Source organism: Paraburkholderia metrosideri, from assembly GCF_904848625.1.
GTDB classification, from domain to species: Bacteria; Pseudomonadota; Gammaproteobacteria; order Burkholderiales; family Burkholderiaceae; genus Paraburkholderia; species Paraburkholderia metrosideri.
Map to the genome: position 1 here is coordinate 57,007 of NZ_CAJHCP010000018.1, position 54,197 is coordinate 111,203.

The window sequence follows — 54,197 nt, forward strand, 5'->3', positions numbered from 1 at the left end:
ATCGAGCCCGCGCTGTTATCGAGCGTCGCGGCGCTCGTCATTGCTTCCTGTCCGGCTGAGATCGAGCCGAAGTTCACCAGCGCCATGCCGGCCGATGCGTTGACGTTCCCATTCGCCGCCAGCGTGCCGCCATTGGATAGCGTTTGCACGGCCGTCGCGATCAGGTTCTGCACGGCCGTTATCGAACCGGCGTTCGCGATCTGTCCTGCCTGGACAGTCACGCTACCATTGCCGCCGATCGTACCGTCCGCGTCATTGTTCAGCAGGCCGACCGTCGAGAGGGACAGGCCGTCAGCGTTCAGCGACACAACATGTCCCGCCGTGTTGTCGAGGCTGCCTGTGTGCGCGTTCAGCGCGCCTGCGGCCTGTATCGTGCCGCCCTGGTTCGAGACGCCGCCCGCGACGTTCGCCGTCAGCGTGTCGCCCGAGACGATCTGGCCGCTACGATTTGATAGCGCGCCTGCGGTAATCGTTTGAGCGCCGCCCGACGAGAGCGCAGCGGCATCGTTCGTCAGGGTGCCGCTGGCGGTGGCTTTCACGGTGCCGCCTGCGGTGGTTGTCGCGCCAGACAGATTCAGGTCGCCGCCGCTGGCGTTCAGCGCGAGATTGCCGGTCGTCGAGGTCGTACTGCCAGACAGGTTGACCGACGCGCCCTGAAGGGTTGCGTTTCCCCCTGCGGCGTTGCGGCCCGTTGCGGAAAGCCAGCCGGTTGCACTCACGCTCAGATCGCCCGTTTGCGCGATCGATCCATCGTTGTTGATGCCTGCGCCCAGCGTGCCGGTTGACGCGACGCTGCCCGCGTTGACGGTCAAGCCCTGCTGCGCAGCCAGCGTGCCGCTGTTGGTCAGTACGCCCGGTGTATTCACCGAGACAAACTGCTGCGCGTAAGTCGTGCCACTGTTGTCGACATCGCCCGCGGCCACCGACAGGTTGCCACTCGCGTTCGTCTTGCCCGTGAGTAGCAGCTTGCCCTGCGTGGTGAGAGTCAGGTCGCCCGCCTGCGCAGCAATCACACCCGCGCTCGAAACACCGACCCCGTTTTCCGTCCCCACCAGAACGATACGATTCGCGTACATTCCGCCGAGCTGGCTTACATCGATTGACACGGCTGATGGTGCGCCATCGCCTTTAATCGGCGCTGCGTCGAGTGTGTCGTGGTTAATGCTGTTCGCACCGGTCACGACATTCAGGTTCTTCGCATAGATCGCTGCGTTCGCCTGGACTGCGCGCGCGAGCAGATCGACCTGATCAACATCGCCAGCGTTCAGGCCCGCGCCCTGGATGGTAATGTTGCCGCCCGTTACGTCAAACCGGCTCAGGTTGCCGCTCGCATCGAGGATCGGCATACCGGTAGTGAGCACGCCGCGGGTGGTATTGATCCAGCCGCCGCCATTGACCACAATCCCCGAACCGTTCGCCACGACGACTTCGGCCTTGCTTCCGGCCACCTCGATATACCCGCGCAACTGACTCGGCGAATTGCTGTTCACCTGATTAAGAATGATCCGCGCGGATTGGCCCGGCTGCAGATTCGCGTTGCCGTTGATCATGCCCGCCTGCTGCGTCTGAACGAGCGTCGATGAATTGTTCAGGATGATGCCAGCCTGCGGCACATCAAATTGCGAATAGGTGTTCCGGGATACGCCAGCCCCGCTGGGCCGGTTAATGTTGACCTGCGCGATGCCATTCTGCGTCTGGATCACGGGCGGCGCATGCGCGCCCTCGCCGACCACCTGTGCATCAACCAGCCTTGGGGCCGCGCCAAACAGAACCAGCGCGGCAAACGCCGTGTGCCTCATTGAAAATGATGAAATGCCGCCCGTTGCAGAGTGATGAGTGGTCTCCCCGGAATCTGCGTTGCCCGTTCCCGCCACGGTTTCTGCGACCGCGACCAGCATGCCCCGGAACCGGCTGTAAACCAGCCGGAAAATATTCGTAGTCATTTCTTCTTTTAGTCGCGCGTTATCAAAACCGTGACAAACGGTAAGTCAATCGCGCCAAAACGGTTGTCAATAATTGTCAAGACCGGTGCGAATTCACCACGCTTTGCACATTCAGGATGAGTCCTATTGCACGAGATCAATTACTTCGGATTGCATGCGATATGCGCGGTCACGACCTTCGCGCGGGCTACACGACGGCGCGAACCTTGCTGAGCGCTAGCCGTTCGTTAATGACGCTCGACTAACGATTCGCTCAAACCGGGTCGACCGATTACATCGGCAGTAGCGGATACGCCCGGCTCAAGCGACGGGCGAAAAATTGGCTCGTTGGATATCTTCAAACGTGCGGGTCCAATGGACCCATTGAGTCCGGCATCTCGATACGCCGCTTTGGGACTGATGCGATGAATTGCGCGTGACGCGAACGGTCACGCGCGTGCCTGCTTTTTCGTATGCGAACTCTGGTGTGTAACGCGACTTCAAGCCGCCAGCGGATGCGCGTCCGCGTTCTGAACCGCCATATCGATCACACCTTCTCGCGCGTGCTGCAAAGCTTCAATCAATATCGCGTAATCGCCGATATGATTCGCGAGCAACAGAATCAATTGCGCATTCGCCGACTGACTCTGCGCATCGTCGAGATCGCGATGCATGTCGATCAGCGCCTCGTAGAAATCATCAGGTCGGGTGAGATTCGGTTGAGTATTGAGTGCCATATATTTGTCTCCTGCTGTTTCCGCTATTGCGCGATGCCTGTGTGTGTGCGGCTCTTGTTTCAGGCCGTTCCTTCAACACACAATGCACGCTTCAGCGCATGCGCGACGGCACTTGCATCGAGTTGCCGCCAACGTGCGCAAACATGCTGATCCGGCCGGATCAGATAGAACGTGCCGGGTTTTGCGTCGTAACGTGCGTTTGCGAGACCTTCGCTGTCTTGAACCACTCGCTCGCCCGACAATGCCGCGTCTCGCGTCACCACGACGAGCTTCAACGGAATGGGTCCGGTGCGCAACGCATCCAGTGCGGTCCGGGTAGCCTGATCGACACCCTGCTCATCACAGAACAGCACACCGGTGAATTGCTGACCGAGTTGCTGCAACAGCCACGCCGGTTTCCCCTCCACCTGCACGGGTGCATCGACACACGATGCGCCCGGCACCATCGAGCCTTCGAAACGGTCCTGGTCCACCGTATTCAGCGGCGAATTACGCAACACTGCGGGCACGGATAAACGTCCGCTATTCGCCAGTTGACGCGCGAACGGATGATGCCGGGAAAGCTTCAGCACAGCGTCGCGGAAAACCCGGCTCACGGGGCTCTTCGGTGTGATGAAATCGGTTGAGCGCGTGGAGTTGCGGATGTTTTCGTCGGCGGCAAATTCACGCTCGCTGGCATACGTATCGAGCAATGCGTCGGATGCTTTTCCTTCGAGCACCAGCGCCAGTTTCCACGCCAGGTTCTCCGCATCCTGCACGCCGCTGTTCGCACCGCGTGCGCCGAACGGCGACACGCCATGGGCGGAATCGCCCGCGAACAACACGTTGCCATGCCGGAAGCGCTCCATCCGCAAACACGAAAACGTATAGACGCTGACCCATTCCAGTTCGAACTTTGCGTCGGCGCCGAGCAATGCACGCACACGCGGAATCACACGCTCCGGCGTTTTCTCCAGCACGGGATCGGCATCCCATCCCAACTGAAAATCGATCCGCCACACGTTATCCGGCTGCCGATGCAGCAGCACCGATTGATTCGGATGAAACGGCGGATCGAACCAGAACCAGCGCTCGGTCGGGAAATCAGCTTCCATTTTTACGTCGGCAATCAGGAAGCGATCTTTGAACGTCACGCCTTTACTATCGAGTCCCATCAGTCGACGCATCGGGCTGCGCGAGCCGTCAGCGGCAACGACATAACGACCGCGCAACGGATACTTGCCGTCCGGCGTTTCCACCGTCAGCGTCACGCTGGCATCGCACGAGCCCGGTGTGCCGCTCAGCTGCACGCCAACTACTTTGCTTTTCCAGCGAATCTCCAGATTCGGCATTTCTTGCGCGCGTTCGAGCAGAAAACCCTCGACGTAGTACTGCTGCAGATTGATGAAGGCAGGCCGGTTGTGACCCGCCTCCGGTTGCAGATTGAACGTGTACACCAGTTCATTTTTCAGGAACACCTTGCCGACATTCCAGCTAATGCCCTTATCCACCATTCGCTGACCGCAGCCCAAACGGTCGAAGATATCGAGCGAGCGCTTTGAAAAGCAGATTGCCCGCGAGCCGGTGGACAACGAACAATCGTCGTCGACCAGCACGACCGGCACGCCCTGCTGTGCGAGATCGATCGCGGTGGCGAGGCCCACTGGCCCCGCACCGACCACGATCACGGGATAGGCCGCCTGCTCGTCACCGCGCTGCTCGCTCTGCTCACGGCAAGGCTGGTATTCGAACGACAGCGCCTGGTAGTTGATGCTCATCTTTGTCTCCGTCCGTCTCTGCTCTGCTTTGCGCTTGTTATTTCTGTCAGCCTTGCAGCGCGTCCCACATTTCCTTGTCGCGTTGCGCGGTCCAGATGCGCGGATGCGTGATGCCGGCGGCTTCGTCGAAAGCACGCGATACGTCGAACGGCAGACAATGCTCGTAGATGAAGACATGGCCGAACTTCGGGTCCATCGCCTTGCGCGTATGCGCCATCGCGGCCTTCAGATCGAGTTTGTCGTTGAATGCTTCGCGTCCCGCCTGCAGCAGTGTCGTCACGAAGTCTTTGGTGTAGTCGAGGCCCTTGTTCACGTCAGCCGGTGTCAGCAACGCGGGACCACGGCCCGGCACGAGCTTGTCGGCATTCAGCGCGCGCAGCGCTTCCAGCGTGGCCGGCCACTGTTCGAGTTGCGCGTCGCCGCAATAACAGGCCGCGTCGTATTCGACGAGGTCGCCGGAAAACAGCACCTTCTGCGACGGCAACCACACGACCGTGTCGCCCTTCGTATGACCCGCGCCGAGATGCGCGATACGCACTTCGAGCTTGCCGAGGAACAGCGTCATTTCCTTTTCGAACACGAGAGTCGGCCACGTCAGGCCCGGCACTGTCTCGACGCCGGCAAAAAGACGCGGGAAACGTTCGATTTCCGACTTCATATCCGCTTCGCCGCGCTCGACGATCATCTCGTACGTGCCACGGCTCGCGATCACTTCCTGCGCGCCCTCTTCGAAATAGGCGGAGGCACCGAGCACGCGCACCGCGTGATAGTGCGACAGCACGACATATTTGATCGGCTTGTCGGTGACGCTGCGAATCTTCGCGATGAGGTCCTGCGCCATGGCAGGCGTTGCGGTGGTGTCGACGATCAGCACGCCGTCGTCGCCGATGATCACGCCCGAGTTCGGATCGCCCTCGGCGGTGTACGCGTACGCGTTCTCGGACAACTGGGTCCACGTGACTTTCTTGACTTCCAGGTCGGCCTGGGATGCGAATGCCTTTGCCATGCTTGTCTCCGTCAAAAGTTGGACGTGAGGCGAGACGGCCGGCGGCGCACCGGCTGGTGCGGGCTGACGGTATGGGAGGACTTGTCTCGCCCCGTTTTACTCTGTAGTTGCGCCGGTGTGTCGGGGTGAATGCATGTTAGGGTTGGGTGAGTTTATTTGTCAATAGCGAAATGTATCGCTATACACAAACTTCGCGAAGCCCAAGATGGGTGCGGAACTGCGAGGGCATTCGGTTAACATGGACCCTTTTTACGGACGAGCGCAGGCGTGAGCAAGGCAGCGAAATCGGCGACGGGCAAAGGCGCGGACGGCAGCGCGGATGGCAGCACGGCAAAGGACGGCGGCAAGACGCAGCGCGGCATTCAAAGCGTTGAAGTGGGCGGCCGGGTCTTGCTGGCGCTCGCGCAGGCGCGCGCGCCACTGGCTTTGTCCGATCTCGCCAACGCCGCGCAAATCGCGCCGGGGCAAGCGCATGCGTATCTGGTGAGCCTGAGTCGACTGGGTCTCATCAAGCGCGATGAACTGACGGGCCGTTATGAACCTGGGCCGCTGTCGTTACGGCTCGGCTTGCAGCACCTAGAGAACCAGCCCGCATTTCGGGCCGCCGTGCCGCGCGTGGCGGCACTCGCGGAAGCCATTGGCTTTAGTGTCGCGATCTGTATTGCCGGGCCGCAGGGACCGACCATCGTTCGTTATGAACACGCGGGGTTTCCGTTGCACGTCAACCTGCATGTGGGCACGTTGATGTCGTTACCGGCCACATCGACGGGACGGGTGTTTTGCGCTTATTTGCCCGCTGACGTGTTGGCCCGGATGTGGGCGAATCAATCCGGCGCGCCGGCAAGTAGCGCGATGACGTTGCCCGATCACGGCGCTGCATTTCAGGCGACGTTGAATGCGATTCGCGAACGCCGTCTGGAGTCCAGCGTCGATGCGCCGAGTCCGGGCATCAGCAGCTTGAGCGCACCGGTGCTGGATAGCAGCGGCCGTTTGCTGCTCGCATTAACGGTGATCGGCTCGACCGGCGCGATCGACGTCAGCGCCGGTAGCCCGACCGCCCGCGCACTGCTTGCCACCGCTCATGACATCGGCGCCGAACTGGCTGCCAGGCCCTCCCTGTTAGCGTCTTCTGCATCGTGACTGATTCCCCCGACCTCGCCTCGCCTTCCGCCGATGCGAAACCGCAGCGCGGCATCCAAGCGCTCGACAACACCGGCGAGTTGCTGGGCGCACTGGTTGCCGCAGCGCGGCCCTTGAGCCTCCGCGATCTCGCTGCCGCTGCCGGCATGCCGCCGGCGAAGGCGTTTCCGCACCTGGTGAGTCTGCTGAAAATCGGCCTGCTCGATCGCGATGCGTCCGGCTGTTTCGCCGCCGGCCCACTCGCGCTGGAGTTGGGTCTGATCGGCTTGCAACGTCTTTCGCCGACGCGCGAAGCGGAGCCTGAGGTGATCGAACTGGCGGCATCGACGGGAATGAGTGTCGCAATGGCAGTGCTTGGACCGCTCGGGCCAACCGTGGTGCGTCTGGAGGAATCGGCTCGGCCGCTGCATGTGAGCCTGCGGGTCGGTACGGTGATGTCGCTGGTGAACACCGCGATTGGCCGCGTGTTTTCCGCTTATGTCGCGGACGATGTGCGCGCGGGTCTGCTCACGCAGGATCATTTGCGGTTGGCGGGTGCGGACGCAGCAGATGTGTTTGCAATGAAAACAGCGGTCTCCAAACCGGGCGCTGATGAAACAGTGCGCACGTTCGCGCCACTGACTCCGGCGTACGCGCAACGTCTCGCGCAAATCCGCGCAGACGGCATCGACACAGCGTTGAGCCACCCCGTGCCTGGCATCAGCACATTGGCCGCGCCCGTGCTCGACCATACCGGCAGCATTTGCCTCGTGCTCGCGTTGATGGGACCCAGCGGTAGTTTCGACAGCGAAATGGCGGGGGGACCCGCGCAGACCTTGCGTGCAGCCACGTCGAGGCTGTCGCGCAGATTTGGCTGGATCGCCGCGACCGGCGCAGAGATAAACGCCTAATTGCCGGTCGCTTCCGGCTCATGCGATGCCAACCGCGCCTTCGCATGCCGCATCTTCTCAAGCGTCTTCGGGCCGGCCTTAAGCGCGACGCCAATCGCCAGCGCATCCATGATGCAAAGATGCACCAGCCGCGATACGCCTGGCGTATTGGGATCGATAGGACTTGGCACGCGCAGCAGTAAAGGAATATCGACCAGCCATGCAAGCCGCGAGCCGACATTGGTCAATGCAATCGTCGTCGCGCCACGTTCTTTCGCGATCTGAATGCTCTCATTCACTTCGACGCTGCGTCCCGAATGCGAAATCGCGAACGCGACATCGCCCGGTTCCATCAGACCGGCATAAAGCCGTTGCAAATGACCGTCGGTAAAAGCCGTCGATGCGATATCGAGCCGTAAAAACCGCAGCGCCGCGTCCTGCGCGACCAGTCCCGAACCCGACCCCACGCCAAAGAAAAACACCCGCCCTGCGCTCGATAAAGCCGCAATCGCACTCTCCACGACGGTCGGATCGAGCGCGCCACGCGCGTGCGTAATGCCGTCGATTGCCGCCTCGCCGACCTTGTCCATCAAGGTCTGCACATCGTCGTCACGCGCGACCGCCGTCGACGCATACGGCACACCGCCCGCCACACTCTGAGCCAACAGCATCTTGAAGTCACGCAGACCATGCGCGCCGATCGCGCGGCAAAACCGCGTGACGGATGGCTCGGACACCTCCGCGCGTTGCGCGAGCTCGGTGATGCTCGCGCGCATCGCGAAATCGACGTCGCTCAGCACCATCTCGGCGACCTTGCGCTCGGCGGGCCGCAAGCTGACCAGTGCGCTGCGGATGTGGGGAATCAAGTTCGGTGCGGACACCCGGTGTTCCTTAAGGGTTAAATGAATCCGCGTCGCTCGCCGCCTCTGTCGGTGCGATCGCGCATCACCTGTGCGCGCATCGTGCGTCGATCGGCAACACGCGGTTCAGGCCAGCCTGCGTCCACTCTCCGTATCGAACAGATGAATATGCCCAGCGGGGAAACGCAGCGCGACGCGCTGACCGGGCTCGACGGTCGAGCGCTGGCGAGTCGTCACGCACCACGTAGTGCCGCCTATTTTTCCGTACAGATGCGTTTCCGCGCCGGTCGGCTCGACCACGTCGACGTCCATCGTTGCGTCAGGCGTTTGCGCCATCGTCTCGATGTGTTCCGGCCTGACGCCGAGCGTCACCTTCGCGCCGACTTTCGCCGAGGCGGGCGCGCTCTCCAGCGCGATCTCGCCACCGTCGACGAGTTTCAGCGCGAGGCCTTGCCCTTGCGTGCGATTCACGATCACGCCTTCGGCGAAGTTCATCGACGGCGAGCCGAGAAAGCTCGCGACAAACAGATTGGCCGGATGATCGTATAGCTCCAACGGACGCCCCATCTGCTCGATACGCCCCGCGTTCATCACGACGATCCGGTCGGCCATGGTCATCGCCTCGATCTGATCGTGTGTGACGTAAATCACCGTATTTTTCAGCCGTTGATGCAACGCCTTGATCTCGGTGCGCATCTGCACACGCAGCTTGGCATCGAGATTGGATAACGGTTCGTCGAACAGGAACAGAGACGGCTCGCGCACCACGGCACGCCCCATGGCCACCCGTTGCCGTTGACCACCCGACAAGGCACGCGGCAACCGGTCCAGATAACCGCCGAGGTTCAACATCTTCGCGGCGGCCTCGATGCGCGGCTTGAAACTCTCCGACGATTCCTTACGAATGCGCGGCCCGAATGCAATGTTCTCGTAGACCGACAGATGCGGATAAAGCGCATAGCTCTGGAACACCATCGAGATATTGCGCTGCTGCGGCGCGAGCGTATTGGCTCTTGTGCCGCCGATCATCAGATCGCCGCCGCTAATCTCTTCGAGTCCCGCCACCATGCGCATTAGCGTGCTCTTGCCGCAGCCGGACGGCCCGACCAGCACGACGAACTCACCGTCGTCGATATCGAGATCGATGCCGTGCACCACTTGCGTGTCGCCATAGCGTTTGAAGATGCCGCTCAGTTGCACTGCTGCCATGCTGTCCTCATCGTCTTGCTGCGTTGGGTCGTTCGTCTAGCCGTTCGTGTATCGGGCGAATCTGCGTGATACGGTTCAAAAGCGCGGTTCAAAGCGATTCGAGCGTCAACTCTTCCGCCATCAACCGGTTGCCGGCCATCAAGCCGCCGTCCACCGGTAACGTGACGCCGGTAATCACGCGAGCCATCGGCGAGGCGAGAAACAGCACGGCGTCGGCAATGTCGTCGGGCGTGGCGAAATCGCGCAACGGGTACCACTTTTTCAGATCCTCGAAGACCTGCGGGTTTCTGTCGACACGCGCCTGCCACGCCTGCGTCTTCACCGTGCCCGGACACACGATGTTCGCGCGGATACCGTAGCGTCCCAGCTCGATGGCGAGCGCCTTCGTATAACTGATCAGCCCGGCTTTCGCCGCGCTATAGGCGGGATGACCGAGCGCAGCGAGACCATTGACCGAGCCGATCAACACGAGCGCACCCCGTTGCCGTTCGATCATCGACGCCCGCACCGCTTCCACCGTGTGATACGTGCCGTTCAGATTCAGATGAACATCGCGCTGCCAGCTGGCGGCATCGGTTGTCGCAAGCGTCAGCCCCTGCGCCGCGCCTGCATTCGCGACCAGCACGTCCACCGGACCACGCAGCGCGACCGCTTTGGCGACCGCCTGCTGTACCGCGGCGGCATCGCCGAGATCGGCGACCACTGGCGTGACGTGCGCGTCGCCTAGTTGCACAGTCAACGCATCCAGCGCGGCTTCGTCGACGTCGAGCGCCAGCACCGTGTCGCCCTGCTCCACGAAGCGCTTGCACAACACGCTGCCAATTCCACCGCAAGCGCCCGTTACCAACACCACACGATTCATGTCCGCCTCGCTCCCCAATCCTTGCCACCGGCACCCGATTAGCGTGTAAATTTCCTACAAATGCGCCGCCTCCAACTTGTCTAGCCATCCTGAAGTCTGGCTATCCACGACATCGCGTTATGCAGAATATCCCTGCGTTACAGCATCTTATGCACAAAACGGCCTGAGAAAAAATATGGCAGACCCTACGTGACAAGCAATTTTGCGTCATGTAGGATTTTTTCAAACAATTTAACCCAAGCGGCCGGCGACGGCAGCAGACCACCCCACCATCGTTGATGGGACGGAGTCAGCGTTAAACCGCTAACTCCGATCAACACAGGAGAGAGAAATGTCGTTGCATGCCCGTGCTTCCCTCGCGCTAGGCAAAGTTGCCGTCGCGCTCGCGTTTGCAGGTATCGCCGTCGCGGCTCACGCCGACACGGTCCGCGTGACCGTTGCCCATTACAGCGACGCGACCGCACCGTACTTCGAAAAAATGGCCCGCAACTTCGAAAAGGCCAACCCCGGCACGACGATCAAGATCGAAGACGTGAACTGGGACACGCTGCAACAGAAGCTGCAAACGGACATTTCCGGTAACGCCAACGCCGACCTCGCGATTGTCGGCACGCGCTGGCTGCTCGACTTCGTGAAGGACGACGTGGCCGAGCCGCTCGACGGCTACATGGACGCGAGCTTCAAGAACCGCTTTATCGGTCCGTTCCTCGCACCGGGTCAGATCAACGGCAAGACCTATGGCCTGCCGATCGCCGCATCCGCACGCGCGCTCTACTACAACAAGGACCTGCTCGCGAAAGTCGGCTATCCGGACGGCCCGAAAACGTGGAATGACGTGATCGACGCGTCGAAGAAACTGAAGGCGCAAGGCGTTGCCGGCTTCGGTCTGCAAGGCAAGGAAATCGAAACCGACGTCTACTATTACTACGCGCTGTGGACCAATGGCGGCGACGTGGTCGGCAAGGACGGCAAGGCGGCGTTCAATTCGCCGGCCGGCATCAAGGCCGCGACGCTGTACAAGACGATGATCGATCAAGGTCTGACGCAGCCTGGCGTGACCGGCTACAGCCGCGAAGACGTGCAGAACCTGTTCAAGCAAGGCCGCGTCGCGATGATGATCTCGGCACCGTTCCTTGCGAAGCAGATCAAGAAGGAAGCGCCGAATCTGAAGTACGGTATCGATCCGATTCCGATGGGCACGGCGCACGCGACGTACGCGGTGACGGACTCGATCGTGATGTTCAAGAACTCGAAGGTGAAGAAGTCGGCGTGGAAGTTCCTCGACTATCTGTTCACGAAGGAACCGCGTGTCGAGTTCACGACGACCGAAGGCTTCCTGCCGACCACCAAGGCTGAGGCGACCGATCCGGCATTCAACGATCCGGACACCAAGGCGTTCGTCGCGCTGCTGCCTACCGCTCACTTCGCACCGACCGTGACCGGCTGGGAAGACACCGCGAAGGCCGTCACCGATTCAATGCAGTCGATCTACCTCGGCAAGGCGCAACCGGCCGACGCGTTGAACGCAGCGGCTACGCAAGCCAACAAGTCGCTGGGTCATTAAACGCCGCAGTGAGCTGTGTGTGATTGTTTGAGTACGGAACGCGTGCCGCCGCAGACCAGGGTGGTGCGCGTTCCGGTCGTCATGAATGATGCACTTGTTGCACTATCCGGCCCATCCCGTCGCGCCCACTGACTAACGCAGGCGCGTCTTACGATCGAGCACGCATGAGCCGTTCCGCTTCTTCGCGCCTGCAAGCGCCCTGGTTGCTGATTGCGCCGAGTCTGATACTGGCGCTGTTCATCATCAGCTATCCGATTTTCAATATCGTGTGGCAATCGCTGCATGAGGTATCGCGTTTTGGCGCGATTCGCGACTTCACCGGCCTGCAGAATTTCCAGACGATTTTCGAAGACCCGGTGTTTCTCGCTTCCGTTCGACGGACGATTATCTGGACCATCTGCGTAGTCGGCGGCACCGTGCTGATTTCCGTGCCGGTGGCTCTGGTACTGAACCAGGACTTCTATGGACGTGGCGTAGCACGCACGATCGTGATGCTGCCGTGGTCCGTTTCGTTGACGATGACCGCCGTGGTGTGGCGTTGGGCGTTCAACGACGACTACGGGATGGTCAACGTCACGCTACAACGACTCGGGCTGATCGGCGGCCCGATTCACTGGCTTGCCACGCCCGAACTCGCGTTTCCTGTCGAGATCGCGGTCGGCATTCTGGTGTCGATTCCCTTTACGGTGACGATTCTGCTGGGCGGTTTGTCGTCGGTTCCCGGCGATATTTACGAAGCGGCACGCATGGACGGCGCGAGTGCGTGGCAGCAGTTCCGCAAGCTGACCATGCCGCTGTTGAGGCCGTTCATTAACATGACGATCCTGTTGAACGTGATCTATGTGTTCAACTCGTTCCCGATTATCTGGGTGATGACACAAGGCGGCCCGGACAACAGTACGCATATTCTCGTCACCTATCTCTACGAGCTTGGTTTCCGGCTCGGACGTCCCGGCGAAGCGGCCGCCGTCTCGCTGATCATGCTCGTCATGCTGTTCGTTTTCTCGATCGCCTATCTGCGCCTGCAGCCTGCGAAAGAAGGAGATCCGTCATGAGTCTCAGCATCAAGATGAAACGCTCGCTATGGTGCTGGCTCGCGTTGTCGCCGCTCGTGGTGGTCGTATTGTTCCCGTTCGCCGTGATGTTGTTCACCGCGTTGAAACCGGCTTCCGAAATCTTTGTCTATCCGGCGCGCTGGTTGCCCGTGCATTGGCAGTGGCGCAATTTCATCGATATGTGGGAAGCCGCCAATTTCGGCGTGGCCTTGCGCAACAGCACGATCATCAGCTTGCTGTCGACCCTGCTCGCGCTCGCGGTGAGCCTGCCGGCCGCTTATGCACTAGCCCGCTTTCCATTTCGCGGACGCGGCTTGTATCGCCAGTTTCTATTGGTCACGCAGATGTTGTCGCCGATCCTGCTCGTGGTCGGTCTATTCCGGCTAGCGGCAATGATTCCGTTTGGCGATGGCAATCTGGTCGACTCGAAGATTGGCGTGATCGTGTCTTACGCGGCGTTCAATATCGCGTTTGCCGTGTGGATGCTGTCTTCGTATTTTCAGACCGTGCCGCGAGATCTCGAAGAATCAGCGTGGCTCGAAGGCTGCGGGCGCACCAAAGCGGTCTTCAAAGTGTTCCTGCCGCTGGCTGTACCGGCTATCGTCGTGACCGCCATCTTCACGTTCATCAATGCGTGGAATGAGTTTGCCGTGGTGTATACGTTGATCCGCTCACCGGAAAACAAGACGCTCACCGTGCAAGTGACCGATATGGTCGCGGGGAAATATGTGGTCGAATGGCACCTGGTGATGGCCGCTACGCTCTGCGCGACCCTGCCGGTTTCGATTGTGTTCGCCTGGCTGCAGAGATATCTGGTGAAGGGCCTGGCGTTGGGGGCCGTAAAGTAAGACTCGAGCGGCGTGCGGCAGCTTGAGTTTGCCGCACACCGCTTGTCTGTTCGAGGGCACCGTGTTCACGGCGGCCTCGTCGTGCCACGGGGCACCTATTGCCCCGATAGCGCCGCCTTATTCCGTGCCGCGCACAATCCGCAGATCGCGCTCTACGCCATCGCCCAGCGCTTCCAGCGCTTTCTTGTAGGCGTCGCTTTCGTAAGCGGCGACCGCCTGTTCGTAGGTCGGATATTCAATCACGACCGTACGCTCCTTCAAGCCCTGTTCATGCACTTCGTCCGCCACGCCGCGCACGATGAATTTGCCGCCAGCAGCAGCGACGGCAGGTGCTGCGAGCTGCGCATACGCTGCGAGCTTCGCCGCGTCGTTCGTCTTGCGATAGCTGGTTACCCAATATCCTTTGCTCATTTGAATCTCCTTGTTCTGCGGTTCGGAAGTGATCGCTGCCCGACATAGTAGCAAAGAGAGATAGACCTGTTGCTGGCGTGCGCATTCGAGCCGCGGGCCTTCTGCAATCACTTCATTCATAGCCGCTCTGGCAGAGGCGCGCCCAGGCCGTTGTCAGCCATTTGTAGGGCTGACGCACCCTGACCAGTGCGCGCGGCGTAGGTCGAAAAAGCCCGCGCGCGAAAATTTTGGGAATAAAAAGAAGATCCGTCGTGTTTATCTTCACGTAGACAGCAGCAAACATCCGCATCGCCGATACAGGCGGAAGCGTTCAAATGCTGCTCCAGTCTCAGACGGACCGTATTCATGCGCAGCAACAGGCTCAGTTCGCAATCAAGAATACGGCGATCCTGGTCATCAACTAATTAGGCATCCGCAATGAAATCGAAACTCATCACGATCATCGCTCTGGCATTTCTTGCATCGGCCGGCGTCGTTACTCAAGCTTCGGCAAAAGAACACAAGCCCACGCACACGCAACAGTGCGTCGGTCCGGCTGGCTTCTGCACACCGTACTTCGGCAGCTAAAACAAGTCGCTTTTTGCACGTTATCACTACCCGTTAACTCACCATGTCTAGAGGAATTTTTATCATGAAAAACGCTCTCGTTTGTTTCGCTCTTGCCGCCAGCGCATTGGCCGCTCCCGCTCTGAGCTTTGCTCAATCGAATGCTCCGCTGACACGCGCTGAAGTGCGTGCCGATCTGATCCGCGTCGAACAGGCGGGCTACAACCCGTCAACGAGCGACGATGCCACGTACCCTGCCGACATCCAGGCGGCGGAAGCAAAGATTGCCGCGCAAGATAATTCGCAACCCACCGAGTCCGCATACGGTGGCATGCCGCAAAACGGTAACTCTTCTTCCGGCAAACCGGAACGCATGCCAATGCACTCGGACTGTGTAGGCCCCGTCAGTTTTTGCAACACATTCTTCGGCAGCTAGGCGATGCAAATACAGAATCCTGCTTCGCGCGTTTCCAAAGCAGGATTCCTACTTATTTTTTAACCAGAAGAAATCTGGAAAGTATCCTGTAGATGCGTGATCGAATGCGATCAGCTTTGCCTATGTCATCGCGCACACGTCGACGAACGCAGGCACGAAGCACCCGTTCACCGCCCCGACACTTTTCCGACACACGCATGTCGTAAGGTTCCAGGTTTGCGCCAACAGACCCTTCCAGGACACTCTTTTGACGAAACCGTTTGCACTCGGTGCGACCCTATTGCTGGCCATCATCGGCGTTGGCTTCGCCATCGGTGCGCCAATGCTGCTGGGCTTTCATGCGATCGTGACCGGACTGCGCGCCGCGTCCGCGCATCTCATCGTCATGCTGGCAACCAGTGCGCTCGTCAGCGCAATGGCTAAAGCCGGTAAGCAGCAGTTGATGCAGACGGCGTTAGGCTTGCGCATACGCTTTGCACGGACGTTGGCCATTACCTTCGTCACTGACGCGGCGTTTCTAGGCTCTCCGTTCGGCGCAGCGGGATATGGGGTGAATCTGGGGCTGTTGCAACGAGCCGGCGCATCATGGACCCAGGCGACCACGGTCGTCAGCGGCGACCAGGCGCTGGACCTTGCCTTTTTTGCAGTCGCCGTGCCGCCTTCAGTCGTTTCGTGTCTCGGGTTGGTCGGCGGCCTGATTGCGCCGATGTCGCTACCGATCGTCGCCGGCGTGGCCTCTGGCGCAATCGCACTGGCGCTCGTCATCTGGACGTCCAGGCGGAAACTCGCGGCAGGCGCTCATGGCGTGCTCGAACGTGTCGGATTAAAAAGCGCGCGACCGGCGCAGTGGCGTGCGTTCGCGACCAATGTCCGTCAGCAATGGACGCATCTGCTCAAGGGCCCCCGCTGGCAACTCGCCATGTTGCTCGTATTGACCACAACCCAATGGCTACTTCGCTATGGCGCGTTGTGGTTCATCCTGCTTCAATTGGGCTATGCGTTGCCACCAGGCTTTGTGGTAGCAGCCCAGGCGTTGGTGCTGCACGCGGCGTTATGGACCGGCATTCCTGCCGGCGGAGGAGGTGGCGACCTTGGGCTCGCAGCTGCTTTGGGCTCATGGGTACCGCGTGTGGCTGTCGGCACTGCCCTCATACTCTGGCGATTCGCCACACTGTTCTGCCCGCTGGCGTTGGGTGCGCTCGGCATCGCGGCATTGGCTCTTGGCCGCGCCCACACCAGGCGCACCTGATCGATTATTGCGGCGTTTCTGGAACGCCCTTCATACGGGTCGCAAAAGACACACGCCCATGATCGATTCTCAAGCGCGATAACCGCACGGTCTGCGAGATCAATGCAAACGGATACACGACTCGCAGCAGATCGGAAATCATCCGCCATTCCGCACGAACCCCACGCCAATAGCCGAGCTTTTCGGTTTTGCGTGCCTGAGTGACGTGAGGCCAATGCGTAACCGCGATACGCAGGCGCCGATCGATAATAAGACGGTTCATGAACACTTCGATTCCGAAGCGAGGAAGCGTGCGAATCTGAGCTAACGCTTCATTCAGCAATGCCTTTTTAACCACGCGCTCCCCCGAAACGAAATCGAGTCCAATTGCGCGAAAAATGGCGAGGCTGTTCTGCCGCAGACTGATGCTGACATCCGCGCGACCGGTAATCACCGGCGCCGCCAGCGCACTAATATGCTCCGTCGCCAGCCCTTTGAGATCGGCGTCCAGTAGCATCAGAAGGTCACCGCGCGCCGCCGCGATGCCGTCCACCATCGCTGCACTCTTGCCGCCATTCGTGCCGCGTGCGATCAGACGTACCGAAGGAAACTGCCTGACGATATCGACGGTGCCATCGGTGGAACCGTCATCGACAACAATGACTTCGCCCAACGCAGCATGTGTAGCCGCGACTGCCAGCACCTGCCCGATCCGAGGTGCCTCGTTATAGGCGCAGATGATGCACGAGATGAATGGCGAACCGTATGCGGAGGAAGTGGCTGTCATAGGCAAATGAAAGATGCGCAATGAACACGGTGGCAAAGACGCAATGCGCAATGAAAGGAGTCGCACCCGACGCGACCGGCGATGCCAGGCGCTAGCCTGTAAGACGCCGTCGCATCATACGCGAGACCACGCAATACTTTGATGACCCGACATGAATCGCAAACATCGTGCCGCAGTCCGGCCCGTTGAACAGAACCGCGCCGACGCAATACCTCGCATCGAAATCGCCGCTATGCAGCTAAACCCGACTTAGCTATTAAGCGTTTTGTGCACTACGATTGCCTTTGCACGTGATGAGCCTGCCTATGCTGATGACGTGACAGCCCACACAAAGGAGACGTCGAATGAGCGAACAATATGGGTCGTTTTGTCCGTGTTGCGGCAGTGCTGAACATCGGGCAATGAGCCGCCGCGTGTTCATGAGTCTGATTGCCGGTTCCGCTGCCGCACTCGCCATGCCCACTGCATTTGCTGATGCACTGGACGTGCCGTCCATTGCTTACGACTCTGTTGCCGAACCTGTCCATTTGCCTAAAGACACCTATCTGGGTGAATGCTCCGGTGTCGCGCTCAACTCGCGTGGACATATCTTCGTGCTGTCGCGCGGCAACTCGACCGGGCCAGCATATGGTGCTGCCGCAGCACAGCTTCTGGAATTCGCCCCCGACGGACGCTTCATTCGCGAGATCGGCCACAACCTGTATGCATGGTCGTTCGCGCACACCGTGAAGGTGGATCGGCAGGACAACATCTGGGTGACGGACAAGGGCTCCGACATGGTGATCAAGTTCACACCGGACGGACGCGTCGCGATGGTCTTCGGCCGCAAGCAGGAAGCCGCCGACGAAGACACCGCCCCGCTCAAACATCCCAATCCGCCGTTGCCTTCCGAGCCCGGCCGCTTCCGCCAGGTGACGGACGTCGCGTGGGATATCGCGGGCAACACGTATATCAGCGACGGCTATATCAACTCGCGCGTCGCCAAAGTGGATCGCGACGGCAACTGGATCAAGTCATGGGGCGACCGTGGCACGGGTCCGGGACAATTTCATACGCCGCATAGTATTGCTGTCGATGCGCACGACAACATTTACGTCGCGGACCGCAGCAACCGGCGCATTCAGGTGTTCGATACGGAAGGGAATTTCAAGCGGCAGTTTACGATCGACGTCCCTGTGCCGCCCGATGCACGTCCCGCCATCGGCAACATGCCAGACGAAGCAGCCATCGCAGCCGGCACCTTTGCGCCGGGGTCACCGTGGGCGATCTGCATCTCGCCGGGACCGAATCAGGTGCTGTATAGCTCCGACGCGTTTCCGGGCCGCATCTACAAGATGACGCTCGACGGCAAGATACTCGGCGTGCTCGGCAAAGCGGGCAAGCAGCCGAAGCAGTTCGGCTGGATTCACCAGATGGCTTGCCCATCGGAGAATGTGTTGTTCGTCGCCGAACTATTGAACTGGCGCGTGCAGAAACTGATTCTGCACGCGTAACTCACGCGCAGTTCAATCGTAATGACGCGGCTTGTGATGACGCTTGCCGGAATGATAGCCGCGCGAATAATCGTTCGAATAGGAGTTGGAGCGGGAGACATTGCCGCCGAGCGCCGAACCCGCGCCGCCACCCAACGCCGCGCCGACCAGACCACCTCCGCGACCGCCCATTGCGTTGCCGGCCGCCGTACCTGCGCCGCCGCCCAGCGCACCGCCGACGATCGCGCCCGTGCGCTCGCGGCGGTTCGACGTGACCGCGCCGCCTGCGCCGCCACCGACCGCACCGCCAATCACCGCGCCCGTGCTGCCGCCCACCGCGCCACCCAGCGCGGCCCCCGCGACGCCACCGAGCGCACCGCCCAGCATGTTGTTCATATCGCCGGCCATGGCCGACAGCGACGCTGCCGCGGTGAGTGCGGCCACGGCCGCCATCTGGATGAATCTCTTCGACATAACGAGGTACTTTTTGTTTTTAGGACGGCGCCGAGTATAACGACCTTTTTGAAAGCTCGTTGTAACCGCCCAGCAGGACCTCGGTAAGACGTGTAACAAAATGAACCGGCTGGATATTGGCGCACCGGCTCTTCACGAAGAAAGCGCAAAGGCGGGTCATCGCATCGCGATGTCCCGCCAATTACCGCTGATTCAAACGTTTATCAGCGCCTGGTCTTTTTCAGTTCGATAGTCTCGAACAGTTCGTAGTTCGGCGTCGGCGTCTGGTCTGCGCCGGGCGCGTGGTAGTAATTCATCGTGATAGTCGTCTCGCCGCCCGGATGGCCAGGATCGTGATCGAACACGGCAATCCCGTAGCCCGTGCCGGTGTCGCGCTGCGCCGACCAGATCGCGTCTTCGACGGCGTCCGCGTTGGCTCGCACAAAAGTGCCCGCTGCCGAAGTCGACGGAACCGGGCGGTTGGCGCGCGTGAAAATGCGGGCTTGCGGCAGACCCGTGCCAGTATCGACGCCGTACACGTCGAGTGGCGCGCTGGTGCCCCCGCCGCCGAGAATCAGGTGAATCGTGCCGTGGCTCGTATCGAATGTCGATGCCCCCGCTGTGACCGCCGACATCACCGGCTTCGGCTGCAAGGTATCGACTGGCCGGCCCGATGCCATGTCGGTGCCCTTGTTGTGATTGCAACCACGCACGGGGTAACTGCGCTCGTAGTCGTGATCGTGACCGCAGAGCACGAGGTCGACACCGTAACGGTCGAACAGCGGCAGCCACGCTTCACGCAAGCCCTTATCGGAGCCGTTGCCGGTCTGCGAAGAACTCAGCGCATCCTGATGCATCTGCACGACGATCCAGTCCACGTCGTCGTCCTTCGATGCGCGGCTCAGCACATTCTCCAGCCAGCGCGTTTGCTCGCCACCGCTATATCCGCGCACATAGAGCGAGGTGCCCGGTTGAATCGGCGGATTGCCGGTACTCGCCACGGGCACTAATGGAGCGGGTCCGGCGACAAATGCGGCGGCATCCTGATAGACGACGTCGTCGGCGTCGAGCGAAATGAATAGCACCGAACTCACGCGGAACGAGTACCAGCGACCCTGGAAGCGCGTGTGATTGTCCGGCAACGTATAGCGTGTGAGATACGACGCAAGTCCCTGCTCGCCGTTGTTGAATTCGATTTCGTGGTTGCCTGGACAGGGCATCCACGGACGATTCGATGCGGACGTCTGCGCGTTATTGCCAAAGTCGCGCCACACCTCGGGCTGCTGCATGGGGTTGAGATTCGCGTAGCAAAGGTCGCCATTGAGCAGGTGAAACAACGGCTGAAAGCGTTCGACTGCCTGCACCGCGAACCGGCTTTGCGGCGACGATAACACCCAGCCGGTATTCGGCGTCGCGAGATCGCCATAGCTCGTCCAGCGAAACGGCTTGCGGCCATGCGGCGCGGTCCGGAAGTTCGCGGTGAAGGGTTGAGCCGCATTGCTGTCATTCTCGGCGGTTACTTCGTATTGATAGTTCGTGTCGGCTTTCAGATCACGCAGGCGTGCGTGGTAGGTGAACACGACCTCACCGTTGATGCCATCGGTATAAGTGCTCTGGATTGCGTGGACTGCCTGCCTCGCAGCGTCGCCGCCGCTAACGCGCACTAGCGGCTTCACCGCTGGCGCGAGCGATGCCCATGAAACCGTGACCTCGCTGGCCGGATCGTTGCCCCAGGTCAGGTGGATCTGCTCAGGCGTGCCATCGGGTGCGCTGCTGGCCGCCCGCGCCGCCGACGCCAGCGTGCTCGCCGCCGTGGCGAGACTGGATGCGCCGGCGAACTTCAAAAAACCTCGACGCGAGACAATCGATGCACCCTGATCATCAGTGGCGGAAGTCCTGGTGATTTTTTTATTCGACATGTCTTGTGTTCTTGCAGTGGGGTGGAAGAACGCCAGCGTCTGCGCCGGGTGCATCGTGCACTGCCGGACGCGTGCGTGACGAAGTGACCGGCCATCCTAGCGTTGAACGCATGACATCTGGATGAAAGACACGGACACGCCACACCCGCTATCACCGACATGAGAATAGGGGAAGGTTGCTTTGACGGCGGCCACAGGCTGCCAGAGTGACGAAAACGTGCGGGTGTTCTGAACTACTGCTTGCAATAAGGCCGACAGGAAATCGCAAGGTAGCCGGTGCATGGCGTTGGTTGACTTCACGCGTTCATGCAACCGGCAACCTCACGTGTACTCAGGTCTTTCAGGTCTGCGGATTCGTGTCGTCAGAAACCTGGCCGTTGTCGGCTTCCTGCGTACCGTCATCCTTCTTCTCGATCATCGATTCGAGCTTGCCCGCACCTTCAAAGCCCGCAATCGCGGCGATACCCTTTGTCAGCAGACCGGCTTCCGGGTCCACTTTTTCCGCGGCTTCAACAGCGGCGATTGCTCCCGCGATCTTTCCTGCTTCGTCCAACAGTCCCATGTCGCTCTCCGTGAAAAGGGTGAAATTGCATCCTCTCACGAAGTTGACGCGGTGTCGTGGAATGTCAAAACGAGTTAACGATGTGATGTCGTCGCACGGGTCCGCGTTGCGAGCCCAACTTGTAAGCCCGACGAAAGCGTGACCGTGGACGCGAATCGCGTAAAACGCTCAATCAGACTACCGCTTGGGCGGCTGCGGATTATTCGCCGGATCCGTATCGAATCTGGAAACGCGGGTAATGCCATGGGTCCCGACCTGCTTCAAGAGTTCAGCCTCCAGCGCGTCCGCAATGTGCTTTCCGTACACCTCGTCGCCGTTCACGTAGACCGTGAACGACTGCAGGTACTTCGCTTTCTTCTCCGGGTTTTCAATGGTGTCCCGCGTCCATTGATAGAGCGGATAGTGTTCTGTTCCAAGTCTTTCCGCTTCGCTCACGTAGTCGGCGAATGCATCGAACTGACACTTCAGTGTTGCGTTGTGCTCTCGCAAAATATCTCGCAGCGCGGCATGCGCTGTACTGCCAGGGTCGGTGCGCAAAGCGTCCGCGAGTTCGGGCGAAGCAGTAATCCTCAACTGGAATTGCAATGTAGCGTTCATGCTTGTGTTTCGTAGCAGAATTTAAGAACGTGCATTCGAGGCCGGCTCTTCGGAATGCGCGGCAAGCAACTCATCGATCTTCGCAATCTCGTCGCCGTTCACCGGCTTGCCCAACAGAAAGCCCTGAGCGTGCGTGCAGCCGCACACGCGCACGAAATTAAGCTGTTCCTGCGTTTCGATGCCTTCGGCGGTGGTCGGCATGCCGATCTCTCGCGCCAATGCCACGATCCCGCGAACCACCGCTGCGGACTCGCGGCCATGCACCGATTCCCTCACGAACGAACTGTCGATCTTCAGCTTGTCGAACGAAAAACGCACGAGCGTGGACATGGTGGAAAAGCCGGTGCCGAAATCGTCGAGCGCGAGCCCAATGCCCAATGCTCGCAGCCTTGCAACATTGCGCCGGGTGACGACGTCATCGCTCAATAGCACCGTTTCCGTGACCTCGATATTCAGGCGCACCGGTGGCAGCTTCGTCCTGCGGAGAATCGCCGCAACGGTCGATGCAAACGACTCTTCGCGCAATTGAACCGGCGACACATTTACCGCGACGATGGCTTTATCACGCCATGTCACCGCTTCCGTGCAAGATTGCAGCAACACCCACTCGCCCAATGCGAGGATCAGTCCGGTACGTTCAGCGGTCGGAATGAATGCGGACGGCGGCAACTCCCCGCGAGTGGGATGAGTCCAGCGCAACAACGCTTCACGCCCCGACACTGCGCCGCTGCCAAGATCGACAATCGGCTGATACTCCATGCGCAAACCACTGAACGATTTGAGCGCCCCTTCCAGGTCGCTTCGCAACAGACTCAGGCTTTCATCCGATACGTGTTTGTCCGCGTCGAACATTGCGAACGCGCTTTTACCGCTGCGTTTGACCGCATATAACGCACGGTCCGCGCAAATCAGTAATTGCGGTCCTGTTTTCGCGTGCTCCGGATAGAGCGCGACGCCGACGCTCGCGCCGATATGAACGAGTGCCTCGCTCAGCACAAACGGGCGCGCGAGTGTCTTGACGATATGGTCAGCGAGAACCCGGGCGTCCCGAACTTCTCCGGAACAGTCGGAAATCGCCACGAATTCGTCACCCGCGAGGCGCCCCACCAGATCTCCGGCCGGCAGAACTTCGCGCAGTCGAACCGCCGCTTCCTGAAGAATCTGGTCGCCTGCAGCGTGGCCCAGGCTGTCGTTAATGGCCTTGAAACCATCGAGGTCGATTAGCAGAACAGCAAATAATTGATCCTGACGTAACGCGCCCAACTCAGTGCGCTCCAGCAGAAGTTCACTGATGCGCGCGCGATTCGGCAGCCCCGTGAGACTGTCCTGATGCGCAAGACGATGGCTGTTTTCGCGCGCCAGCAGCAGTGCAACCGTATCGCGATTGCTGCGCAGCGCCACCGTGAAGAACCCTGCCGCGCAGAATGGCGCCTGAAACAGCAGCACGAGCTTGCCATTGCCCGGTGACAGCGCTGCACCAATGCCGAGCAGACTGAGAATAAAGGTGATCTGTAACAGCACGAGCCGCGGCGTGCCGGCATTGCGCCCCGCGAGTCCGCCGATCACACCTACCGCGCAAACGTTTCCAAGCAGAAAGAGCGTCTGGCTTCCACTAATGTTGCACAGCAAGCTGCCGAATCCGAACAACACGCTCCACAGCAGACTGGCCAGCAGAAACGCAGAGGTGGGCGTGGGCCGGCTTTGCGCACTACGCGTGCGGCACAGCCAGATCAATGCGACGCGGACCACGAACAACGCGACAACGGCGCTGCCCCAGGCCGCGTAGAGGGGAATGGGATAAAGGTAATACGCGGTCGCACACACGCTGATTTCGCAAATCGACGCAAATACGATCGATAAGGTCCGCGTGAACAGATTTGCAAGCAGGATCTGCCGATTGTCCGGGCTCAGGTTTTGAGCGGAAGACACGACCCACTTGAAAAATGGAGACCTTGGTTCACTGAAAGCCATGACCTGCACATTTTTTTGATGGTTGGTGGATCAAACGGTCGTGCGTGGCAATTATTACGTAAACTTAATTCGTCGGGTTCATTCCGCAAAGAGGCATTTTAACCATGTCGCATTTCAACACCAGGTCGGGCGCAGCCGGTGACGACATGGGCCTGAATCCACTATGACAGCGATGCAAGCCGTGTTGGGAGCCCGTGCTCACAACGGCACGACGTCGACGTATCGGGCTGATTGCCGGCTTTGTGTTGCCGTTATGGTTTGAATGATGGGCAAGCCGACAAGTCTCACGCCGCCCACCGGCGCGCGACTCGTGGAGGTGCTGCCGGTGATCGCCGTCATTGCCTCTGCAATAACGGAAGTCACGCCGGAGTGCGCTCAGATCGCCGGTGCGTGCATGACCGGCGCGGCGCTGATCTTCAACAAGGTCTGGCTAGAACCGGTAGCCGATACCGCCCAGGATCACATCCGTATCGCGGCTATACCGTGTCATTACCCGATTCCACGTTACTCGCGTGGACCAATTGCGGGTAATACGGTATGAAGCCGACATCGACACGAGTCCGGACAGAATGCCGTCACCGGTCGATCTGTTATCGCCCGCGTCGCCGTGATGAATCGCGGCATAAGCGCCTGCCCCAATGCCGAGCGACAGGCGGTCGTCCAGAAAAGCGCGCGTCAGCCACAGTTGCGCGGTGGCGCCGTCACGACGCGCCGTCAGGCCGCTGCCTTCGTGCAGGTAACCAATCGTAGCGTCGAGATAATTAGTCAGTCCGCGCCGGTACTCAATCGCCTCCGCCCAAGAAGTCTGCGACTCGAGACTGTTCAGGATCGTCGTGCCGGCCATCAACGTGATTTCGTTGTTGGTGACCTTGCTCGTTCGCGGCAGCGCGAAGTCGCGTGGGCCCGGTGTGTCGGGTGCATCCAGTTGATAGCCAATGCCGAGCATGATCGCGCTACTCGATTCGCCGCCCGCCACCTGCACGTGATTGAGTTGCAGATTGCCAGTCCAGCGGTGTGACGAATACCAGCTGGCACGCGCGCTATAAACGACGCCCCAGCCGTGTGTATTCGAATAGCCCGCGCCCTCCGCAGCGGCTTCCGTATCAAAGTAGCGATAGGGCCCGACACCCAGCGAAAAGACGAGGCGCCGCTGCATGAGCGGAAGACGTCCCCACAATTGGGCCACTGGCCCGTCGCGGTGATGATTGGGGACATGGCCTTCATTAAGCCACGTGATGCCGCCGGCCAGGTACTGTCCGATTCCTTCGTTGTAGTCGAGCGCCCACGAGTAGGAGTGGCTGTGCTCGCCAGTCAATGGGCCGCCGTAGAATGAAATCTCCTGAGCGGACGCACCGCGCGCACATAGGGCGGCCACCGCACACGCAAGGATCCTCGTATTTCGCATAGTTGTGTTAGATGTCTGGTCGTAGGAGAAAGCACAGCGGCTAACAGCTAACGAAGCGAATCGTTGCCTGCAGGCCATTGTGGCACGACTCCAGTCATCTAATATGAATCACAAAAACAATTGACTTCGCATTAGGCGAATTACACTTAGAAAATCATTACCGTTTATGACGGCATAAGTGGGTTAATTCGCGATGTTCTTGATTTAGGACAGATTTATTTCACTTTCGCCGATCAGGTCAAGCGGATTTGGAAGAGGAATGCCTGTCACATTCCGTAAAATCACGAAAGAAAATGATATGGAACTGATAGATAAAACCTAGGGTTTTCTCTAATTCCCCGTTATCAGCGATATCCACCGCTATCTAATCCCTTCGATTGGAGCCGTAACGAATGCGTTCGGGGCAGTTGTCCAGTGGCTTCTTCGAATCGCCGTCCTGAAAGCCAAATTTCGAATCGTCACCAGCCTGCAGCGTTGCGCTTATTCGCTGACGTTGTCAGAGCGCGGGCAGAGCAGCAAACGGCAAATCGATCGTTGAAGACGTCAAGCGATAAAAAAGGTCGCACGTAAAGGCAGCCCGAAGAGTGGCGCCACAAGCCGGCAGGCCGTAGCAATGACGCGGCAAAGCGTCTCCGGTCAGCGGCCTACGCTGTGGACATTCGGTATGATGGCGGACTCGCGCCGCAGCGAAGGCTCGTGCAGACGGCCTCGCGCAGATCACGCGCCGCTTGTCCGCCGCGCGGCGCTACTCAATCATCCATTCACGACAATCCAGAGGAAGACAGCCATGACGGCCGCAACGCAATTCGATCAGGTTTCCGTTATCAAACGCGCCAATGTGTACTTCGACGGCAAGTGCGTATCGCACACTGTTCTGTTCGCTGACGGCACGCGCAAAACGCTCGGCGTAATCCTGCCGGGCATGCTCAACTTCGGCACTGACGCGCCGGAACTGATGGAAGTGCAGGCCGGCCAGTGCCGCATTCGCCTGGAAGGCAGCGACGAATGGAAGACGTACGGCGCGGGTGAATCGTTCTCCGTGCCGGGTAAGAGCCGTTTCGATATCGACGTCACGGAAACGCTCGACTACGTCTGCAGCTATCTGTGAAATCCGCACGCGGCGCACGTCGCGTATGACGGCGCAGGCACCCTCTGCCTGTGCCGGAGATGCACCGTATATTGGTGTGAATACCGTGTGGAATGAACCACACACAATGAAAACAGCCCGCAAACAATTGCCGGCTGACTCACTGCATTACTTCCTCAAGCAATCCGCAGCGATTCGCAATACCCGGTAAGAACTCGCCGTAACAACGCGCACTTGTTCAATATTCCATTGAACTATCCCCTGCTCGTGTGATCCGTTAGAAGATGAAGTGAACACTTCAGGCGTCCACGCAGGGACACACTGTCCATGAATTTTCAACTGTAGACGCGCCTGGAATCCGTTTCAGCGACGACGCAATCAATAGCAGTCCAATGCCGCGACTCGCATTGTTCGAGCGATTCGCGCCGCCCTGTTTATGCCATCCACTGCGTATTGGTCCGATGCGCGCCACCGGAGAATTTTCCATGCGAACTCTACAATTTACCGCTGCTCTTCTGGTTACCCTGCTATCGGGTTGCGCAACTTACCGGATGCATCAAGCGCGAGAGAACACCGGTGAACTCGTTGGGTCAAACATTCTCGATCTGGTGCAATCGGTCGGTATTCCCGACAAAACAATGAAAGTGATTAACACGGGTGGTCCCGATGACCGCATGACAGCTCAGTGGAATTTCTCGAACTCAGATTCCGCGCTAGATTTGACCTTGATCCTGCTCGAGGTGAAAGTGGGCGGCGCAGGGAAATGCAGCATGACAGCAACGGTGGATCGCTGGGGCGGTAAGGTACTTGCAGTGAATTTCCCGCAGGCACACGCCGACAGCATCGGCTCAGATTACAGTGCGTGCGAACCGCTGGTAGAAGAAGCGATCACGCATATGCCTCATACGCCGACGAATCCGAAGTACGATGCGTTCGCTCTTGTAGGAGCGGCGAAGTAGTGACTCCTGGCCGCTCGCCGCGCAGCGTTACCGCTCTAAATTTCACGACATAAAAAAATGCGGGTAACAGTACTTTCGTATTGCCGACATAGCCTACGCCGGCAATACGAATCACTTTCTCGCAGGCACGCCGCCATGAAACGGCCCGAACAGGCGAGCGGCCATGATTCCCATCAGCAACGCACCAAGACCGGCGGCACACGCGTGCGCTGTAACGCGTATATCGAAGTCGCCTACGCGGTAAATCAGAAGATAGCCCACCGCAAAATTGAACGCGCCCCACAACACGTTGACGGTTGCTGAAGACAGTCCTTTGCCGGAAGGTTTGGCGAACGGGCTCTGGAAGGACCGCCCCATCATGCCACTGACGAAGTGCGGAATCGCGTTGGCGACAAACGCGCCGCCGAAAAAGTATGAAAGGTAATGGTGATACGGGGACATAGAACGGCTCTCCAATCGTCACAACGACGTAGCGCCCAGATTCTCATTATTCAGTCAAACTTGCAAGTTTACCTTGCAAGTTTGACTGAATAAATCTATCGTGAGTGCCTGATCAATCCGGTTGCATCTGAAGAATATGGCCAGCAAAACTTTCCAGCAGTCCGTTCTCGACCTGATGCAGGCGCTCGGACTGCTGATCCGGCGTACCCGCAATGAAGCCGGCTCAGGCGAGCTTTCCATGACCGAATCGGTCGTCATCTCGCGACTGTCCAACGACGGTCCCGCCACGACCGCGGCACTCGCACGCGCCGAAGGCATGAAGCCGCAGTCAATGGGCACGACCATCAGTTCGCTCGAAGAAATGGGCATGGTGAAGCGCAGGCCGCACGCAACAGATGGCCGGCAAATGCTCATCGAGCTCACGCCGAAGGGTGTCCAGTTGCGCAAGACAACTCGTGAGGCCAAGCAGATGTGGCTCTCGCAGGCCATCGCCGAACTCGACGCCGACGAGCGCGAGACGTTATTCAAAGCGGCCGACATCATCCGGAAGCTGGCCGAGAAATGAGCGAAAAAAGCACAAGCGTCGATGCGCTGGTCTGGAAAGTGGCCATCGTCGCCGTGATCGGACCGTTCATGACGCAGATTGATTCGACGGTCGTCAACGTGTCGCTATCGGCCATCAGCCACTCACTCGATTCGTCGATTGCGACTGCGCAGTGGATTGTCAGTGGTTATTTGCTCGCCATGACGCTGATGCTCCCGCTCAACGGCTGGCTCGTCGATCGGATTGGCGCGAAGCATCTCTATCTGGTCGGCTTCTCGGGCTTTACGTTGGCGTCGGTTCTATGCGGCGCATCCCAGACCATGACGGAACTGATCTGCGCCCGTGCATTTCAAGGTCTGATGGGCGGTTTGCTCGCCCCCATGACGCAGATGATGATTGCACGCGTAGCAGGAAAAAACATGGCACGGGTGATGGGTTACGCCACGCTGCCTATACTGCTGGGCCCCATTCTCGGGCCCGTGTTAGCGGGGGCGGTCCTCGCGCACACCACGTGGTCGTGGCTGTTCTATCTGAATGTGCCGGTCGGCATTCTCGGCGTTGGACTGGCTGCGCGGCTACTTCCAGCCGATACTGTCTCTTCGCAAAGACGTCCGTTCGATTTCGTCGGTTTCGCGCTTATTTCACCGGGTCTCGTCACTCTCATCTACGGCCTGCAAAATGCATCCAGTGTTAGCGGCGGCTGCCTTTTACTCGCGGGCTGCGTGTTTCTCGCGGGCTTTCTGTTGCACTCGTTGCGTCAAGGTAACTCAGCGTTGATCGACGTGCGGATTTTTGCGGACCGGACTTTCTCCGTCGCGGCAGTCACGCAATTTTTTGCCAACGGCATGATGTTCGGCAGGCAACTCGTCGTGCCTTTGTATCTGATTGCGGGCTGCCGGTTATCTGCCGCGCACGCGGGCTCGCTCATCGCAGCGACGGGCATCGGCATGATGTGCTCTTTTCCGCTAACGGGATTTCTGACAGAAAGATATGGCTGTCGCAAAGTCGCGGCCGGAGGGGCGTTGCTGGCCTTCCTGAGCACGCTGACGTTCCTGTGGATGACCGCACATCAGTTTTCGGCGACATGGGCTGTAGTCAGCCTGTTTCTCGCGGGCGCGGGGCAGGGAACAATCAGCATCCCGTCGATATCGGCCGCCTATTCGTCGATTCCGAAAGCGAGACTGCCTGTCGCCAACACGGCGTTGAATATTGCGCAAAGAATCAGCGGTCCGATGGCGACCACGCTCCTCGCCGTGATCATCTCATTGACGACACAGAGCCCGAAAATCGCGGAGCCACGGCAATTCGTGATGGCGTTTGCGATGCTTTCGGGCCTGCATTTATTGGCTTTCGTAGCGGCACTTCTACTCCCGCTACGAATCCAGCGCGCCGCCGAAGCCTGAGTTCAACCACGACGGCACAGCCATGGCTAAACACGCTTACTGAGTCGACGCGTGGGTCCGGAGAAACGGCACATAGCCATTTTGCGCCTTGAGGATCTTCTCAGCGCACTCGTCGTAATCCGAACCCTTCGCGCCGTCCGGTCCATACATATCGCGACATTGCGCGAATAAGGTCAGCGTCGCGCCGTTGCCCTTTGCGTCGCGGGTCGCCGAGAACGCAACTTCGCCGGAGCTGTACGGCACATCGGTGTCGATAGCGACTGCGTCAGCACGCGTCACCGAAGTCCCGGAATTCTGTTCGATATAGCGTTTGGTCAGTGCCCACGCAGCGTCGCAATTCGCCGGACTGCAATCGACCGCCGCGCTGCGTTGGGCGTCGGCGAGGCTGCTTTCGTTATGGAGGAATTGCTGGGCCTGCACCGCCTGTTTCTCAGGGGATGAGCATCCAGCCAGGACAAGCGCAACTAGCGCACAAGCAGCGATCTTTTTCACGGTTAGAACCTCTGTAGCCACGTTCGAGCGCGATTATAGCTGTGCGCCGCGGCCCTCCGTAGATTCCACTGCCCCGCTACACCCGCCTTTCCGCAACAAGGAGTCTCGACGCGAATGGGCGTCGAGACGAATTCCGCGTGTGGGCCATGCGGTCAAAGCTGAAACTGTGCGACGGCATCAACCAGCCGCGCGGCCTGCTGCCGCAGGCTCTCGGCCGCCGCCGCGCTTTGCTCGACGAGCGCGGCGTTCTGCTGTGTGGTCTGATCCATCTGACCCACCGCTTCCCCCACCTGTTCGACACCGGTACTCTGCTCTTCACTCGCCCGGCTGATCTCGCCGACGATGATCGTCACGCGTTGAACCGCGCCGACAATCTGCGTCATCGTCGCGCCCGCTTCGTCGACGAGAACAGTACCGTGATCGACCTGCGAGAGGCTGGCTGAAATCAGCGACTGAATCTCCCGCGCCGCCTGCGCGCTGCGTTGTGCGAGACTGCGAACTTCGGTCGCGACGACCGCGAAGCCACGACCCTGTTCACCGGCACGCGCCGCCTCGACGGCCGCATTGAGCGCGAGAATATTAGTCTGGGCCGCGATGCCGTCAATGATCCCAATGATGTCCGCGATCTTGCGCGAGCTTTCGTTGATGCCCTTCATCGTCTCGACAACCTGGCCCACCACGTTGCCGCCCTTCTGCGCAATCGACGAAGCGCCGGTGGCCAGTTCGCTGGCTTCACGGGCGTTTTCGGCGTTCTGCCTGACGGTAGCGCTGAGTTCTTCCATCGACGCTGCGGTCTGCTGTAGCGCACTCGCCTGTTCTTCGGTCCGCTGACTGAGGTCTGCGTTGCCGGACGCAATCTGCGCCGAGCCGGTCGCGATGGAATCGCTACTGTTGCGCACCTGCCCAACGATGCCGGCAAGCGAAGCGGTCATCGCTTTCATGGCCGCCATCAGGCTATCCGTGTCGCCGGGACGCACGTGCAGATCGACGCCAAGCTTGCCTTGCGCGATCTGCCGCGCGGCCTCGCGTGCATCGTCCGGCTCGCCGCCGAGCTTGCGCGTCATCGCGCGTGAAAACATGACTGCACCGGCGATACCAGCCAGAACCGTCACCGCCAATGCGCCAAAGCTCACCATGATCGCGCGCGTCTGTTTCCTCTTCGCCTGTGCACCGGCCGAGGCCGCCTGCTGGACGATCCTGATGCCGGATTCACGCAACAGGATTACCGGCTCCCGGTCGATGCCATCCATCGCCTGATCGCCGACGGCACTGTCAAACCCGGAAGCCTTGAACTGCTCGAGCGCCTTGCGATATGCCTGCCCCATCTCCTTGTGCAGAACATTGAATCGCCCGATCATCGTGCGGGCGTCGCCGGGCGGCAATTCGACCGCGAGCTTCTCGGTCGAGGACTGCACAGTCTGCTCGTACTTCTGGAAAGCACCCCAATACTTGTCGAGCTGCTGCGGATCCTTGCCACGCAGCACGACGTCCTTGCCGTTCTGCACCTGGTTCTTGAAGGCAATCAGAGCGTCGGACACCTGACGCGCCTGAGCCCCATCCACTTCGATGATCCGCTCGTACGCGTTGGCGGCATCGTTCATCTGGAACACGCCGAACAGCCCCGCCGCCGATGCCACCAGCAACGCGGCCCCCAATGCCAGGGGCAGTTGATGGACCAGTTTCATGTATCAGCCTCTTTAGTAAAGCCGCGCCTGGGGCGCTGGCTATGTCGGCGCGCCGCGCCACGTGCTCAGTGGCGAGATCGAAACGTGCCGGGTCTCCGTTAGTTTTTAAACGAGAAATCGCCGCGTCGCGCAATCTGGTCTCGTTGCGATTGTTAGGGGCGAAAGCGATGACTCAATTGTCTTTATCGACGCGCGGGTCGTGTGGCGGCCAGTTAGAGAAGCAGGCGAGCGAACGATGTCGGCAATGCGGAGATCACTATCGGGGCCCCTGTGCGGGAAACGCATGCCTGCTGATTGCCACCCGCTGTGGGATCTTGCGGGGGGCACCCTTCCTTCAATTTTTTGCTCATCCACGACTGGAAGACGCTCCAGCGCCGGACCTAGCGCATCGATTCAATCACGATATGTGAGTATCGAGCACGAGTCTCTGTATAAAAGTGAGCTTCAATGGCACTTTTGTTATCCGGCGTTCGGTGACTAATTTCGGATAGACGAGACATGCTTAGTGCAGGAAAAATAGACGCGCGCGCCTACTAACGGCTTGCTTCAAGAGCTGGGCGTCGAGCCTGATCGCAAAAGCGCTTGCCGTTATACGCATCTGATCCGGAGGGAAAGCGGATCCGTAGGACCTGAGAGGCCCGCATCAGCACTATTGTGACAACAGTCAGTGCTTTAGCTACCGGGCATGAAGAAAGAAGAAAAAACAATCAAATCAACAGGGGTGGACACGCGTTTCCGTGAAAAGCCCGCGGGATGAGTTGCACTGATCCTGACGGTGCTTCTATCGCCGGTTGCGGCAGTAGCGTGAGCTTCCCCTCAGCTTCCGAAACCGCGTCCACCACCTCAATTTGTCTGCTGCACGCTCAACAACGAGATCGATTCATGACGCTAGCCGGTCATTGCAGACAGCCGACTAGCGCCGATGGCACTGTACGCGGACAAATCCGCGTACCCAGCATTCAGACAAATACGTCAATGATGCTGCCAAGCAGACCGATCACCGGTACCACGCTCGCAGCGGCAGAGGAAATATCGCTGGCAAAACGCGCAACGGACTGAAGAGGATTTGAACTCGACGACGACGTTGCCGACTGACAGGACGATTGATACGTTGGCTGATACGTCGGCGAGTAAACGGCGCTTGCCAAGGAACTGATACTCACGCACACCTCCAGTAAGAAACGAGAGCAATGACCGGTACAGCCCAATGAACGCACGTTGAAACAACACTGCGCTTTAGCATTGGCGGCTAACGCTTAGCGATCCGTAACCCCAGTCATTTCCAGTAAGTTTTTCGTAGTTTGCATGCCACGCACGCAGTCAATAAAAAGATTCGGCCGCCTGTCACGCCGAATTTCGTTGCATGCAGGAAACGTTGAAATAATATGGAACATTCTCCTTACCTGCAAGTGCGTTTGCGTATTACGCCGGAAGTTCTGCGTGGGTTCTGGAAAGGTTCGCGTCATTGCGTGAACAAGTACTTCTTATTCACTATTCATTCGCGGTGGAAGTACCAGACGTGTCGCGCGATCACATGCATGCCGGCTTTCACAACGCAGAAGTACTTACAAAAAATTACCGCGCGCTGAACAATGAATCCTCCACACTAATTCCCGCACTACAAAACAGGGTTACTGCTGCGAAAACCCTGAACAATCAATCCATGTACCGCTTCGTCGGCGATAAATTCGAATGCAGGTACTGAACATACCGGTATTCGCGATTGCCTTGTTCGGTTCATTCGCGATTGCAACAATCCACTCCGACACGTTGCAAGCAACCAACCGTACGGAGTAACCATGCGCATCTCTTTCTTGCACACGCTTGAGGGCAATAGAAAAATTTTCGATGACGCCGCAAAGGATCTGGATTTGCCGGGCAACGCGCTTCGTCACGAAGTACGAGCAGACCTCCGTTTAGCGGTGCAACAAACTGGTACTGTCTCGATGGAGGTTGCCAGGCAGATAGAACATTGCCTGATGGAGTTATCGGCTGACGCCGACGCTATTGTCGTAACCTGCGCCACGTTGAGTGCCGTTGCTGCTGGCATCACTGGCTTACCCATTCCAATCGTACGAGTGGACGCGGCATTAGCCGCGGCCGCGACGCGCATTGGTGGACATCTCGTTGTGTTGTGCGCACTCGATTCTTCGGTTGCGCCTACTCGTCAACTGTTCGAACAGTACGCAAATGAAAACGTGGCGTCGCTGAAAGTCGTCAACGTTGCCGGGATATGGGATCTGTTTAGCAACGGCGATCTCGATGCATGCTTGACCGAGGTTGCGCGAGCCGCGGATAAAGCCTATGACACGGGTGCCACCGTTGTGGCGGTCGCTCATCCGTGGATGGCGGCGGCCGCGCCAATGGTTCGCGCGGGACATGTCGTGCTCGATGGCCCGCACTCTGCATTGCGGGCAGTCGCGAATCAACAGGTAGCCGGGTAATTCAGGTTACTGCTGCTTGAATATGGTCCGGCGAAGCAGGAAACGCGGCGATGTTAACCAGTGGATTGATTTCGAACCACCTCATTGCTCTGAAAACGCCTCGAAAGAAGGTGATATACGCAAAAAGCAGGGTAATGCATTTGTAATCAATATGCGCTGACCGCCTCCTCGCAGCAATCACCCTCAGACAACAGGCGCTTGTCAGTTGACAGCCCATGCCATTCGCTTATATCGTTCGGCCCATGGCAGATTCCGACTTTACTCATCCTGGCGCGCTGATTCGACAGAGCTGTCTTGACCGATTCAACCTGAGCGTCACTGGCGGCGCAGCAGCGTTGGGCATCAGTCGGCAGGCACTCACCAATCTCTTGAGCGGCAAAGCCGGCATTTCACCCGAAATGGCATTGCGACTCGACAAGGCATTCGGCATCAGCGCCGAGATCTGGCTGCAACGGCAGTTGCTTCACGATCTCGCCAAGGCGCGTCGCCGTTTCAACGAACTCAACGTCATGCGGATCGTGCCCGAGCAACAGCAGGCATTGTTCTAACGTTCCATGTGCTTCACCGGCCGGTTACGGCAACGTTAGCGTGACGTGCAACGTCGAGCCCTTCGCCGTCGCCGCGGATTGCAATGCACCGACCGCCTGAAAATTGCGGGTGATCGATGCGGTATCCTCCTGCGCGGCACCTTCAATATCGAAGTCGATGTGCGTCAACGCGTAACTGTCGATCACCGTCTGATACGCGCCTTGCAAAGTAGCGGCCGTAGTACACGCCTGCATCAGCGGCTCGCCATTTGCGCCACCGAACGACACGGACACTTCGCCGCCCTTCGCCCGATAGTTGGTTAGCGAAGTAGAAAGGGACGTGAGCAGATCGGCCGTATTGCCGGGGCCGATGTTCTGCACGCCGCCCCACGACGGAACGCACTGGTTATTGCCGGCGACGACAAAAGCCATGGTGAACTGTTGAATTCCATGCTGGACACCGATCACGTCGAACGCGGGCGTAGGCCAGGCCGTGACGTCGACATAGGGTGCATACATGCCAGCAGCACACGCACTACTGACAGCGCCCACGCAGAGGGCCGATGCAAGCAGAATCCTCGATGACATATTTTTCACTTCTTCTACGTTTTTTTAGAGGACGCAGAGCCTGATGGACACAGACAACGTCCCCGCGATGAATGCGGAGAGTATTATTGGCAAACGTTTTCGTGCTTGATAGTCTATTCAGCATATAACAATAAATTCATACGCTTTATAGATAAAAAATGAAATTAAAATGCCAAATGAGTAGCCAATATAATTATTTTAAATAGTCACGAAGTACGAGGGAAACACGAACAAAGGGCGACCCGTCGCTCGTTCGCCTGGTTGCCTGGACACCGCCGTGAATCACGGGCCTACCCAATGCGGCGGTGCATCGCATTGAACGGTAGCCGCATTGGTCTTCTCAACCGTGAGGTTGACCGAGCGGGCCGTTACTGGCCGCGTTCTATGACGCATTCCCGCCGGCACAGTCAGCAGTTGGCCGTTTTGCAGATTGACGGACCCATCATCGAAGTCGATAGCAAGGGTGCCCTCCACGACAAGAAACGTTTCGTCCGAATCGGGATGCAGGTGCCAGAAATAGGGCGTTTCCATGACGCTGATATGAACGTCATGATCATTCACGCTCGTCAGCACCAGGTTCGAATACTGCCGGAGCTCGCCGCTCGCGACCGCTCCAATGTCGATCGGCTGGATCATGTCACGCTCCCTCGCCTATTGCTTACCCAATTTATCCAGACTACTCCGGGTTTATAGGCATCACAAGTCAAAAAATCTAGCAAATAGGTGAATACAATTCACCACCTTTTTTGCGCGCTGCACTAATACGAGGAAAGAGAACGTTTATCAATTTTTTATATCTCGGTGCATTTGATCTGGCGTAGGCCAGCCCTAGACGAGCCAATTCAGACACGCCGATCGCCGCCCGTCGTCGCTAACCTCTTCGCGCCGAAACACCCTATCCGGAATCGTTACAATGCTCCAGATGAGCCCCCATCCAGATCATCCCGCGCAAGACATCTTGACGTCCTACTTTTGCAGTGGCGACACGATTCGCAGTCGACGTGTCAGCAATCTCGTGCTGACAGGCACCGTCGACATACCTGCACCGCCCACCCGCCTGCTAGCCGATTGGGAAAGGGAAATAGCGTTGCAGATGGTCCTGGAACCGGGAGATGTCGAGGCCATGCCGTTGGCCCGGGCGCGGGCGCGCTGGCCCGACTATTCGCGCTGCGTGCAAGCGGCGTCGGACTGGACAAGCGGGCTCGGCATGCCCGACGTACTGGCTGCCAGCGACGTAGCGCTGATGGCCTGCCGGGGCGCGAAATACCACCATGACGGCGCGCAGTACGGCGGAGCTGCCTTCTGCAATCTGTTCCTGTGCGAGGACCAAGGCCAGGATCTGCATTTCCCGTCTACAGGTCTACGTATTCCGCTTACCAGGGGCACTGTTGTCGTGTTCGATACCGGCCAGCCCCATGGGGTCATTCAGCGTGGCAGCAGCGGCTTTAACGCGGCCGACTTCTCGCAGGATATGGGCAGCGTTCAGACATTCCTGACCTGGGAACTGTCGATAGAAGATGCCCATGTCGCGCGTGCGCTCGACGTTGTATTCGACATCGTGCCTGCGGCGGCGCTGCAACTGGCGGAAGAACAGATTCTGGTGAATGGGACGCCAGCCATTCTGTGTCCCGATTCAGGCCGTTGGTGCCCCGTCGACTGATCAATTGATTCGACCGGGCACCAGCGAACGCGTCACTTCACAAAAGCAACGCTGCTAGGCGACGCCACCGCGGCCGACTTACCTGTGTCCGTCACCATGCCCGACGCAGTGTCGACGCTGAACACATTCACTTTGCCGCTACGCTGATTCGCAACGAGCAGCCATTTGCCCGACGCATCGATACCGAATCCCCACGGTTTGTCGCCTCCCGAAGAAATGCGCTGAACCAACGACAGTTCTCCCGAATCCGGCCTAATGCGATAGACGACGATCGAATTTTCACCCCGATCTTCCACGTAGACGAAACGGCCGTCATGGCTGACCGCAATCTCCGCGCCACTCTTCACCCCCCGAAAGTTCTGGGTGCTGGTCGGCAGCGATTGCACCAGCGTCAGACGCCCTTGCGTTGCGTCCCAACGCAGCACCATGATCTCCGCGCTCATTTCCGTCAGCAGATAAACGAACTGACCGCTTGAACCGAACGCGAGGTGACGAGGACCGCTTCCCGCCGGTGCGATGAACTCGTGCGGGCCCGGGCCATTATCTTTTGACAGCGCGTGAGTGGCCCGATCGAAGCGATAGATGAACACGCGATCCGCGCCCAGATCAGGAGCGAGCGCATACCGTCCGGACGGATCGATCGCGATACTGTGCGCATGCGCACTCATCTGCCGACGGCTCGGCCCCGAACCTGTTTCCGCTATGGTGGAAACGAGCGGTCCCATGCTGCCATCCGCATTCACTGCGACACTCGACACGGACCCGCTGTTGTAATTGGCACCGAGCAACGTATTCGACGGAACATCGAAACGCAGAAACGTGGTTCCGTGACCGCCCGTATGCGTTGCGTTGATCGGGCTCAGCGTGCCCGTGCCACGATTCACTGCATAGGCGGTGATGCTGCCTTCCTTGGCGCTATCGTCATCGACACCATAAAGAACCGGCAACTCGGGATGAGCAGTTATCCACGTGGATTTGGGCCCTTGCGCCACCGTGCCGATTGCCGTCAACTCGCCTGTGGACGTGTCGAGGCGCAGTCCGTCGATATGACTTTGCAGCGTACCGACATAGACGAACTCCGAGTGCACCGATGCCGACGACGTCGCAGTGCCGCCGGCAGGTGTATTAGACGTACACGCCGGCAAGGTAAGCACGGAAAGTGCCACCATCACGCCAAAACGCGTGAGGCTATTTCTCTGGAACAACCGGGTCATATTCGAGTAATGTAGAGACGCAGAGGGTGTGAAAAGGTAATCATCCGTTGTTCGCTATTCGGGTGCCACTGATCTGTCTCCGTGCATATGGCCAGCGGTTTTCGTCACCATCGATTGGGAACGACCTGCTTTAGCGTATTCGATTCGTTAGCATGCGTCCCTGTACAAAAGTCCGATTCGCTGGCATTTTTTCTATTCGCCGAGCTAGGGAAGGTCTGCATAACCCGTTTTCGGAGTGCCGGCCTTTTGCTTCCTGGGCGGTGTCAGCCTTGAGAATTTGTTGCCACGTAGATCGCCTGACTTTTGCGTCGTGCCACGCGACGCTCGCCGAGATTCAGAGCTCCGAACTTCTGGTGTTTCAGGGTTTCTGCAGAGTTCGGCGCGCCATCCACAGATTTCCCAGAGCGAACAGCGTCATGATCTGGGCGGTGTTCTTCATCAAGCCACGATACCGGGTCTTTGTGTAGCCAAACTGGCGCTTGAGGACTCGGAATGGGTGTTCGACCTTGGCACGGATGCCGGCCTTCAGGCGTTCGATCTGATCGTATATCGCGTCCAGTCGATCGCGTAGGTCCAGTTGTCGGCGCCTGCCCGGTCTCATCGCGACATGCCAGCGCACTGCGTCAGACTCGCAACGCTTTTCGATGCCCTGATATCCGGCGTCAGCGTACACATCCGTTTCATCGCCGTGCAGCAACGCCTGGGCTGCATTGATGTCGTGAACGTTTGCCGCTGTGCCGATCACCGTGTGAACCAGGCCCGACTCCGCGTCCACGCCGATATGCGCTTTCATCCCGAAGTACCATTGATTGCCCTTCTTCGTCTGGTGCATTTCCGGGTCACGTGTGCCGGAGTCGTTCTTTGTCGAACTGGGCGCCGAGATCAATGTGGCGTCGACCACCGACCCGGTTTTGAGCATCAAGCCTTTCTCCACCAGGATCTCATTGACCAGCGCGAGCATTTGCGCTGCCAGTCCGTGAGTTTCGAGCAGGTGGCGGAACCGAAGAATCGTGCTCTCGTCCGGCAAGCGCGTCATGCCACCGTCCAGCCCCGCGAAGTCGCGATACAGCGGTACGTCATACAGCGCTTCTTCCATCGCAGGGTCCGACAGACCGAACCACTGCTGCATAAAATGAATCTGCAGCATCGTCGCAATCGGGAACGGCGGTCGCCCAGTTTTACCAGCGGGATAGTACGGCTCGATTAGCGCAATCAGCCGTGACCATGGCACCACCCGCCGCATCTCATCGAGAAACTCCCGTTTGCGCGTACGTTTTGTTGACAGATCCAGACCAAGACCTAATTGCATCATCAAGGCTCTCCTCAACTAACCTTCCTCATCCCAGGATAGCTCACCCGGGCGTGAACGTCAGGACTTTTGCAGACCTTCCCTAGGTCACCCGACAAGAAGCCATACAGAAAAGCACGTGCACTACGCATTCTTCTTCGGCAAACTGATCAGCCATTCTGATGAGTAGCCAGGACGACATCCGAATCGAACCTGCTACGACAAAACCTTGCGGTCAGGCTGTTGCCGTGCAGCGACGCGAAACTGACTCGGCGCCTGACCCACTTCCCGCCGGAAGAAACGCGTAAAGTACGCGGCATCCGCGAAACCCAGCCAGAAGGCAATCTGCTCCACCGACATATCTCCGAAGATCAGATTACGCTTCGCCTCCGTGATAATGCGCGCGTGGATCATTTTCGTTGGGCTTTGCTCTGACGCAGACGCACAAGCCGCCCGCAATTGCACTAAAGACACCGCCATCATTGACGCATAGTCTTGCAGCGGCAGATTCTCGCGGTAGTGTTCATCAATCAGCTTGCGGAAACGGTCTACCTGACGAATATCGTTGCGGATTGCGCCTTCGTTGCTGGTCTGATCCAGACGTGTTTCACGAACCAGCATAAGCAAAAGACTCGTGAGCAACGCCTCTGTGCCGACCACATGACCGACTGCTTCAGACTCGACCTCCTGTTTGAGGCTATTAATCAGGCTATAAAACTCCACTCCGGCGCCAGCGGAATAAGAGAGTGGAATCATTCGCGGCAGCGACCAGAGCGAAATAAACTCGCGAAGTTTCGCGTTGACCTGCGTCAGATAGGAGACTTCGATCGTCACCACCCACCGATCGACATCGATCTCATAGTCGAGACCATGAACGCACTCGGTCGGCAACAGCAGTGCACAAGGGCCTTCGAACGGTACGCTACTACCTTCGAGATTCATCACGCCGCGCCCGCTGCGAACGAAAATCACCTGACCATAGGCCGGATGCGCATGAGGCTCGGTGCGCCAGCGACCCCGATCAGTGACGTGCCCGACATGCACGAACCAGTTCTTCGTTTCAGGGCGCTCAACGTAAAGGCGAACTTTGGGAACAGTGGTCCGCTTCGCTTTGGGAGCGGACCTGGGTTGATACTTTGCCACGGCACTGTGTGTCATAAAGTCTCCTTGGCGAGCGCGTCACTTTCGGCAGCGGCTGCCATTGACATGCTGGGCTTACGCGAAAGAATTCGCTCTCTGATTCCGCGTGGGGCGCAATTTTCAATCAAGCGAACGCACATCATCTGCGTCATGTCGCCGGTCAATTTTCCGGGTAATGGACTGGTCAGTTGCATCTTTGCCAACCTACGTTGCGCCAACCATTGGCACGACTGAACCGAACGCAGTCGACGCTCATTGTCTTGACCCCGGGCGCCACTCCAACGCGGCCTGTTCCCGCGGATGATCGCGCAGCCGGTCTTGAAGGATGTTGGGGGAATGTCGCTGCGACAGTCGCAGCGGAAACGAATACGACGGAAACGGCAGCACCAGACGCGTGATGAACCACTCGCCGACAGGTGTCGGGGCCGCTGCCGTGTCCGGCGCGGAGCACTACTGGTTTTCCAGGTGATAGATCTCGACGCTGATGTGTTGCAGCGGTCGCGTCCAACAAGTGCAGCAGTTGCGTGGCATCGTGAAGATACGCGCCAACCGTGGCGGCCGGCATGTCGCTGGACTTCGGCGGAATCGCACGCCTGAAACCGGATCGTGGTCGGGCTATTGAGCCAGGTGCGATTCTGGGACCGCCGCCACCGCGCGACTCTGAGACGAGCCGAAGGTCATTTGTCTGCAACCCATCTGGCCCGCACGCTGAAACGGTCGTGGCCAGACGTTGTGCCACCAGTCCCTCGCGCCAACGGCCCTTAGCCTCTCCCGAGATCCGCCCGTCACGTCCAAGCCATACACTATTTTCGTGAGCCGGTCGCGCCAGGATAAGCCCGTTGCCGGCATGAACGGAGTGATCGCAAGCGCAGCCCTGTGCGCTGCCAGCTTGCGCCCAGGATTCCAGATGCACGTGGACATCAAGGGCGACGACTACGGTTCGATACGTGACCACAATTCTTCATCCAGAATCGGCTAACACCTCGCCTCACACTATCGTGATTCGATAGCAGAGGTTCACTGCTCGGCACAGAAAGTTAGCAGCCTCAGAGGCCTCGATCAATCGCCTTTGCGTTGGTTCGCCGACACTAAAATAAGTTCAGATTCGGCGAACGTTCTAACGAATACTCTGCTCGATGTCATCAACAATGAATACGACAGCTGCAGTTCAAGACGGTGTTTACCCTTGACGAAACTCTTTGACGGAGAACCTTACTGGTTCTCTATAAGGATTCGGATAAGCACGTTTTTTAGCGGATTTCCCTACAGCCAAGGCTACCCCGCAAGGGATGCCATCCTAACACTCATGGCACAGCGCGAAAGCGGCTGATATTTTTCCATACATTTCTGACCGGCAAACCTGTCACTTACCCGAACGCCGGCACCGTTCTCACAACACCGGCGGCCCGGCATCAGAAGCGATGCATGATCCCCAGTGCAATGCCGCGCGTGTTTGCGCCCGGCGCACCTTTGAGGCCCTGGTAATTAGTACCGTTGAGACTGAACTGCGCGTCACCCCGGTTCTGGATAAAGCCGGCCGACGCGTAGAGCGTCGTCCTCTTCGAAAGAAGATGTTCGAACGTCAGACCGATTTGCTGTGCGTTGTTGCCCGCGCCAGTGCGGTCATGCGCGTAACCGTACATCACGGAAAGATCGTCGGCGGGAGTGAACGAGTAGGACGTCGATGCAGCATACACATCACGTTTCACGCTGTTGTCGGTTTGACGCTCGTTGTGATACGCCAGATAGAACTGGGCGTTCCCCACTGTGATCGACGAACCTACATTCAACACTTTCAGCGTCGAGGTTCCGGTCGCGTTGTCGGCCTGTTCGTAGCCGGCTGCGAGATGGAACGGCCCGTTGACGTAGCGGACTACCGCGTTATAAAACTGGAACCCGTTGGACGGCTTGGTCGTCGAGTCGCGCATCGCGACCATGAACTGCGCTGTCAAGCCGTAGATTGTCGGCGTGAAGTACGAGATCGCGTTATTCACGCGAACGGTCAATGTGTTGAAGTTATTCATCGGCGAGCCGATGCTCATCACCGACAGCGGATCGAGTTCGGGGTTGAGGAAGATGTACTGCGGCGTATTTTGCAGACCAATCCGTGTCTCACCGAACGCGCCAGACAATCCCACCCACGCCTGACGATTAAACGCCGCCGTTGAACTCGCGGCTGCACCAGTCGCACCATTAAAGCCCTGCTCCAACTGGAAATTGACGTACAGCCCGTTGCCAATATCTTCGCTGCCTTTCAGGCCGTACCGGCTTGCGAACAACCCGCCCGACGTGGCGCGCACCGCACCGCCACTGCCCGCGTTCTGATACTCGATACCGTTGTCGATGACGCCGTAGAGCGTGACCGATGACTGGGCATAAGCCGCATTCAACGCACACGCCGACGCAACGCCCGATACGAGGGTAAGCCACTTTTTCATCTAGTCTCCGAATCAGTATGGTTTTTTTAAATGTCTTTGTTCAGCGGTCTTTTCTTCTCAATTCAATTGATGATTCGTTCGCATGTCTAATTTCCACAAAACATCGCGTCACTGGAGGCGAACAGAATGCGGGAGTTGGCTAGTGCGACTGAGGTGCCGTAAGCGGCAAGCCGACACAGCGTCGTAGGCATGCGATGCGGTAAAAGCGACGGGGCTGGCGCTCAAGCTTGCGAATCGATTGACCTGCGTCTTCCTCAAGACGAGAAAGCGCGGTGCTGCAAATGGAACGTGCGGCTGGGATGGTGCTGTATAAGCATTGGCGCACTGAGTCAAAGCCGACGCATTCGACGAGACCGGCTATCAAGCCATAAGCGATCGCGACAAGACACCGGAAGTGGAAAGGAAATCCGCCGACGCGCGAACGACCCACGGCGAATCTGCACGATTCGTGGCGAACGTTCGTGTCCAGGTTGCTCTTCTGGTTCGCGCTGTTCAGCGTCAAGTCGCACTGCGGCGTCCATCCCGCGGCGGCAACTTCCATCACGCCGGAAAGGCTACGAGGTAATGCCTCTCGCAAGAGTGTCTCCATTACGTTTTTATTGGAATTCGACCGGTCGACGCGTCACCGTTTCGCCCAACGCTAGGGCGCTCCATGTCGACCGCCCAACTGCGGATCTGCCAGATTCCACGTTCGCCGAGCCATGCTGATAGGCCCGGCGCACCACGGGACGGCTGTTATTGTTGTAAGAATATTTGATGCCGGATCGCGAGTCCTTACACAAAAAGTAGATTCACTGGCATTTTTTTCTGTCAGGAGAAAGGGGCCCGACCGCGCGCTCAGTGAGGCGAGCCCCGCTTCTTGAGGCCCAAATACCCACGGAATTGCGTGCTCCCTGCGAGCTTGTAAGCAGCGGAGTCGAGACATATGTCATGCTTCCGTTCCCGGCTTCCTGTTTCCCTGCAACACGCTCACCGCTGATTGAGCCCAAGCTGATGACTGCGATCGCTTGATCCCGGTCATCCTCCGCTCACAGCGGCGCCAGAACGGCTTGCCGCCGTCCAACCGGCGAGCTACGGTTTCAAGGGGACAGTGCCGGAAAATCGTTCTGCGCAGGGCCGTGATTCGTGACCGGTCTTCATCAGATCGACCCGTTGATCTTCGCCAAGGAGACTTTATGACGCACAGCGCGATGACAAAATATCAACGCCACTCAAACAACGAAGTAACGCTAAAAACGGTCCCGAAGGTCCGTTTGTATGTTGAGCGTCCGGAAGAAGAAGAGAAATGGTTTGTGAATATTGGCCACGTCACAGACCGGGGCCGTTGGCGAACCGAACCTCACGCGCATCCAGAATACGGTCAGGTCATCTTCGTGCGCGGCGGCCGTGGCGTGATGAACCTCGAAGGTTCGAGCGTCCCGTTCGAGGGACCGTGTGTGTTGCTGCTGCCGACAGAATGCGTGCACGGACTCGATTACGAAATCGACGTCGACAGATGGGTCGTGACAATTGAAGTGTCTTATCTGACCCAGGTCAACGCCAGACTCCACGAGTTCATCCAGTTGTGGTCGCTGCCCCGCATGATTACGCTGTCTTCAACGGACGGCACGGCAACGGAGTTCTTCGGCCTGATCACGCGACTTGCGCGGGAACTCGAGTCCAGAACGTTCGGTCATGTGGTGGGAACCGAAGCACTGTTGACCCAGATTTTCCTGATGCTGGTACGGGGAACCCAACTCGACCAGCCCGACAATGGCGGCGCATCACGCAACGAGATTCGGCTGGCAGACCGCTTTCGTGAACTGATCGAGCAGCATTACCGGCAGAACCTGGCGTTGCAGGCGTATGCGTCGATGATGGCGGTGTCGCTGGTTCAGTTGCGCGCCGCGTGCGCGGCGGCCACCGGTCAAAGTCCGACGAAGATGATTCACGCGCGCATTATTACCGAAGCTAAACGGAATCTGATTTTCGGCGAGATGTCTGTCGAACAGATTGCCTTTGGGCTGGGCTTCTCGGACGCCGCGTACTTCACGCGCTTCTTTCGCAAAGAGGTGGGCGAAGCGCCGAGCCAGTTCCGGATAACAGCGCGAGAACAGTCTCAACGGAACAAATAGTCGCGACACAAGGGAGTGTCTTCGCACTCGTTTTTCTGTTAGTTAGTCGCTAGCGGCGAAGCCTCCCTTTCATCACAATGACTTTCTCTTTCACCCCTTGTTCCATGACAATCGAAAGGTGAGTTGCCCCAACCGCCTTTTCCAGTGGATTCGGTAGTAGCCGTCCTCGTCGTTCGCTCCTCGCTCAATTGGACGCCTCTGCGTCTCACATCTTGTTTGTTCTCCCAGCGCGAAAACCGTTTGTAATCGCGAACGGTATCCGTCTCGCGACGTCCGCAAAAAATGCCAGCGAATCTCACTTTTGTGTAAAGGCAGACGCTCGGGCATCCAATACTATTCCCTCCAACCACCGCGACAGAACTGTCCAGTGCCGGATTGATCAGCTAGTTGCCCTCGGTGCGACCGAATCAAGAGTCGGAAAACCGACCACGCGTCGCCGGTAAACATAAGTCCAATTTCGACGGAGACAGACAAGCACCTTAATAAAACGCACAGCGTCGAGCTGGCACTTTCCCAGCCTTAATTGCCGCCACGGTACGTCGACTGGCTTTGACAGCTACGCCTCGGGTATCTGGCTCCGATCATGTCATCGACAAAGTTGAACGGAAACGGGGCCAATAAAAAATCTATATGGACGGAGACATGAAAAAAATTTCTAAAGCGTTGTGCAAGCCGCTTATCGGCGTGGCCATGTTCTGTTGTTTGAGCGAGTTCGGTTACGCTGAAGAGGTGACAGCGCCGACTACTTCCGCTCCGCCGCAGGCCCAGAGCACACAGCCGACACCGCAAACCCCGCCGAACGGAACCGCGCCTCTCACTTTTCCGGACCTGAAATCGGCGGAGCAAACCGGCGTGCCGCCGGTGTCGTGGAATGACACCTTTATCGGCTATCGCGTCGGCAGCGAGTTCCATTACCCGGGTGTTCCCGACAAGGTGACACAGAACATTGGTTACCTCACGACCACCGGAGGCTTCAAGTTCGGTAGCTACGCATTCAACGTCGACTACCTGGTGTCGAACTCCGCCAACCCGGAAGCAGGCGGTCCGAGCAATGGCGGCGCACAGGAGGTGTATAGCGTTGGCCGCGTAACGTTGAGCGCGAGCAAGATTCTTGGGCGCCAGATCGGCTACGGCATTATTCGCGACGTGGGCTTCACGGGCGGTTACGAATTCGGCACCAAGAACGACGCTTACGGCGAGCGCGCACGGATGGTCATTCTCGGCCCGACCGTCGAATTCACGGTGCCGCGGGGCTTCGTGAACCTGACCGCAGGTATGCGGACGGAAAGCAACCACAACGGCATTACCGGCCAGGATGTGCATTTCAACGCTGCGTGGCACCTCGAAAGCACATGGCTCGTACCGTTCCGTGTGGGTCCGGTGCCGTTGATGTTCCGCGGCTTTGCAAGCTTGACCGGTCCGAAAGGTCGAGATGGTTTCGGCGTTCAGACGACCACCGAGTTCCTCGCCCGTGCTGCGTTGCTGGCCGACCTCGGTTCGTTCGCCGGTCATCCGCGTACGGTGTATGCAGGCCTAGGTTACGAGTACTGGCATCACATGTACGGCTCACCGACGAATGAGACGGTTGGCACGATCACGTCGGTGCCGATGTTCCAGGCCGAAATCCATTTCTAATCAGTCTCTGTTGTGAATTTGCCTATTGGCGACTCCTTATGCGGGTCGCCAATAGTCGTTTGAGAAATAGTTTTTAGGCTGTGCGCTGTTCGGTCCGAGTACCTTCGAGTCGCATTGTCGAAACGAGCGCGCCATTTTCCGGCACCGTCATGAATGACGTGCGTGGTGTGTTGGGTAATTTTTCCATCAGTCTATTTTTTATGAAGAACCCGGTTCTCGAGATTTCATCTTTCCGATACTTCTTTCTGAGTCGGGTTGCGACGACCATGTCCAATCAGATGCTCATGGTGATCGTCGCCTGGCAGATGTACGACATTACACACAGCGCGTATGACCTCGGCATGGTTGGCCTCGCGCAGTTTGTTCCTGTACTTGCGCTATGTCTCGTCGTGGGCCAGATTGCGGATCGCCATGATCGCCGCCTGATTCTGACGGCCTGCCTGATAGGGCAATTCGGCGTCGCAATGCTGCTGATTGCAGGTACGTTGGGCGGATGGCTCAATCGCGAAGTCATTCTGATCGCGTCGATCGGCTTGGGTATCGCGAAAGCGTTTCAGTTGCCCACGCAGCAGGCGCTATTGCCCACACTCGTTCCTCTGCCTGCATTGCCGCAAGCGCTGGCCATCAATTCCGCCGGATCACAATGCGCCACCATCCTCGGACCAGCGATTGGCGGTTTTATTTATGTGGCCGGTGCTGCCGTCGTCTATGGCGCATGCGCTGCCATGTGTCTGTTTGCTGCCGCGATGATCTTTCTGATTCGCCATCAGCATGCGCGCCCCGCTCGCGAACCGGTGACGCTCCAGAGCTTATTCGCCGGCATCAGCTTTATCTGGATGCGCAAGGAAGTACTCGGAGCGATTTCGCTGGATCTATTCGCGGTTCTTTTCGGCGGTGCGACAGCGCTATTGCCGATCTTTGCGCGTGACGTTCTGCATGTCGGCTCATGGGGACTGGGCCTATTGCGCTCAGCGCCTGCGGTCGGCGCGTTAGTGGTTTCGCTCTATCTGGCGCGCTATCCGATTCAACGTCGTGTGGGCAAGCTGATGTTCGGCTGCGTCGCGCTTTACGGTCTCGCGACCCTGGTTTTCGCGCTATCTCATTCGTTTATTTTGTCGCTGACCGCACTCATGCTCAGCGGTGCATTCGACATGGTCAGTGTGGTCGTGAGGCAATCGCTGGTTCAACTGGAAACGCCTAATGAAATGCGCGGCCGGGTCAGCGCAGTCAACTCGATCTTTATTGGCGCGTCGAATCAGTTAGGTGAATTCGAGTCGGGAGTAACGGCCGGCTGGCTGGGCGCGGTTCCATCCGTGCTGGTCGGTGGAGCAAGTACGGTGCTGGTCGTCGCGCTCTGGATGAAGCTGTTCCCGTCGCTCGCTCAACGGGCGAAATTGACGGCTTCGTAGAGCGCCTGCTCCGAAGTCGAGGCGACTAGCGCAAAACCGCCCCGGTCCATTTCCCTTCGCTTGCGACTTTTATTTTCCATCCCCATTGGAGTAGTCATGCAGATTCAGGAATACACAGCCGCGCAGATTCAGGCGGCCGTCACGGCGGCAGCGAACATTGCCGACAATTGGGCTCAGTCATCCGCACAAACGCGCGCCGAACTTCTACGCGAATTAGGTGCCGTTCTGGTAGCGAACCGGGAAGAGCTGGTCCGTCTCGCCGATGAAGAGAGTTCGTTAGGCACGCCGCGACTGAACGGCGAACTGGACCGCACTACCTTTCAGCTCAACGGATTCGCCGACCATATCGAAGCAGGCAACGCGTTCGCATTAACCGACGACGACGCTATCGCCGGCGCGCCGCCCCTTGGACGTCCGCATCTGACGCGTGTCCGCGTGCCGCTGGGTCCGGTTGCCATGTTCTCGGCAAGCAACTTTCCGTTGGCGTTTTCCGTTCTGGGCGGCGATACCGCATCGGCACTTGCCGCTGGCTGTCCAGTCGTGATCAAGGCACACCCGGGCCATCCGAAGCTGTCGCGCCGCGTTTTCGAACTGGCGCAAACGGTACTGGCGAAACAGGGTCTGTCTGAGGGTGTGATTGGCTTCGTCGAAGGCGCGAGTGTCGACGTAGGTGTCGCGCTGGTGCGTCATCCCGACATCGCGGCGGTTGCATTTACCGGTTCGTACCAAGGGGGCAACGCATTGTGGGCGGAAGCGAATTCGCGTCCGCGACCAATCCCGTTCTATGGCGAACTGGGCTCGATCAACCCGGTGATCGCACTGCCGGCCGCACTGAGCGCGCAGGCCGAAGAACTCGCACAGGCGCTGGCATCGTCGATCGAATTCGGATCCGGGCAGATTTGCACGAGCCCGGGTGTCGTCGTGCTGTTCGCGGGCGCCGACGCGGACCGGTTCGAAAACGCGTTGCGTGACGCGTTGCAAACCAAAAAGACCCACACCATGCTGACGCCCGGCATGAAGCGCAATTTCGAAGCCGGTGTTGCGCGGCTCACTGGCACACCGGGCGTGCAAACCGTTCTGCGAGGCGAATCGAATAGCGACGACAACGCGCCGCCGCGCCCCCTGCTCGTGCGAACCAGCGCAGAGAACTTCATCGCGGACCACGCGCTGCGTGAAGAGGTTTTTGGCCCGGCGTGCGTGATCGTGCGGGTGAAATCAACGGATGAGGTAGTCGCTGTTCTGAACGCAGTCGGTGGAAGTTTGACGGTGACGCTGTGGGGCGCGGAAAACGATTCCGCCGACGTGCGCCGTATCACGCGCTGCGCGACGCAAATTGCGGGACGCGTGCTGTTTAGCGGCGTCCCCACGGGCGTTGCCGTGACGCGCAGTCAGCAGCACGGCGGTCCGTGGCCTGCCTCGACGGAGCCGTTCACGACGTCGGTCGGCTATGCCGCGATGGATCGCTTCTTGCGGCCCGTCGCACTTCAAAGTGCGCCGGCGTGGCTGGCGGAACGCGCGGGACGTCCGTGCTGATGCGATTGCCGCAAGCTGGCCATCGGAACGTAGCGTAAAACGCAAAGCCGGTCTTGATTGACCGGCTTTTTTTCGACCAGCAATCGACGACATCGTCGGAAACGCGCAGACAAAAAAGCGCCGTGCTTTCGCACGGCGCTTCCACTACCTCACACCAGAAATCCGCTTACGGATTCGGCACGTACAACGGCATCGAATCTTCCCACAGCGTATCGGTGATCGCGTGCTGATCGGAGCCGTCAGCGTTCATCACCCAGTTCTGGCCATCAGGCTGGAACGTGTTGTCGTAAAGCGCAAGTTCGTCGCGGAAACCGTAGACACCCGAGCTATAACCAATACGCCCGTCATAGAGCCACGCCGCGTGACCCTGGTTCGCACCGGGCGTGGTCAGACGGGTGACGTCAGTGCCATCCGGTTTGATCGTGTACACGTCGTAGTGGAACTTGTTCGGATCGGTCGGGTTGATTTCTTTGCGCGTGAACACGATTTTGCTACCATCCGGCGACCAGCCCGGCAGGTTATCCGCCTCGGTCGTCAGCACCGTCGTCTGACGCGTGTCCAGATCCAGAATGCGCAGACCTTGCACCTTCGGGCTCCACACGCGGTACACGATCTTCTTGCCGTCCGGCGAGTAGCTCGGAAAGCCGGAGTTGATCGAACCGTCGGTCAGGATTTCCGGCTTGCCATCCATGCTGCCGTCTGCCTTGATACGGGCAATGCGACCCGGACCCATGCCACGCGTGAAGAACCAGTCGCCAATACCAAACGCCACCCATTCACGATTCGGCGACCACGTCGGCTGGAACGCGCCCGCCAGACCCTTCTGGATCATGTCCGGAGCCAGACCGCTGTTAGCCGGATCGTAAATGCGCTGATACCCCGTGAAGTCCGGATTGATGATGGCAATCGACGAACCCATCGCCTTTTCCGTGTACACCAGCTTCTTGCGATCGGCGGACAACTGCGGGAACACGTCGATATAACGGTAGTTCCAGTTCGGGTCGAAACTGAACATCGGCGTGCCGTTCGGATGCGCCGGACGCATCGTGATCTTTTCATAGACCACCTTGCTGCCGTCCGCCGTATAGTGCGGCGAGCGGATGCCCGTATTCGCGGTCGAACGGAACGTGCCCGCCGTCGAGTACAGACCTTCCGTGTCGCCACCCTTCACGTGATACGCGACGTTGGTGTTCGAGATGTATTGCGGAAACACTTTGAGGCCCGGCGTCGCCGTCAACGCGGTGCGCGACAGATCGGCCAGATCAACCGACACGATTTGCGAGCTGACCTTGTTGATCAACTCCGGACGGTGCGCGCCCCAGGTCGATTCGACCGGCGTCTCATAGAACGCGACGCGTTTGCCATCGGGCGACCACGTCGGCGAGCCTTCGTCAAAGCCCGGGTTGCTGGCAATTTTCTTCCAGCCCGAACCATCGGGATGAATGATATAGATACTGCTTTCTTGCGTGCGCTCCCAGCCAACCGGCAGATTGTGACCGCGCCATTCTGAGCCGATGTCGGAAGACAGTGCAATCCACTTGCCGTCCGGCGACCACGTCGGACGGAAGAAGCTATGCGGCCTGCTCGCATCGAACTTGATATCGCCGGTAACGTTCTTCAACGCGCCGGTCGCGATGTTCAGTGTCCAGATGTTGGTCGTGCCGAATTTGTCTTCGCTGCGGCGCGACGAAACGAAAGCAATGACGTTAGGATCGGTCGGAGAAATAGCGGCCGCGTCGTCAACGGCGATGTGATCGGTGAGCTTCTTCAGATCGCTGCCGTCCACTTTCACGCGATACAGGTTAGCTTCGCCGTAGCCGTCACGCTCCGACGTAAAGACGATCCACTGACCGTCTTTCGAGAAAGAAGCATGGTAGTCGAAACCCGGCATCGACAGCAGCTTGTGTTCATCGGTACCGTCGGCATTCGCGATGTACAGATCGGAGGTCACAGGACCCAGGCGGTCGAGCAGTGCCGTGCCTTGCGTTGCAGTCGCGGCCTGCACGCCTGCGGAAATGGCAATCCAGGCGCCCCCGATGGCTGAATAAGCCACGAGCTTTTTCAAAGACGAGTTTAAATACACAGCGAAATGCCTCCGTTAATTATGCTTGGTTGAGCGGCATCCAACACCGCTCAACGGCCTCCTGCGCCGCTATTCTAGACAACGCGTTATGGTTTATTTCCTTGCTGCGAGTACTTGCGTATTACCACTTTTTCCCGACACACCCGACGATATTTAGCCGAGGCTGCCCGTCACATCGTCGAATAGCTCGTCGACCGACAAACGATGCGGAATGATCTTCTGATCCAGCGCCCAATCAATCGCGAGTTGCAGACCCTTGCGGTTCGCTTCGAGACCGATCGGCGGAAAGATAGCCGGCACGCCCTCAGCCAGATTGCGGCTCTCGGCCACCATCCGGTAAAGCTCACGCACCACGTCCGGGCGCTGCTTCGAAATGTCTTCGTGTACGACAAACATGTGATTGATCGGCACCACGTTCTCGCGCGCGAACCAGTCCTTGGCCGCCGCCTGCGCATCCGGCACCAGCGTGCGCACGCGTTCGTCCTTCGGCATGTCTTCACCGAGCAGCGCCGCGGCGAGTTCGCCCTTGAGCATCATCTCCGGAATCGACGAACCTGCCGGCAGACGCTCGCAGTTATTCGGATCGCGGTATTCAGCAAGGTGGCCATCGCCGAGCGTCATCCACTGAACCTTGTCGAGATCGACGCCGTATTCGTGGCGCAGAATGCCGCGAATCCACAGCGCGGTGGTTTGCGTATAGGTGCGAACGCCGACCTTTTTGCCTTCGATATCTTTCGGATCGAGATGGCCGAAATCGATGTTGTAACCCGCGCAGTGATGCTGGAAGCGGCCCGAGATTGGTGCGGGCAGCAGTACGTACGGCTTGCCATACGCCTTCGCCTGCAGGAAGGTGACGATCGCGAGTTCACCCGCGTCGAACCTGCTCTCGCGCACCATCGCCTTGAAGCCGTTGTGCGCGGGCGTCGGCCCGCAGAAGTCGAGGTTGACGATGTCCGAGCTGACGCGGCCGTCTTTCATCGCCTTCGTGACCGCGTAGTCGGCCAGGTTCGTGCGCAACGTCGGCACGCCAGTGAGGGTGGTTGTCATTGATGTGGGTCCTTGTATGCTTGAATGGATTTACAGCCTGACCTCGATCAGGCACGGGCCCGACTCGTTCACCGAGTTCGCCATGGCCTGGTGGAATGCTTCTGCGGTATCGACGGAAACGGCGGACACACCCATGCTTTTCGCCATCGCGAGCCAGTCGATGCGCGGACGGTCGATGTCGATCATCGCCAGCGCGCGCTCGCCCGGCGCACCCGCGCCCATGTTCGCGTACTCGGCCTTCAGGATCGCGTAGCTGTTGTTCGCGAAGATGATCGTCGTGATGTTCAGGTTCTCGCGCGCCTGGGTCCACAACGACTGGATCGTGTACATCGCGCTGCCGTCACCGACCATGCAGAACACACGCCGGTCCGGGCACGCGAGTGCCGCACCGGTTGCAACCGGTGTGCCGTAGCCGATGGAGCCGCCCATGTTGTTGATCAGATCGTGCGGTGCCGCGCCGACGGTCAGGCCCATTGTTTCGCGGCCCGTGGTCAGCGATTCGTCGACCAGAATGCAGTTCTCCGGCAACGCGGCGGCGAGTGCCTGCGCGATGCTCGCGGGCCCGAGTGCGCCGGTCGGCGGCGTCGCATCGGCGCGTTGCTGAAGCACCGCGCGCGCATTCGATGCACCCACGGCTTCGACCAGCATCTCCAGACCCACCACCCCGTCTTCACCGATTTCGACCAGCTCATGCACGCTGGTACCCGGCGACTTCAGCAGGCTCGGCTTGTCCGGGTAACTGAAGAACGCGATCGGCTCGGTGGTTTCCACCGTGATGATGTGTTTGAAAGCCTTCAGATAGTCAACCGCCTGACCGACTGCATACGGAATGCGTTCAAGCGTCACACGA

General features: G+C 58.8%; 46 protein-coding genes and 1 pseudogene (1 of these 47 running past the window's edge). 20 read left to right on the forward strand and 27 right to left on the reverse strand.

Features of this window, described 5'->3' with window-relative positions:
* The 4 genes from LMG28727_RS30390 to LMG28727_RS30405 all read right to left on the reverse strand — a co-directional run.
* Nucleotides 1–1,943: the 5' end (the start) of a hemagglutinin repeat-containing protein gene (locus LMG28727_RS30390; RefSeq protein WP_201646033.1), read on the reverse strand. It extends 7,036 nt beyond the left edge of the window; the window shows 1,943 of its 8,979 coding nt (coding positions 1–1,943); its start codon is at nt 1,941–1,943; its stop codon lies off the left edge, out of view.
* A 479-nt stretch (nt 1,944–2,422) separates the two neighbouring features.
* Nucleotides 2,423–2,659 carry a DUF2783 domain-containing protein gene (locus tag LMG28727_RS30395; protein WP_201646034.1) on the reverse strand — a complete coding sequence of 79 codons (237 nt, stop codon included), beginning with the start codon at nt 2,657–2,659 and terminating at the stop codon, nt 2,423–2,425.
* Nucleotides 2,660–2,718: 59 nt separating this feature from the next.
* Nucleotides 2,719–4,416 carry an FAD-dependent oxidoreductase gene (locus LMG28727_RS30400; RefSeq protein ID WP_201646035.1) on the reverse strand — a complete coding sequence of 566 codons (1,698 nt, stop codon included), beginning with the start codon at nt 4,414–4,416 and terminating at the stop codon, nt 2,719–2,721.
* A gap of 46 nt (nt 4,417–4,462) precedes the next feature.
* Nucleotides 4,463–5,422: an MBL fold metallo-hydrolase gene (locus tag LMG28727_RS30405; protein ID WP_201646036.1), complete on the reverse strand. Its 960-nt coding sequence runs from the start codon at nt 5,420–5,422 to the stop codon at nt 4,463–4,465.
* 267 nt (nt 5,423–5,689) lie between these two features.
* Between LMG28727_RS30405 and LMG28727_RS30410 the strand changes: the two genes are divergently transcribed.
* Together LMG28727_RS30410 and LMG28727_RS30415 are read left to right on the forward strand one after the other, a co-directional pair.
* Nucleotides 5,690–6,562 (forward strand): IclR family transcriptional regulator, encoded by an 873-nt coding sequence (locus tag LMG28727_RS30410; RefSeq protein ID WP_201646037.1) that lies wholly within the window; start codon nt 5,690–5,692, stop codon nt 6,560–6,562.
* Entirely contained in the window at nt 6,559–7,452 is an 894-nt protein-coding gene (locus tag LMG28727_RS30415) for an IclR family transcriptional regulator (protein WP_201646038.1), read from the forward strand. The genes LMG28727_RS30410 and LMG28727_RS30415 overlap by 4 nt, the downstream gene beginning before the upstream one ends.
* Here the strand turns inward: LMG28727_RS30415 and LMG28727_RS30420 are convergent.
* The 3 genes from LMG28727_RS30420 to LMG28727_RS30430 form a co-directional block, all read right to left on the reverse strand.
* Nucleotides 7,449–8,312 carry a MurR/RpiR family transcriptional regulator gene (locus LMG28727_RS30420; RefSeq protein WP_201646039.1) on the reverse strand — a complete coding sequence of 288 codons (864 nt, stop codon included), beginning with the start codon at nt 8,310–8,312 and terminating at the stop codon, nt 7,449–7,451. The two genes, LMG28727_RS30415 and LMG28727_RS30420, sit on opposite strands and share 4 nt — an antisense overlap.
* A 105-nt stretch (nt 8,313–8,417) precedes the next feature.
* Nucleotides 8,418–9,500 (reverse strand): ABC transporter ATP-binding protein, encoded by a 1,083-nt coding sequence (locus LMG28727_RS30425; protein ID WP_201646040.1) that lies wholly within the window; start codon nt 9,498–9,500, stop codon nt 8,418–8,420.
* Nucleotides 9,501–9,588: 88 nt separating this feature from the next.
* The gene (locus LMG28727_RS30430) at nt 9,589–10,362 is read right to left on the reverse strand and encodes an SDR family oxidoreductase (protein ID WP_201646041.1); all 774 of its coding nucleotides are present in this window, start codon (nt 10,360–10,362) and stop codon (nt 9,589–9,591) included.
* A 331-nt stretch (nt 10,363–10,693) separates the two neighbouring features.
* On the opposite strand from LMG28727_RS30430, the gene LMG28727_RS30435 reads away from it, so the two are divergent.
* The 3 genes from LMG28727_RS30435 to LMG28727_RS30445 all read left to right on the forward strand — a co-directional run bounded on the left by LMG28727_RS30435 (nt 10,694) and on the right by LMG28727_RS30445 (nt 13,829).
* The gene (locus LMG28727_RS30435; protein ID WP_201646042.1) at nt 10,694–11,926 is read left to right on the forward strand and encodes an ABC transporter substrate-binding protein; all 1,233 of its coding nucleotides are present in this window, start codon (nt 10,694–10,696) and stop codon (nt 11,924–11,926) included.
* Between the two features lie 164 nt (nt 11,927–12,090).
* Nucleotides 12,091–12,981, forward strand: a complete 891-nt coding sequence (locus tag LMG28727_RS30440; protein WP_201646043.1) for a carbohydrate ABC transporter permease — start codon at nt 12,091–12,093, stop codon at nt 12,979–12,981.
* Nucleotides 12,978–13,829: a carbohydrate ABC transporter permease gene (locus LMG28727_RS30445; RefSeq protein WP_201646044.1), complete on the forward strand. Its 852-nt coding sequence runs from the start codon at nt 12,978–12,980 to the stop codon at nt 13,827–13,829. The genes LMG28727_RS30440 and LMG28727_RS30445 overlap by 4 nt, the downstream gene beginning before the upstream one ends.
* A 117-nt stretch (nt 13,830–13,946) precedes the next feature.
* Here the strand turns inward: LMG28727_RS30445 and LMG28727_RS30450 are convergent, their stop codons facing one another.
* A complete protein-coding gene (locus tag LMG28727_RS30450; RefSeq protein ID WP_201646045.1) occupies nt 13,947–14,240 on the reverse strand; it encodes a DUF1330 domain-containing protein in 294 nt (97 codons plus the stop codon).
* Between the two features lie 417 nt (nt 14,241–14,657).
* Between LMG28727_RS30450 and LMG28727_RS30455 the strand changes: the two genes are divergently transcribed.
* From LMG28727_RS30455 to LMG28727_RS30465, 3 genes are all read left to right on the forward strand, one after another.
* Nucleotides 14,658–14,807 (forward strand): hypothetical protein, encoded by a 150-nt coding sequence (locus LMG28727_RS30455; RefSeq protein WP_201646046.1) that lies wholly within the window; start codon nt 14,658–14,660, stop codon nt 14,805–14,807.
* Between the two features lie 64 nt (nt 14,808–14,871).
* Complete coding sequence (locus LMG28727_RS30460; RefSeq protein WP_201646047.1) at nt 14,872–15,222, forward strand: DUF4148 domain-containing protein; 351 nt, start codon at nt 14,872–14,874, stop codon at nt 15,220–15,222.
* Nucleotides 15,223–15,469: 247 nt separating this feature from the next.
* Complete coding sequence (locus LMG28727_RS30465) at nt 15,470–16,471, forward strand: flippase-like domain-containing protein (protein WP_201646048.1); 1,002 nt, start codon at nt 15,470–15,472, stop codon at nt 16,469–16,471.
* Nucleotides 16,472–16,475: 4 nt separating this feature from the next.
* On the opposite strand, the gene LMG28727_RS30470 is transcribed toward LMG28727_RS30465, so the two are convergent.
* Nucleotides 16,476–17,237, reverse strand: coding sequence for a glycosyltransferase family 2 protein (locus LMG28727_RS30470; protein WP_201646049.1), 762 nt, complete (start codon nt 17,235–17,237; stop codon nt 16,476–16,478).
* A 344-nt stretch (nt 17,238–17,581) separates the two neighbouring features.
* On the opposite strand from LMG28727_RS30470, the gene LMG28727_RS30475 reads away from it, so the two are divergent.
* Nucleotides 17,582–18,730, forward strand: a complete 1,149-nt coding sequence (locus tag LMG28727_RS30475; protein ID WP_201646050.1) for a peptidyl-alpha-hydroxyglycine alpha-amidating lyase family protein — start codon at nt 17,582–17,584, stop codon at nt 18,728–18,730.
* Between the two features lie 12 nt (nt 18,731–18,742).
* On the opposite strand, the gene LMG28727_RS30480 is transcribed toward LMG28727_RS30475, so the two are convergent.
* The 6 genes from LMG28727_RS30480 to LMG28727_RS30505 all read right to left on the reverse strand — a co-directional run bounded on the left by LMG28727_RS30480 (nt 18,743) and on the right by LMG28727_RS30505 (nt 25,616).
* Nucleotides 18,743–19,183, reverse strand: a complete 441-nt coding sequence (locus LMG28727_RS30480) for a hypothetical protein (RefSeq protein ID WP_201646051.1) — start codon at nt 19,181–19,183, stop codon at nt 18,743–18,745.
* A gap of 203 nt (nt 19,184–19,386) precedes the next feature.
* Nucleotides 19,387–21,081, reverse strand: a complete 1,695-nt coding sequence (locus tag LMG28727_RS30485; protein WP_201646052.1) for a purple acid phosphatase family protein — start codon at nt 21,079–21,081, stop codon at nt 19,387–19,389.
* Between the two features lie 340 nt (nt 21,082–21,421).
* A complete protein-coding gene (locus LMG28727_RS30490) occupies nt 21,422–21,643 on the reverse strand; it encodes a hypothetical protein (RefSeq protein WP_201646053.1) in 222 nt (73 codons plus the stop codon).
* Nucleotides 21,644–21,820: 177 nt separating this feature from the next.
* A complete protein-coding gene (locus LMG28727_RS30495; protein WP_201646054.1) occupies nt 21,821–22,240 on the reverse strand; it encodes a hypothetical protein in 420 nt (139 codons plus the stop codon).
* A 21-nt stretch (nt 22,241–22,261) separates the two neighbouring features.
* Nucleotides 22,262–24,211 (reverse strand): putative bifunctional diguanylate cyclase/phosphodiesterase, encoded by a 1,950-nt coding sequence (locus LMG28727_RS30500; RefSeq protein WP_201646055.1) that lies wholly within the window; start codon nt 24,209–24,211, stop codon nt 22,262–22,264.
* A gap of 430 nt (nt 24,212–24,641) precedes the next feature.
* Complete coding sequence (locus LMG28727_RS30505) at nt 24,642–25,616, reverse strand: hypothetical protein (protein WP_201646056.1); 975 nt, start codon at nt 25,614–25,616, stop codon at nt 24,642–24,644.
* 787 nt (nt 25,617–26,403) lie between these two features.
* On the opposite strand from LMG28727_RS30505, the gene ppnP reads away from it, so the two are divergent.
* Nucleotides 26,404–26,724 carry a pyrimidine/purine nucleoside phosphorylase gene (ppnP, locus tag LMG28727_RS30510; protein ID WP_201646057.1) on the forward strand — a complete coding sequence of 107 codons (321 nt, stop codon included), beginning with the start codon at nt 26,404–26,406 and terminating at the stop codon, nt 26,722–26,724.
* A gap of 464 nt (nt 26,725–27,188) precedes the next feature.
* Nucleotides 27,189–27,662, forward strand: coding sequence for a hypothetical protein (locus tag LMG28727_RS30515; RefSeq protein ID WP_201646058.1), 474 nt, complete (start codon nt 27,189–27,191; stop codon nt 27,660–27,662).
* A gap of 111 nt (nt 27,663–27,773) precedes the next feature.
* Here the strand turns inward: LMG28727_RS30515 and LMG28727_RS30520 are convergent, their stop codons facing one another.
* Nucleotides 27,774–28,103: a hypothetical protein gene (locus tag LMG28727_RS30520; RefSeq protein WP_201646059.1), complete on the reverse strand. Its 330-nt coding sequence runs from the start codon at nt 28,101–28,103 to the stop codon at nt 27,774–27,776.
* 136 nt (nt 28,104–28,239) lie between these two features.
* On the opposite strand from LMG28727_RS30520, the gene LMG28727_RS30525 reads away from it, so the two are divergent.
* Nucleotides 28,240–28,668: a MarR family winged helix-turn-helix transcriptional regulator gene (locus LMG28727_RS30525; RefSeq protein ID WP_201646060.1), complete on the forward strand. Its 429-nt coding sequence runs from the start codon at nt 28,240–28,242 to the stop codon at nt 28,666–28,668.
* Nucleotides 28,665–30,050 (forward strand): DHA2 family efflux MFS transporter permease subunit, encoded by a 1,386-nt coding sequence (locus LMG28727_RS30530; RefSeq protein WP_201646061.1) that lies wholly within the window; start codon nt 28,665–28,667, stop codon nt 30,048–30,050. The genes LMG28727_RS30525 and LMG28727_RS30530 overlap by 4 nt, the downstream gene beginning before the upstream one ends.
* Before the next feature lie 36 nt (nt 30,051–30,086).
* Here LMG28727_RS30530 and LMG28727_RS30535 read toward each other — a convergent pair whose 3' ends face one another.
* A complete protein-coding gene (locus tag LMG28727_RS30535) occupies nt 30,087–30,542 on the reverse strand; it encodes an META domain-containing protein (RefSeq protein ID WP_201646062.1) in 456 nt (151 codons plus the stop codon).
* Nucleotides 30,543–30,694: 152 nt separating this feature from the next.
* Complete coding sequence (locus tag LMG28727_RS34695) at nt 30,695–32,227, reverse strand: methyl-accepting chemotaxis protein (RefSeq protein WP_201646063.1); 1,533 nt, start codon at nt 32,225–32,227, stop codon at nt 30,695–30,697.
* A 1,799-nt stretch (nt 32,228–34,026) separates the two neighbouring features.
* Here LMG28727_RS34695 and LMG28727_RS30545 point away from each other — a divergent pair.
* Both LMG28727_RS30545 and LMG28727_RS30550 read left to right on the forward strand, forming a co-directional pair.
* Entirely contained in the window at nt 34,027–34,671 is a 645-nt protein-coding gene (locus tag LMG28727_RS30545; RefSeq protein WP_201646064.1) for an arylsulfatase, read from the forward strand.
* A gap of 242 nt (nt 34,672–34,913) precedes the next feature.
* On the forward strand, nt 34,914–35,219 hold the full coding sequence (locus LMG28727_RS30550) for a HigA family addiction module antitoxin (protein WP_201646065.1): 306 nt from the start codon (nt 34,914–34,916) through the stop codon (nt 35,217–35,219).
* A 27-nt stretch (nt 35,220–35,246) separates the two neighbouring features.
* Here the strand turns inward: LMG28727_RS30550 and LMG28727_RS30555 are convergent.
* A pseudogene (locus LMG28727_RS30555) lies at nt 35,247–35,786 on the reverse strand (chitinase); the annotation flags it as partial.
* Between the two features lie 282 nt (nt 35,787–36,068).
* Entirely contained in the window at nt 36,069–36,422 is a 354-nt protein-coding gene (locus LMG28727_RS30560) for a cupin domain-containing protein (RefSeq protein WP_201646067.1), read from the reverse strand.
* A 277-nt stretch (nt 36,423–36,699) separates the two neighbouring features.
* On the opposite strand from LMG28727_RS30560, the gene LMG28727_RS30565 reads away from it, so the two are divergent.
* Entirely contained in the window at nt 36,700–37,446 is a 747-nt protein-coding gene (locus LMG28727_RS30565; RefSeq protein WP_201646068.1) for a hypothetical protein, read from the forward strand.
* 32 nt (nt 37,447–37,478) lie between these two features.
* On the opposite strand, the gene LMG28727_RS30570 is transcribed toward LMG28727_RS30565, so the two are convergent.
* The 4 genes from LMG28727_RS30570 to LMG28727_RS30585 form a co-directional block, all read right to left on the reverse strand.
* The gene (locus LMG28727_RS30570; RefSeq protein ID WP_236592489.1) at nt 37,479–38,651 is read right to left on the reverse strand and encodes a lactonase family protein; all 1,173 of its coding nucleotides are present in this window, start codon (nt 38,649–38,651) and stop codon (nt 37,479–37,481) included.
* Between the two features lie 367 nt (nt 38,652–39,018).
* Nucleotides 39,019–39,972 (reverse strand): IS5 family transposase, encoded by a 954-nt coding sequence (locus LMG28727_RS30575; RefSeq protein WP_201646069.1) that lies wholly within the window; start codon nt 39,970–39,972, stop codon nt 39,019–39,021.
* A 192-nt stretch (nt 39,973–40,164) separates the two neighbouring features.
* Entirely contained in the window at nt 40,165–41,106 is a 942-nt protein-coding gene (locus LMG28727_RS30580; protein WP_201646070.1) for a helix-turn-helix domain-containing protein, read from the reverse strand.
* 1,394 nt (nt 41,107–42,500) lie between these two features.
* On the reverse strand, nt 42,501–43,526 hold the full coding sequence (locus LMG28727_RS30585) for a porin (protein WP_201646071.1): 1,026 nt from the start codon (nt 43,524–43,526) through the stop codon (nt 42,501–42,503).
* A 1,190-nt stretch (nt 43,527–44,716) separates the two neighbouring features.
* Here LMG28727_RS30585 and LMG28727_RS30590 point away from each other — a divergent pair.
* The 4 genes from LMG28727_RS30590 to LMG28727_RS30605 all read left to right on the forward strand — a co-directional run bounded on the left by LMG28727_RS30590 (nt 44,717) and on the right by LMG28727_RS30605 (nt 50,217).
* Nucleotides 44,717–45,640 carry a helix-turn-helix domain-containing protein gene (locus tag LMG28727_RS30590; protein WP_236592491.1) on the forward strand — a complete coding sequence of 308 codons (924 nt, stop codon included), beginning with the start codon at nt 44,717–44,719 and terminating at the stop codon, nt 45,638–45,640.
* A gap of 642 nt (nt 45,641–46,282) precedes the next feature.
* Complete coding sequence (locus LMG28727_RS30595; protein ID WP_201646073.1) at nt 46,283–47,275, forward strand: hypothetical protein; 993 nt, start codon at nt 46,283–46,285, stop codon at nt 47,273–47,275.
* A 200-nt stretch (nt 47,276–47,475) separates the two neighbouring features.
* Nucleotides 47,476–48,684, forward strand: coding sequence for an MFS transporter (locus LMG28727_RS30600; protein WP_201646080.1), 1,209 nt, complete (start codon nt 47,476–47,478; stop codon nt 48,682–48,684).
* Between the two features lie 96 nt (nt 48,685–48,780).
* Nucleotides 48,781–50,217 carry an aldehyde dehydrogenase (NADP(+)) gene (locus LMG28727_RS30605; protein WP_201646074.1) on the forward strand — a complete coding sequence of 479 codons (1,437 nt, stop codon included), beginning with the start codon at nt 48,781–48,783 and terminating at the stop codon, nt 50,215–50,217.
* Between the two features lie 166 nt (nt 50,218–50,383).
* Here LMG28727_RS30605 and LMG28727_RS30610 read toward each other — a convergent pair whose 3' ends face one another.
* The 3 genes from LMG28727_RS30610 to LMG28727_RS30620 form a co-directional block, all read right to left on the reverse strand.
* Nucleotides 50,384–52,270: a TolB-like translocation protein gene (locus LMG28727_RS30610; RefSeq protein WP_236592494.1), complete on the reverse strand. Its 1,887-nt coding sequence runs from the start codon at nt 52,268–52,270 to the stop codon at nt 50,384–50,386.
* Between the two features lie 183 nt (nt 52,271–52,453).
* Entirely contained in the window at nt 52,454–53,347 is an 894-nt protein-coding gene (locus tag LMG28727_RS30615) for a type 2 periplasmic-binding domain-containing protein (RefSeq protein WP_201646076.1), read from the reverse strand.
* A 30-nt stretch (nt 53,348–53,377) separates the two neighbouring features.
* A partial coding sequence (locus LMG28727_RS30620) for a thiamine pyrophosphate-dependent enzyme (protein ID WP_236592496.1) occupies nt 53,378–54,197 on the reverse strand: 820 nt, incomplete at its 5' end.

Excerpts from the sequence above, each read along its gene's own strand:
- LMG28727_RS30430 (WP_201646041.1), bottom strand. The coding sequence starts at position 10,362 with ATGAATCGTGTGGTGTTGGTAACGGGCGCTTGCGGTGGAATTGGCAGC.
- LMG28727_RS30530 (WP_201646061.1), top strand. The coding sequence starts at position 28,665 with ATGAGCGAAAAAAGCACAAGCGTCGATGCGCTGGTCTGGAAAGTGGCC.
- LMG28727_RS30495 (WP_201646054.1), bottom strand. The coding sequence starts at position 22,240 with ATGAACGCTACATTGCAATTCCAGTTGAGGATTACTGCTTCGCCCGAA.
- LMG28727_RS30545 (WP_201646064.1), top strand. The coding sequence starts at position 34,027 with ATGCGCATCTCTTTCTTGCACACGCTTGAGGGCAATAGAAAAATTTTC.
- LMG28727_RS30445 (WP_201646044.1), top strand. The coding sequence starts at position 12,978 with ATGAGTCTCAGCATCAAGATGAAACGCTCGCTATGGTGCTGGCTCGCG.
- LMG28727_RS30585 (WP_201646071.1), bottom strand. The coding sequence starts at position 43,526 with ATGAAAAAGTGGCTTACCCTCGTATCGGGCGTTGCGTCGGCGTGTGCG.
- LMG28727_RS30565 (WP_201646068.1), top strand. The coding sequence starts at position 36,700 with ATGCTCCAGATGAGCCCCCATCCAGATCATCCCGCGCAAGACATCTTG.
- ppnP (WP_201646057.1), top strand. The coding sequence starts at position 26,404 with ATGACGGCCGCAACGCAATTCGATCAGGTTTCCGTTATCAAACGCGCC.
- LMG28727_RS30550 (WP_201646065.1), top strand. The coding sequence starts at position 34,914 with ATGGCAGATTCCGACTTTACTCATCCTGGCGCGCTGATTCGACAGAGC.
- LMG28727_RS30485 (WP_201646052.1), bottom strand. The coding sequence starts at position 21,081 with ATGTCGAATAAAAAAATCACCAGGACTTCCGCCACTGATGATCAGGGT.
- LMG28727_RS30475 (WP_201646050.1), top strand. The coding sequence starts at position 17,582 with ATGAGCGAACAATATGGGTCGTTTTGTCCGTGTTGCGGCAGTGCTGAA.
- LMG28727_RS30470 (WP_201646049.1), bottom strand. The coding sequence starts at position 17,237 with ATGACAGCCACTTCCTCCGCATACGGTTCGCCATTCATCTCGTGCATC.
- LMG28727_RS30615 (WP_201646076.1), bottom strand. The coding sequence starts at position 53,347 with ATGACAACCACCCTCACTGGCGTGCCGACGTTGCGCACGAACCTGGCC.
- LMG28727_RS30460 (WP_201646047.1), top strand. The coding sequence starts at position 14,872 with ATGAAAAACGCTCTCGTTTGTTTCGCTCTTGCCGCCAGCGCATTGGCC.
- LMG28727_RS30520 (WP_201646059.1), bottom strand. The coding sequence starts at position 28,103 with ATGTCCCCGTATCACCATTACCTTTCATACTTTTTCGGCGGCGCGTTT.
- LMG28727_RS34695 (WP_201646063.1), bottom strand. The coding sequence starts at position 32,227 with ATGAAACTGGTCCATCAACTGCCCCTGGCATTGGGGGCCGCGTTGCTG.
- LMG28727_RS30405 (WP_201646036.1), bottom strand. The coding sequence starts at position 5,422 with ATGGCAAAGGCATTCGCATCCCAGGCCGACCTGGAAGTCAAGAAAGTC.
- LMG28727_RS30505 (WP_201646056.1), bottom strand. The coding sequence starts at position 25,616 with ATGCGAAATACGAGGATCCTTGCGTGTGCGGTGGCCGCCCTATGTGCG.
- LMG28727_RS30450 (WP_201646045.1), bottom strand. The coding sequence starts at position 14,240 with ATGAGCAAAGGATATTGGGTAACCAGCTATCGCAAGACGAACGACGCG.
- LMG28727_RS30525 (WP_201646060.1), top strand. The coding sequence starts at position 28,240 with ATGGCCAGCAAAACTTTCCAGCAGTCCGTTCTCGACCTGATGCAGGCG.
- LMG28727_RS30435 (WP_201646042.1), top strand. The coding sequence starts at position 10,694 with ATGTCGTTGCATGCCCGTGCTTCCCTCGCGCTAGGCAAAGTTGCCGTC.
- LMG28727_RS30575 (WP_201646069.1), bottom strand. The coding sequence starts at position 39,972 with ATGATGCAATTAGGTCTTGGTCTGGATCTGTCAACAAAACGTACGCGC.
- LMG28727_RS30425 (WP_201646040.1), bottom strand. The coding sequence starts at position 9,500 with ATGGCAGCAGTGCAACTGAGCGGCATCTTCAAACGCTATGGCGACACG.
- LMG28727_RS30455 (WP_201646046.1), top strand. The coding sequence starts at position 14,658 with ATGAAATCGAAACTCATCACGATCATCGCTCTGGCATTTCTTGCATCG.
- LMG28727_RS30395 (WP_201646034.1), bottom strand. The coding sequence starts at position 2,659 with ATGGCACTCAATACTCAACCGAATCTCACCCGACCTGATGATTTCTAC.
- LMG28727_RS30590 (WP_236592491.1), top strand. The coding sequence starts at position 44,717 with ATGACAAAATATCAACGCCACTCAAACAACGAAGTAACGCTAAAAACG.
- LMG28727_RS30500 (WP_201646055.1), bottom strand. The coding sequence starts at position 24,211 with ATGGCTTTCAGTGAACCAAGGTCTCCATTTTTCAAGTGGGTCGTGTCT.
- LMG28727_RS30400 (WP_201646035.1), bottom strand. The coding sequence starts at position 4,416 with ATGAGCATCAACTACCAGGCGCTGTCGTTCGAATACCAGCCTTGCCGT.
- LMG28727_RS30515 (WP_201646058.1), top strand. The coding sequence starts at position 27,189 with ATGCGAACTCTACAATTTACCGCTGCTCTTCTGGTTACCCTGCTATCG.
- LMG28727_RS30595 (WP_201646073.1), top strand. The coding sequence starts at position 46,283 with ATGAAAAAAATTTCTAAAGCGTTGTGCAAGCCGCTTATCGGCGTGGCC.
- LMG28727_RS30600 (WP_201646080.1), top strand. The coding sequence starts at position 47,476 with ATGAAGAACCCGGTTCTCGAGATTTCATCTTTCCGATACTTCTTTCTG.
- LMG28727_RS30480 (WP_201646051.1), bottom strand. The coding sequence starts at position 19,183 with ATGTCGAAGAGATTCATCCAGATGGCGGCCGTGGCCGCACTCACCGCG.
- LMG28727_RS30560 (WP_201646067.1), bottom strand. The coding sequence starts at position 36,422 with ATGATCCAGCCGATCGACATTGGAGCGGTCGCGAGCGGCGAGCTCCGG.
- LMG28727_RS30580 (WP_201646070.1), bottom strand. The coding sequence starts at position 41,106 with ATGACACACAGTGCCGTGGCAAAGTATCAACCCAGGTCCGCTCCCAAA.
- LMG28727_RS30440 (WP_201646043.1), top strand. The coding sequence starts at position 12,091 with ATGAGCCGTTCCGCTTCTTCGCGCCTGCAAGCGCCCTGGTTGCTGATT.
- LMG28727_RS30605 (WP_201646074.1), top strand. The coding sequence starts at position 48,781 with ATGCAGATTCAGGAATACACAGCCGCGCAGATTCAGGCGGCCGTCACG.
- LMG28727_RS30490 (WP_201646053.1), bottom strand. The coding sequence starts at position 21,643 with ATGGGACTGTTGGACGAAGCAGGAAAGATCGCGGGAGCAATCGCCGCT.